Annotated in this window: 46 protein-coding genes; 22 read left to right on the top strand and 24 right to left on the bottom strand. The window is 68.2% G+C overall.

Features of this window, described 5'->3' with window-relative positions; genetic code table 11:
• The 6 genes from AX721_RS03845 to AX721_RS03820 all read left to right on the top strand — a co-directional run.
• On the top strand, window positions 1–280 hold a 280-nt coding region (locus AX721_RS03845; RefSeq protein ID WP_156466991.1), incomplete at its 5' end, for a cupin domain-containing protein.
• 37 nt (window positions 281–317) lie between these two features.
• Entirely contained in the window at window positions 318–1,214 is an 897-nt protein-coding gene (locus AX721_RS03840) for a fumarylacetoacetate hydrolase family protein (RefSeq protein WP_068874709.1), read from the top strand.
• Between the two features lie 50 nt (window positions 1,215–1,264).
• The gene (locus AX721_RS03835; protein WP_068874708.1) at window positions 1,265–2,032 is read left to right on the top strand and encodes an SDR family NAD(P)-dependent oxidoreductase; all 768 of its coding nucleotides are present in this window, start codon (window positions 1,265–1,267) and stop codon (window positions 2,030–2,032) included.
• A 105-nt stretch (window positions 2,033–2,137) separates the two neighbouring features.
• The gene (locus tag AX721_RS03830; RefSeq protein WP_082765761.1) at window positions 2,138–3,625 is read left to right on the top strand and encodes an aldehyde dehydrogenase family protein; all 1,488 of its coding nucleotides are present in this window, start codon (window positions 2,138–2,140) and stop codon (window positions 3,623–3,625) included.
• Window positions 3,615–4,766 (top strand): PrpF domain-containing protein, encoded by a 1,152-nt coding sequence (locus AX721_RS03825; RefSeq protein WP_068874707.1) that lies wholly within the window; start codon window positions 3,615–3,617, stop codon window positions 4,764–4,766. Before AX721_RS03830 ends, AX721_RS03825 begins: the two co-directional genes overlap by 11 nt.
• Window positions 4,767–4,915: 149 nt before the next feature.
• Window positions 4,916–5,437 carry a hypothetical protein gene (locus tag AX721_RS03820; RefSeq protein ID WP_068874706.1) on the top strand — a complete coding sequence of 174 codons (522 nt, stop codon included), beginning with the start codon at window positions 4,916–4,918 and terminating at the stop codon, window positions 5,435–5,437.
• 26 nt (window positions 5,438–5,463) lie between these two features.
• Here the strand turns inward: AX721_RS03820 and AX721_RS03815 are convergent, their stop codons facing one another.
• Complete coding sequence (locus tag AX721_RS03815) at window positions 5,464–6,882, bottom strand: acyl-CoA reductase (protein ID WP_068874705.1); 1,419 nt, start codon at window positions 6,880–6,882, stop codon at window positions 5,464–5,466.
• Window positions 6,882–8,255 (bottom strand): hypothetical protein, encoded by a 1,374-nt coding sequence (locus tag AX721_RS03810; RefSeq protein WP_156466990.1) that lies wholly within the window; start codon window positions 8,253–8,255, stop codon window positions 6,882–6,884. The genes AX721_RS03815 and AX721_RS03810 overlap by 1 nt, the downstream gene beginning before the upstream one ends.
• A gap of 373 nt (window positions 8,256–8,628) precedes the next feature.
• Here AX721_RS03810 and AX721_RS03805 point away from each other — a divergent pair, with 373 nt between their 5' ends.
• Window positions 8,629–9,480 carry a LuxR C-terminal-related transcriptional regulator gene (locus AX721_RS03805; protein WP_068874703.1) on the top strand — a complete coding sequence of 284 codons (852 nt, stop codon included), beginning with the start codon at window positions 8,629–8,631 and terminating at the stop codon, window positions 9,478–9,480.
• 47 nt (window positions 9,481–9,527) lie between these two features.
• Here the strand turns inward: AX721_RS03805 and AX721_RS03800 are convergent, their stop codons facing one another.
• The 6 genes from AX721_RS03800 to AX721_RS03775 all read right to left on the bottom strand — a co-directional run bounded on the left by AX721_RS03800 (window position 9,528) and on the right by AX721_RS03775 (window position 16,755).
• Window positions 9,528–10,793, bottom strand: a complete 1,266-nt coding sequence (locus AX721_RS03800; protein ID WP_068874702.1) for a serine hydrolase — start codon at window positions 10,791–10,793, stop codon at window positions 9,528–9,530.
• Window positions 10,794–10,802: 9 nt separating this feature from the next.
• Entirely contained in the window at window positions 10,803–12,023 is a 1,221-nt protein-coding gene (locus AX721_RS03795; protein ID WP_197422450.1) for a serine hydrolase, read from the bottom strand.
• A gap of 235 nt (window positions 12,024–12,258) precedes the next feature.
• Window positions 12,259–13,020 carry a glucose 1-dehydrogenase gene (locus tag AX721_RS03790; protein ID WP_068874700.1) on the bottom strand — a complete coding sequence of 254 codons (762 nt, stop codon included), beginning with the start codon at window positions 13,018–13,020 and terminating at the stop codon, window positions 12,259–12,261.
• Between the two features lie 66 nt (window positions 13,021–13,086).
• Window positions 13,087–14,424 carry an MFS transporter gene (locus AX721_RS03785; protein ID WP_068874699.1) on the bottom strand — a complete coding sequence of 446 codons (1,338 nt, stop codon included), beginning with the start codon at window positions 14,422–14,424 and terminating at the stop codon, window positions 13,087–13,089.
• A gap of 97 nt (window positions 14,425–14,521) precedes the next feature.
• Complete coding sequence (locus tag AX721_RS03780; RefSeq protein WP_068874698.1) at window positions 14,522–15,727, bottom strand: cytochrome P450; 1,206 nt, start codon at window positions 15,725–15,727, stop codon at window positions 14,522–14,524.
• Window positions 15,724–16,755 (bottom strand): SMP-30/gluconolactonase/LRE family protein, encoded by a 1,032-nt coding sequence (locus AX721_RS03775; RefSeq protein WP_068874697.1) that lies wholly within the window; start codon window positions 16,753–16,755, stop codon window positions 15,724–15,726. Before AX721_RS03775 ends, AX721_RS03780 begins: the two co-directional genes overlap by 4 nt.
• Before the next feature lie 185 nt (window positions 16,756–16,940).
• Here AX721_RS03775 and AX721_RS03770 point away from each other — a divergent pair, with 185 nt between their 5' ends.
• On the top strand, window positions 16,941–18,167 hold the full coding sequence (locus tag AX721_RS03770) for a cytochrome P450 (protein ID WP_068874696.1): 1,227 nt from the start codon (window positions 16,941–16,943) through the stop codon (window positions 18,165–18,167).
• 269 nt (window positions 18,168–18,436) lie between these two features.
• On the opposite strand, the gene AX721_RS03765 is transcribed toward AX721_RS03770, so the two are convergent.
• Window positions 18,437–19,480 carry an alpha/beta hydrolase gene (locus AX721_RS03765; protein ID WP_068874695.1) on the bottom strand — a complete coding sequence of 348 codons (1,044 nt, stop codon included), beginning with the start codon at window positions 19,478–19,480 and terminating at the stop codon, window positions 18,437–18,439.
• A 380-nt stretch (window positions 19,481–19,860) separates the two neighbouring features.
• Between AX721_RS03765 and AX721_RS03760 the strand changes: the two genes are divergently transcribed.
• Window positions 19,861–20,706 (top strand): LuxR C-terminal-related transcriptional regulator, encoded by an 846-nt coding sequence (locus tag AX721_RS03760; RefSeq protein ID WP_068874694.1) that lies wholly within the window; start codon window positions 19,861–19,863, stop codon window positions 20,704–20,706.
• A gap of 8 nt (window positions 20,707–20,714) precedes the next feature.
• Here the strand turns inward: AX721_RS03760 and AX721_RS03755 are convergent, their stop codons facing one another.
• Window positions 20,715–21,764 (bottom strand): alpha/beta hydrolase, encoded by a 1,050-nt coding sequence (locus AX721_RS03755; protein ID WP_068874693.1) that lies wholly within the window; start codon window positions 21,762–21,764, stop codon window positions 20,715–20,717.
• A gap of 238 nt (window positions 21,765–22,002) precedes the next feature.
• Here AX721_RS03755 and AX721_RS03750 point away from each other — a divergent pair, with 238 nt between their 5' ends.
• Window positions 22,003–22,410 (top strand): cytochrome c family protein, encoded by a 408-nt coding sequence (locus tag AX721_RS03750; protein ID WP_068874692.1) that lies wholly within the window; start codon window positions 22,003–22,005, stop codon window positions 22,408–22,410.
• A 52-nt stretch (window positions 22,411–22,462) separates the two neighbouring features.
• Here the strand turns inward: AX721_RS03750 and AX721_RS03745 are convergent, their stop codons facing one another.
• From AX721_RS03745 to AX721_RS03730, 4 genes are all read right to left on the bottom strand, one after another.
• A complete protein-coding gene (locus tag AX721_RS03745; RefSeq protein ID WP_068874691.1) occupies window positions 22,463–23,386 on the bottom strand; it encodes a cytochrome c in 924 nt (307 codons plus the stop codon).
• 8 nt (window positions 23,387–23,394) lie between these two features.
• Window positions 23,395–23,898 carry a cytochrome c gene (locus tag AX721_RS03740; protein WP_082765759.1) on the bottom strand — a complete coding sequence of 168 codons (504 nt, stop codon included), beginning with the start codon at window positions 23,896–23,898 and terminating at the stop codon, window positions 23,395–23,397.
• A gap of 121 nt (window positions 23,899–24,019) precedes the next feature.
• Complete coding sequence (locus AX721_RS03735; RefSeq protein WP_197422449.1) at window positions 24,020–25,102, bottom strand: phosphotransferase; 1,083 nt, start codon at window positions 25,100–25,102, stop codon at window positions 24,020–24,022.
• Window positions 25,103–25,148: 46 nt separating this feature from the next.
• Window positions 25,149–26,669, bottom strand: a complete 1,521-nt coding sequence (locus AX721_RS03730; RefSeq protein ID WP_068874688.1) for a tannase/feruloyl esterase family alpha/beta hydrolase — start codon at window positions 26,667–26,669, stop codon at window positions 25,149–25,151.
• A gap of 225 nt (window positions 26,670–26,894) precedes the next feature.
• Here AX721_RS03730 and AX721_RS03725 point away from each other — a divergent pair, with 225 nt between their 5' ends.
• Window positions 26,895–28,322, top strand: coding sequence for a carboxylesterase/lipase family protein (locus AX721_RS03725; protein WP_068874687.1), 1,428 nt, complete (start codon window positions 26,895–26,897; stop codon window positions 28,320–28,322).
• Between the two features lie 10 nt (window positions 28,323–28,332).
• On the opposite strand, the gene AX721_RS03720 is transcribed toward AX721_RS03725, so the two are convergent.
• Complete coding sequence (locus AX721_RS03720) at window positions 28,333–28,713, bottom strand: plastocyanin/azurin family copper-binding protein (RefSeq protein ID WP_082765756.1); 381 nt, start codon at window positions 28,711–28,713, stop codon at window positions 28,333–28,335.
• A gap of 200 nt (window positions 28,714–28,913) precedes the next feature.
• Here AX721_RS03720 and AX721_RS03715 point away from each other — a divergent pair, with 200 nt between their 5' ends.
• The 3 genes from AX721_RS03715 (at window position 28,914) to AX721_RS03705 (ending at window position 32,316) form a co-directional block, all read left to right on the top strand.
• Window positions 28,914–29,774 carry a TetR/AcrR family transcriptional regulator gene (locus AX721_RS03715; protein WP_156466988.1) on the top strand — a complete coding sequence of 287 codons (861 nt, stop codon included), beginning with the start codon at window positions 28,914–28,916 and terminating at the stop codon, window positions 29,772–29,774.
• A 182-nt stretch (window positions 29,775–29,956) separates the two neighbouring features.
• A complete protein-coding gene (locus AX721_RS03710; protein ID WP_068874684.1) occupies window positions 29,957–31,444 on the top strand; it encodes an amidase in 1,488 nt (495 codons plus the stop codon).
• A gap of 287 nt (window positions 31,445–31,731) precedes the next feature.
• Window positions 31,732–32,316 carry a TetR/AcrR family transcriptional regulator gene (locus AX721_RS03705; protein WP_068874683.1) on the top strand — a complete coding sequence of 195 codons (585 nt, stop codon included), beginning with the start codon at window positions 31,732–31,734 and terminating at the stop codon, window positions 32,314–32,316.
• A 19-nt stretch (window positions 32,317–32,335) separates the two neighbouring features.
• Here AX721_RS03705 and AX721_RS03700 read toward each other — a convergent pair whose 3' ends face one another.
• Complete coding sequence (locus tag AX721_RS03700) at window positions 32,336–33,685, bottom strand: MFS transporter (RefSeq protein WP_068874682.1); 1,350 nt, start codon at window positions 33,683–33,685, stop codon at window positions 32,336–32,338.
• Window positions 33,686–34,382: 697 nt separating this feature from the next.
• Between AX721_RS03700 and AX721_RS03695 the strand changes: the two genes are divergently transcribed.
• The 3 genes from AX721_RS03695 (at window position 34,383) to AX721_RS03685 (ending at window position 39,151) form a co-directional block, all read left to right on the top strand.
• On the top strand, window positions 34,383–36,989 hold the full coding sequence (locus AX721_RS03695) for a TonB-dependent receptor (RefSeq protein ID WP_082765754.1): 2,607 nt from the start codon (window positions 34,383–34,385) through the stop codon (window positions 36,987–36,989).
• Between the two features lie 52 nt (window positions 36,990–37,041).
• Entirely contained in the window at window positions 37,042–37,527 is a 486-nt protein-coding gene (locus AX721_RS03690) for a VOC family protein (RefSeq protein WP_068874680.1), read from the top strand.
• Between the two features lie 226 nt (window positions 37,528–37,753).
• Window positions 37,754–39,151: an FAD-dependent oxidoreductase gene (locus AX721_RS03685; RefSeq protein ID WP_068874679.1), complete on the top strand. Its 1,398-nt coding sequence runs from the start codon at window positions 37,754–37,756 to the stop codon at window positions 39,149–39,151.
• Between the two features lie 39 nt (window positions 39,152–39,190).
• On the opposite strand, the gene AX721_RS03680 is transcribed toward AX721_RS03685, so the two are convergent.
• From AX721_RS03680 to AX721_RS03655, 6 genes are all read right to left on the bottom strand, one after another.
• On the bottom strand, window positions 39,191–40,255 hold the full coding sequence (locus AX721_RS03680; RefSeq protein ID WP_156466987.1) for a hypothetical protein: 1,065 nt from the start codon (window positions 40,253–40,255) through the stop codon (window positions 39,191–39,193).
• 238 nt (window positions 40,256–40,493) lie between these two features.
• The gene (locus tag AX721_RS03675; RefSeq protein WP_068874677.1) at window positions 40,494–41,759 is read right to left on the bottom strand and encodes a hypothetical protein; all 1,266 of its coding nucleotides are present in this window, start codon (window positions 41,757–41,759) and stop codon (window positions 40,494–40,496) included.
• A 95-nt stretch (window positions 41,760–41,854) separates the two neighbouring features.
• Entirely contained in the window at window positions 41,855–43,168 is a 1,314-nt protein-coding gene (locus AX721_RS03670; RefSeq protein ID WP_068874676.1) for a hypothetical protein, read from the bottom strand.
• 42 nt (window positions 43,169–43,210) lie between these two features.
• Window positions 43,211–43,732: a VOC family protein gene (locus tag AX721_RS27780; protein WP_197422448.1), complete on the bottom strand. Its 522-nt coding sequence runs from the start codon at window positions 43,730–43,732 to the stop codon at window positions 43,211–43,213.
• An 11-nt stretch (window positions 43,733–43,743) separates the two neighbouring features.
• The gene (locus AX721_RS03660; RefSeq protein ID WP_068874674.1) at window positions 43,744–45,090 is read right to left on the bottom strand and encodes a DUF1552 domain-containing protein; all 1,347 of its coding nucleotides are present in this window, start codon (window positions 45,088–45,090) and stop codon (window positions 43,744–43,746) included.
• Window positions 45,087–46,706, bottom strand: coding sequence for a DUF1592 domain-containing protein (locus AX721_RS03655; RefSeq protein WP_068874673.1), 1,620 nt, complete (start codon window positions 46,704–46,706; stop codon window positions 45,087–45,089). Before AX721_RS03655 ends, AX721_RS03660 begins: the two co-directional genes overlap by 4 nt.
• 484 nt (window positions 46,707–47,190) lie before the next feature.
• On the opposite strand from AX721_RS03655, the gene AX721_RS03650 reads away from it, so the two are divergent.
• Together AX721_RS03650 and AX721_RS03645 are read left to right on the top strand one after the other, a co-directional pair.
• Complete coding sequence (locus AX721_RS03650; RefSeq protein ID WP_156466986.1) at window positions 47,191–48,741, top strand: tannase/feruloyl esterase family alpha/beta hydrolase; 1,551 nt, start codon at window positions 47,191–47,193, stop codon at window positions 48,739–48,741.
• 43 nt (window positions 48,742–48,784) lie between these two features.
• Window positions 48,785–49,255 carry a VOC family protein gene (locus AX721_RS03645; RefSeq protein ID WP_068874671.1) on the top strand — a complete coding sequence of 157 codons (471 nt, stop codon included), beginning with the start codon at window positions 48,785–48,787 and terminating at the stop codon, window positions 49,253–49,255.
• Window positions 49,256–49,273: 18 nt separating this feature from the next.
• Here AX721_RS03645 and AX721_RS03640 read toward each other — a convergent pair whose 3' ends face one another.
• Window positions 49,274–49,597, bottom strand: a complete 324-nt coding sequence (locus AX721_RS03640) for a hypothetical protein (protein ID WP_156696845.1) — start codon at window positions 49,595–49,597, stop codon at window positions 49,274–49,276.
• 410 nt (window positions 49,598–50,007) lie between these two features.
• Between AX721_RS03640 and AX721_RS03635 the strand changes: the two genes are divergently transcribed.
• Window positions 50,008–51,489, top strand: coding sequence for a tannase/feruloyl esterase family alpha/beta hydrolase (locus AX721_RS03635; RefSeq protein WP_068874669.1), 1,482 nt, complete (start codon window positions 50,008–50,010; stop codon window positions 51,487–51,489).
• A 246-nt stretch (window positions 51,490–51,735) separates the two neighbouring features.
• Complete coding sequence (locus tag AX721_RS03630) at window positions 51,736–52,422, top strand: TetR/AcrR family transcriptional regulator (RefSeq protein ID WP_068874668.1); 687 nt, start codon at window positions 51,736–51,738, stop codon at window positions 52,420–52,422.
• A gap of 100 nt (window positions 52,423–52,522) precedes the next feature.
• Here AX721_RS03630 and AX721_RS03625 read toward each other — a convergent pair whose 3' ends face one another.
• Window positions 52,523–55,363, bottom strand: a complete 2,841-nt coding sequence (locus AX721_RS03625; RefSeq protein ID WP_082765750.1) for a TonB-dependent receptor domain-containing protein — start codon at window positions 55,361–55,363, stop codon at window positions 52,523–52,525.
• An 881-nt stretch (window positions 55,364–56,244) separates the two neighbouring features.
• Here AX721_RS03625 and AX721_RS03620 point away from each other — a divergent pair.
• Window positions 56,245–56,837, top strand: a 593-nt coding sequence (locus tag AX721_RS03620; RefSeq protein WP_197422447.1) for a hypothetical protein, incomplete at its 3' end; no start/stop codon positions are given.

The following is a 56,837-nucleotide window of genomic DNA, read 5'->3' as shown; positions in this document are numbered from 1 at the left end:
GCCGACGATCGGCACGGCGCTCCAGATGCTCCGACCCGGCGTCGAGACGCAGGCGCACCGGCACACCGGCAGCGTCGTCTACTACGCTGTCGAGGGCCACGGGGCGATGACCATCGAGGATCAGACCTTCGCGTGGGGGCCAGGCGACTTCATCGCGCTGCCGCCCTGGGCGCGCCACGCGCACGCGAACCGCTCCAGCACCGAGCGGGCGATCCTCTTTCAGGTCAACGACCTCGTGGTTCTCAAATCGCTCGGCCTCTATCGCGAAATCCCGGCCTGAAGGCCTTCGCCCCCCAGACAGCCAAAACAGGCGCACGATGAAACTGGTTTCCTACAACGACGGCCACCTGGGCCTGCTGGTGGACGACGATCACCTCGTCGACCTGAGCGATCTTGCCGCCCAGCCCCCTGGCGCGTGGCCGCCGACCGGCATGGTCGATCTTATTGGCCGCTTCGACCACCTTCGGGGCCTTATCGGGGATCGGGCGAAGGCTGGATCCCGCATCCCGCTCAGCGGCGTCCGCCTGGAGTGTCCTATCGCTTGGCCGAACAAGGTGGTGGCGTTTCCGGCCAACTATGACGCCCACATCTCCGAGATGAAGGAGGGCGTGATCTCCAAGTTCAGGGCGAGCGGCCAGGGCTTCTTTCTCAAGGCCAACTCCAGCCTCAGCGGACCGCAGGACCCCATTGTCCTGCCGCCGATTGCGGGTCGGGAGATCCATCACGAGGCTGAGCTCGCCATCATTATCGGCCGGCGCGGCCGCAGCATCCCGCGCGACAAGGCCCTCGAACACATCTTCGGCTACGCCTGTCTGCTGGACATGGTGGTGCGCGGCCAGGAGGAGCGGGTCATGCGCAAGTCGTTCGACACGTTCTGCCCGCTGGGCCCGTGGTTGATCACGGCCGACGAGGTCGGCGCGACCGACGCCCTCGAGCTCGAATTGACCGTCAACGGCGAGCGTCGCCAGCATGCCAACACGCGCGATCTGATCGTCGACATCCCTGGGATGATCGAGATGGCCTCAGCGGTCATGACGCTCTACCCGGGGGACATCATCGCTTCGGGTACGCCCGCAGGCGTCGGACCGGTACAGCCGGGAGATCGTCTGCAAGTCTCGATCGAGCGGGTCGGCGTGATGTCGGTGAGCGTCGTGCAGGGCCTGGACGGCTGCCACGGCGTCTGGAGCAAGCCTGCGGCGCAGGCCAGCGCCTGAGGTGCTGGCGGCTCGTCCCTGAATTTGACCCTAAGGCCGGAGGATAGGCCATGAAGATCGAAGGCGTCGCGGCGATTGTGACCGGAGGGGCGTCCGGCCTTGGAGCCGCCACGGGCAGGATGCTGGCCTCGAGAGGCGCAAAGGTCACCCTCTTCGACCTGAACGAAGAGGCCGGAGAGAAGGAAGCGGCGGCCATCGGGGGGGTGTTCCGCAAGCTAGACGTCTCGGACGACAAGGCGGTGGCCGACGCGGTCGCCGCTGCCGAAGACGCTCATGGCGTCGCGCGCATCCTTGCGAACTGCGCGGGCGTCGCGCATGGCAAGCGCACCGTCAGCCGCGACTTCGAACCTCACCCGCTCGAACTCTTCCGACGCGCCATCGAGATCAACCTCATCGGCACCTTCAACGTCCTGTCCAAGGTGGCGGCCAGGCTCGCCCGCGCCGAGCCGTTGGGCGAGGAGCGTGGCGTGATCATCAACACCGCCAGCGTCGCTGCGTTCGAGGGCCAGGTGGGACAGCCGGCCTACGCCGCTTCCAAAGGGGGTGTCGTCGGCCTGACCCTTCCGATCGCCCGCGAACTGGCGCCCCTGGGCATCCGGGTCGTGACCATCGCGCCCGGGATCTTCTGGACGCCGATGCTGGGGGTGCTGCCCAAGGAGGAGCTCGCCTCGCTCGGCCAGCAGGTCCCCTTCCCCGCTCGGCCCGGACAGCCGGACGAATATGCGATGATGGTCGAGAGCATTGTCGCCAACCCCATGCTCAACGGCGAGACGATCCGTCTGGATGGCGCCATCCGCATGCCGCCGCGGTTCCGCTGAGACGTCTCGTCCCCGGGTCGTGGGACAGACAGGCCGCACGGCATCGGCAGTCTAGGGATCAAGCGCCAGAGCCCCTGTGGGCGGCCAATGTCAACTGAAGGCTCCATGTTGGATACCCCCACGCGGCTCCCGGCCGCCTACCCTCTCGGGTTCACGCCGCTGCAACTCATCGGCGGGACCCTGGTCGACAGCCCGACGAGCTTCCCGGTCATCGATCCCTCGACGGGCGAGGCCTTCGCCATCTGCCCCGAGGCCACGCCCGAACAGCTGGACGAAGCGGTCGCTGCGGCGCGGCGCGCCCAGCCGGCCTGGGCCGACACCGATGTCGCCGTGCGGCGCGAGCATGTGCACCGCTTTGCCGATCGTCTGATCGAGCATAAGGCCGAGATCGCGCGCCTCATCACCCTGGAGCAGGGCAAGCCCTACGCGGCCTCAGTCGGCGAAGTGCAGCGGGCGGCCGACTCGATGCGCGAGATCTGCACTATCTCCATCGAGAACGAACTCCTCCGCGAAGACGAACGCGGTCGCGTGGAGCTGCAACACCGTCCCCTTGGCGTGATCGCCGCCATCGCCCCATGGAACGTGCCCATCGCCCTGGCGGCGCCGAAGATCGCCTCTGCGCTCTACACCGGCAATGCGGTGATCCTGAAGCCCTCTTCGATGACCCCGCTGTCGTCGCTCCTGATGGCCTCGGTCACGGCCGACGTGCTGCCCCCCGGGCTCTATTCGGTCCTGGCCGGCGGCGGCCGACTGGGCGGCTGGATGACCGACCATCCCGGGATCGACAAGGTCAACTTCACGGGCTCGGTGGCGACCGGCAAGCGCGTGATGGTCGCCTGCGCTGCGTCCCTGAAGCGTGTGACCTTGGAGCTCGGCGGGAACGACGCCGCCATCGTCCTGGACGACGCCGACGTGGACGAGATCGCACCGAAGATCTTTCCGGCGGCCTTTGGCCTGGCCGGCCAGGTGTGCATGGCGATCAAGCGCCTCTATGTCCCGGAACCCCTTTACGAGCGCATGGTCACGGCCATGGCCAAGCTCGCGACGGAGGCCAAGCTGGGCGGCGGCTTTGAGGAGGGCGTGCAGATCGGCCCGGTCCAGAACAGCGGACAGTTCGCGGAGGTCATGGCGCTCATCGAGGAGACGAAGGCGCTCCCCGGCGTCCGCATCGCGGCCGGCGGCCATGCGCTGGACCGGCCCGGCTACTTCATCGCGCCCACGGTCGTCGCCGACATCCAGGAAGGCACCCGGCTCGTCGACGAGGAGCCCTTCGGGCCGATCCTGCCCATTCTGTCGTACAAGACGGTCGATGAGGCGATCGACCGGGCCAACAACTCGATCTTCGGACTCGGCGGGTCGGTGTGGACACGCGACCTTGACCGCGGCGCCGCCGTCGCAGCGCGCCTGGAAGCCGGCTTCACCTGGGTCAACCACCACGTGGGGACCACGCGCGACCTGCCGTTCGGCGGGGTGAAGCAGTCGGGAATGGGCCGAAACGGCGGTCGACCCGGCGTCCATAGCGACATGGAGGTCCAGGTCATCGTCGTCCCTCCGGCTCCCAAAGCGGCTGCGGAGGTCGTCAATGCGGCCTAGGGCGGTTCCAACCGTCTTCATGCGCGGCGGCACCAGTCGCGCCTTGTTCTTCCATCGACGGGACCTGCCCGCGGCTCCGCAGCCGCACGACAACGAAGCTTGGAACGACATCTTCCGCGCCGCCCTCGGCAGCCCCGATCCGTACGGTCGCCAGCTGAACGGCATGGGCGGGGGGCAATCGTCGCTTTCGAAGATCGCGATCGTCGCGCCGTCGGCGCGGGACGACGCCGATGTCGAGTTCACCTTCGCCCAGGTCGGCATCATCGACCCAAGCGTCAGCTATCGGGGCACATGCGGCAACATCTCCTCGGCCGTCGGTCCGTTCGCGGTGGACGAGGGCTTGGTTGTGGCCGCCGGCGAGACGGCGGACGTCCGCATCTTCAACACCAACACAAGCAAGCATGTGGTCGCGCGGTTCGCGGTCCGCGACGGCAGGTCTGTCGAGGCCGGGGACTACGACCTTCCGGGCGTTGCCGGCCAGGCTGCGCCCATCCGGCTGTCATTCGTCGAGCCAGGCGGCGCGGCGACCGGCAAGCTTCTGCCGACAGGTAACACGGTCGACGCGTTGCGCCTGACCGATCGCGCCGTGCGCGCCACACTGATCGATGCGGCCAACCCGGTCGTCGCCGTCATGGCCTCGGATCTGAACCTGCAGGGCCACGAGACTCCAGGGCAGCTGCGCGACAACGCCAAGGCCATGGCGCGCTTCGAGGAGATCCGCATCGCAGCGGCGCTCGCGATGGGGCTTGTCCAGGACGCGGAGGAGGCGGCGGTCCGGGTGACGAACCTGCCGCTGGTCGCCATCGTGGCCGATCGCCGGTCCGACGCGGATGCAGGTGAGCCGGAAGCAGATCTTCAGGTGCGCATGATCTCCGCCGGCCTTCCGCATGGGGCGATCCCCCTCACCGGCGCGCTGGCGCTCGCCGTCGCAGCACAGATTCCGGACACCCTCGTCTCCCAGGCTCTCAACGACCGCCTGACGCCGGATCGGCTTCGCATTGCCCATGCGAGCGGCGTCATCGATGTCGCCGCCAGCGTCGAGTCCGGTGCGACCGGATGGGTCGCGCACGAAGCGGTGGTGTTCCGCACGGCCCGACGGTTGATGGAAGGCCGGGTGCTGCTTCCGACGGCGCACCTTTAGGACGGCGCCGCGCGCTCCGAGCGCAACCGTCCGACGCCCACTTGGAGCGCCAGCCGCGCTGCATCCGGCGCCCTCAAGGCAAGCGATCTGCATCACGGCTGCACGCAGATTGGCCAAGCTCCCTGGATCAACGTTCGCCTGAGGAAGCGATGCGGGCCTGGGTCGCGCCGCGGCGCCGCTCGCGCTGGGCGCTGGAGGGTCTCATGCACCAGAGTTCGTCAACGTTCATCCGGCTGACCTTGGCGGGGGTCGCCGGCCTCTACTGCCTCCTGCAGTTGCCCGTTGCTCTCATGGTGTTCGGCCACCGGTCCGGACAACCCGGGTTGGCCGAACGGACGGACGGAGCAACCGCCGGCGACAGTGTTCACCGGTTCACGCCGCTCATCGAGCAGATGTCGACCGTTCAGGTTGGGGCTGGCTTCGTCCAGATCGCGCTCTACGCGGTCGCCGCAGTCGCGCTCGCCTGCCGCTGGCGCGGAACGCCGTGGGTCTTCGGCGTCGCCTTGGGGGTTCAGGCCGGCCAGCAAATGGCCATGCGCGCCCTGCCCGCCTACCCCCAAACCTGGACGGCGAACGAGCAGGTCCAGGATATCCTCGTCCTGGCGACGATGGCGCTCATCGCCGTCGCAAGCCACTGGCTGACGAGGGCTCGACAGCCACAGGCGTCCTGATGGCGCCGTTGCCGCCGGTCGGGCCTCTAGCCCTCGTCCGCCACCCAGTTCATGAACCGGTGGAGCGGCAGGAAGCCATCGTGCGGCAAGCCGGGCAGCATCATTTCGCCCATGCCCAGCGCGACGACACGCTGCACGCCGGCGGCGCACAGCAGATCGCGCACTTCCGCCTTCCGCTCCGGCGGCCAGACGCCGACGGTCTGGGTGGCCGGGTTGGCGAACGACACCGCGTCACGGATGTCGTTCACGGGGATCACGTTGACGACCTTCCCGGTCGGATGGAAGGTCACCGGCTCCGGCGAGCGGAGCACAAGGCCACCGCCGTTGGTGTCGCCCCAGGCCTTGTACATGGGCTCGAACATCCGAAGCGCGGCCACCTCCTCGACCACCTCGGGCGGCGGCGGCACGGAACAGGCCGAACCTGAAGCCCGATCCACATGCAGCGCGTCGGACAGGCGCGCACAGTAGCGATCGACTTCCTCGGGCGTGCCTTCCACGAACTGGAATCGGCTGGAGGCGCAGGCCTCCTGGTCAAGAAGCTGGACATCCTCGGCCGACAGTTCCACCGCCAGTCGCAGCGCGTCTTCGGACGCATGCGCTTCGCGCCCGATCATTGAGATCGAGACCTTCGGGTCGAAGGCCACCATGGAGATGCCCGGGCCGAGGTACTTGATGACGTTGCGGACCGCGGACTCGCCGCCCCAGACCACAATCTTGTCGAAGTACTGCGGCCGGTAGAGGATGTTCTCGACGCTCCCGTCGCCACCGCGCCAGTACACCGCCGAGAAGGAACGCAGCACCGGATGCTCGGGATCGATCTCCGCCATGGTGCGCAGGATCGCCGACGCGGTGACGAGGTCGTTTGAAGGCAACTTCAGGACGTTGACGCCCTTGGTCAGCGCGCCGCGGGCGATGCTGGCGCCAGCGACGCTTGGCGTATTGCCGGCCAGGATGTGAACCAGGCGTGGCGGGAAGGCGCGTACGCGGACCGTGCGGCCGCTGTAGTCGACGACCTCCTTCCAGCCGTCGGTGACGGCCGCGCCGCCCAGGGTCTGCTCGACTTCGAACTCCAGCGCCTTGCGATCGAAGTGCGCCGGCAGCGTGCGGTAGATGTTTTCGATCACGCGGCGGTCGAGCGGATTAAACTTCGAGGTGACCTCGATGGCCGCCTGCAACCACGGGTTCCGGTCAAGCGCCAGGCGCTCGCCGGTCTCCACGAGGAAGTCGATCACCTCGCTCATGCTCAGCCCGTAGGCCGGGGGCAATTGGCTGCGCGGATGCACGAGGCCGTCCAGGTCGAGCGCCGGCGTCGTGAAGGCGGGGCTGGAGGCCGAGGCCGGGAACTCCAGCGCATAGTCCTCGACGATCCGGCCGGCGACCACGTGCGGAACCCGCAGCCGCTCGGCGCCCGTTTCCAGGGCCTCGGGATTGACCACGACGTTCATCACGCGATCTCCCCACGAACGTAGCTGGCCATAGTCCCGGCGCAGCTCAGCTTGTCGTCTCCACCGGCGAGATCCGAGTATCGCGCGACGCTGGTCACGCCTGGACTGGGCCGCCCGCAGGCGCAGGGCCGGTAGTCGACCGTCACCTTGTCGCCCGTGATGATGCCGCCCCATCGGCCCTCGACGGCCAAGTCGAGGAAGGCGAAGCGGCCTTCCACCTGTCCGTCCACAGGCTCGAGCAGATGCTCGCCTTCCTTGTCCAGGATGAGCATCTTGACCCACGGCGGACAGTGATAGCGGCCCTCGTTGCAACCGAGGAAGCCGGTGAGCATCTCCACCATCCCGTAGGGGATGTAGTAGCGCGAACTGTCGACGCCGAAGAAGCGGCTGAGCTGCTCGCGATAGTCGTCGGGGAGCGTCACGCCCTTGCTTCCGCCGCCGGAGAAGATGGTCGACTGCGGGTGCAGCTCACCGTCCTTGAGCCCGCGACGGTGCGCCTCTTCCATGAGCAGGAACAGCGGGAACCAGAGCCCGACGATCAGCACCGGCTCGTCCTTGTGTCTGATCAGCGCGTCGGCCAGCTCGGCGATGGAGCGTTGCATCTCCTCCTGCCGAGCCCGCGCCGCCTGCTCGAGCTCCTTCAGCTCGCCGGGGGTCGCGCTGCCGTCCATCATCTTCCGCCGCAGTTCGCCCTGGCGCTGGGTGTCGGCCTCGCTGATCGCGCGGTCCGAGAGCCAATAGACGGCGCCTGGACGGCCGTAGGACTTCGCCACCGAGTGCATGAGGTCGACGAAGATGTACTGCCCGGTGCTCGGCCCGATCATGAACACCGGCATGTTCTGGGCGCCGGCGGTCAGGCCCTGGCTGATCGCGATGTTGTGGACCACGCTTTCGCAAGCGGTTTCCAGGTCCTTCCGCGTCCGATTGAGGAAGGAGGTCTTCCCGGAGGTGCCGCTCGAGGGCACGAGGATGTGGCCGTGGTCCGCCAGCGTCGCAAGCCAGCTCTCGGTGTCGGTCACGCCGGAGACATCGACATTGACCTTGTGGGTCGACAGCGTCTCCAGCCAGCGGTTCATCAGCGCCCACTGCTTGTTGCGGATGAACGTCTCGGGATAGCTCTTGTAGGTCTGGTGCGCGAACAGCAGCGGCACGAGATCGTCAGGCCGCTTGATTTCCTCGACGCCGACCTCCCGCGCCCGCTGGTCGAGGATGCCGATCTGCCCGCGGCGTAGGAGGAAGAGCTCCCGGATCGCCTGCATCTGCAGGGCGTCGATCTCCTCGCCGCCATAAGCGAAGGGGTCCTCCGTGTCGATATATTCGCGGATCCGATCCACCGCGGCCGTGGCGGCCCCTGCAGACGACACAACACTCATCAAAGTGGCTCCCGGATCATCAAGCTGGTCTGCGCTCTTGCCCGGCCCCGCCGAGCGCGACGTGCAGGGCGCGATCCGAGCAGAGGTCGAGCGACTGAAAACGGTCTAGGCCCGGGGCCCCTGGGGGTATGTCACCATCGGCCGGGACAGTGCCGCGAGTGGGCTTCACAACCGGGGGTCGTGGCAGGTGTTGCCGAGACGCCGCGCCTCTCCAGGATGTGATGCTTCGCCGCGGTCCTGGGCCCGCGTCGCGCTTGAGCGAAAGGGCCTAAGCCCCAATAATCTCACTGGAACCGGACGGCGGCGGCGTGCTTGGCGCCGATGTGTGCGGCATCTGCCAAGGGGCGAGGTACAGTCCCGGTTGGGAGGAAGGATGGAAGTCCCCGAGGGTGGACACACGTCGACCTCTGAAGCGCTGCAGATCCACCTGCCGGCGCTGATCGCTGCGGTTGGCGAGCCGCACTTCGGCCCCAGGCTCCTGGAGTTCCTCAACAGCATCTGCGGCGCGGAACATGCCGCCGTCTTCTACCTGACCGCCGACAACCTGGCCGAGGTGACGGCCGCAAGCCTAGACGGCACCAACCAGGCGCACGAGCAGACCTCGATCTATCTGAAGGACGGCCTCTGGCGACGGGATCCCACGCTCAAGGAAGCCCAGGCCAAGCTGACTGACGCTGACATCGCCACCGTCCGAACGGACATCCCGCACCTGCCGGACCAGACGCTCCGAGACGTGGTCTATGGCCAGACCGACATTCGCGACCGGGTCCTGATCTGTGCGCGCGGCGAAGGCGGGTTCGTGAGCCTGAGCGTCCTGCGCTCCGCCAAGACGGGTTCCTTCTCGCCCGAAGAACTGCAGCGGGTCGAAACCGTAGCCGGCGCGCTGTTCGCCCTGATCGCCAAACACATCAACATCGCATGGGAAGGTCCGAACGCGGCCATCGCCCTGACGTCACTGGCCGAAATTGAATCCTGCATCACCGAGCAAATGCCGCGCATGCCCCGCCGCGAGGCGGAGGTCTGCAGCAGAGCGATCTATGGGATGAGTTCGCTCGGCATCTCCCTCGACCTGAGCATCAGCCAGGAAACCGTGCTCACCTATCGCAAGCGGGCCTACGCGCGCCTCGGGATCGCGACGCAGCGAGAGCTATTCCTTTGGTACCTCAAGCTCTGGAGCGAGTGGCGGGGCCGCAACGGCGGCGGCTCCTTCCACGCCGCGGCCTGAGATCCCGCCCGAAGGCCGCGCGTGCTGCCTGGCGCGGGGCGGCCGCATCACGCGCGGGGGGTCTCGAGGGCGCCGTAGACGAGCCTCGGCAGGACATCGCGTAGCGGTGGTGCGCCCGCGTTCGGGATGCTCCCACGCAGACACTGGATGAGCGTGACCGCCACGACATCATGGGTCGGATCGATCCAGAACCAGGTGCCGTAGCCGCCGCCCCACCAATGGCTGCCCTTGCCCATCGGCGACCGCGAGGCGCCCGGATCGAACATCACGGCGAAGTCGATCCCAAAGCCGACCCCTTCCTGGCTCGGCCCATAGAGGTCGACCTTCACCTCCGGCGGCAGCAGGTTTTGGCGCATCAGCCGGGTGCTCGCCGGGGCAAGGAGCCTTACGCCGTCCAGTTCGCCGCCGTTGGCCAGCATCTGGGCGAACCGCCAGAAATCCTGCGCTGTCGACAACAGGCCACTCGAGCCGGAGTAGGCGGCGGGCACGCGGACCGGATCGTCCTTGAAGTCGGCCAGCCCCAGACGACCGTCCGGGCCGAACGCGTGCATCTTCACGACCCGCGCGGCCTTGGCGGCGGGAACATAGTAGCCGGTGTCCTCCATCTGCAGCGGCGCAAAGATCCGTGTGCGGAAGAACTGGTCGAGGGTCATCCCCGACCACTTCTCGATGAGGTAACCCTGGATGCTGGCTCCAGGACCGTATCGCCAATCAGTGCCCGGCTGGAAGGCGAGCGGCTGCTGGGCCAGCCGTTCGATCATTCGCTCCGCCCCCCGCGACGGTTGCGGCGTTTCGACAGCCGGGGCCTGCAGGGTGGAACCGCCGGCCCCATCAAAGCCCGCCGAGTGGCTGACCAGCTGGCGCATGGTCATGGGGCGGACCTGCGCGTCGATGAACCCATCGACGGCCCTGACCTTGAGACCTTTGAACTGTGGAATATGGGTCTCGACGGTGTCGTCGAGCCGCCATTTGCCCGCCTCGTAGAACATCATCATCGCCACGCCGACGACACACTTTGTCATCGAGGCGATCCGGAAGATTGCGTCCTCGGCAAGGGGCGTCTGCGCCACCACGTCCGCGTAACCCTGCGCCGCCCGGTGCACGACCTTGCCGTGGCGTGCGACCAGGGTCGTGACGCCGGCGAGCTGGCCGCGGTCGATGAAGGCCTGCATTCCGGCGTCGAGCGCCGCGAGCTTGCGGGCGCTGAAGCCTACCGCCTCGGGTTCCACACGCGGCTGGGCGTACGCGACCCGCGTCGAGGAAAGGGCGCCGACCGTAGCGGCGAGCAGAAGGTGGCGTCGGTCCAGGTTCATGGCGCCGTCTTATCGGCCGCCCGGCCAACGCCTCAGATCGGGCGCATAGTCCCCCCTGGCGTAGGCCTTGCAGAAGCCCGCTTCGTCGCCTGCATAGACCTTGTCGTGGGCCAGCACGGCGGGGCGGATCGCGGCCCAGACGAAGCCGTCCTTGGCCTTTTGCGGATCGCCCAGGTCCTTCACGACCAGAACCATGTCCAGGCCGCGGTGGACGCCGATGTACTGTCCTCGCGCGCCGGAGGCTGCGAAGACGCCGTCGTCGTGCGTCTGCGCGCAACCCGCCGGGTCGAGGCAATCTGGGGCGCCCGAGACGGGGCCGTGGGGATAGCGCCGGTGGACCGGCTTGGGCGCGCAATCATCGGGCCCATTCAGCCAGGCGAGATAGCCGTAGATGGGATTTCCGTCCTCGAAGGCCGGGTGAGACAGGTCGTAGAGGAACTGCTCGTCGATGATCCGCTCGCCGTTCCAGACACCGCCGTTGAGCATCAGCAGGCCTACCCGCGCCATGTCGCGGACCGTGGCGTTCCAGCTGTAGCCGAAGATCTTGGTGTCGTTGCTGTCGCCCCAGGTCGAGTTCTCCAGGCCAAGCGGCGCAGCGAAGTGGCGGGTCCAGAACTCGCCGATGTTGTTCCCGAGCCGCGGGCGGTCCTGCGCGACGACCAGGTTGATGACGTCGCTCATGCGGTTGAGCGCCTCGAGACCGCGGGTGTCGTAGCGCCACTCGCGGTTCGGATATGTGAGATCCGCCGACGCCGCCGCCACCGAGCCCAGAACGTGGGCCACGGTGGCGTCGCGGTGGAAGGCGAAGTCATCCAGCCAATGATCGATCCGCTGGAATTCCTGCAGCGGTCCCTGCTTGCGGACGCTCGTGACGGGTATCGGCTTGCTCTGCTGGATCGCCGCGCCGACCGCCAGCGCGCCAAGCGTCTTGCTCGCGGAGAAGACGTGGGTCGAGGCGTCGCGGCCGCTGGGATAGTACTCGTAACAGAGCTTGCCATAGCGCACGACCGCGAACGGCGCTCCGATCGTAGCCTCCGCGCGCTTCAGCGCCGCGAGGTCCAGCTTGCACTCAGCCGCGAGCTTCTCGGGCGCGACCAGCCTCCAGGCGCCGCGGCCCGGGTCTCTCCCGCGTGGCAGGGCTTCGGGCCGCGGCGCCGTGGCGCCTGCGGCCTGAGCCGGTCCACCCGCCGCAGAGGCAAGTGTTGACGCAGCAGCGACGAGCATCGCCAAGCCGCCACTTACCCATGTCGATCTCATGACCGCCCTCCCCCGCATTTCCGGCTCCCGCCGGGATCCATTTGGCGTTCGAATTAGACGCTCTCTGGCGCGTCCGTATTTCCCCGTCGATACAAACACGACTGTAGGGATGGTCAATTGGCTCGAAGGAGGTCGAGTGCAGGGCGTGGGCCGTCACGAGCAGTTATGAGTGGGTAATAGGTCAGTGCTGTCCGGAGCCGATGGCGCGTCAGCGCAACGCGGTGGCGCCCCCGTCTGAGACCAGCTGCGCGCCGGTGATGAATGAGGCCCGCTCGGAGGCGAGCCAGACCGCCGCCTCGGCCTGTTCCTCCGCGGCGCTATAGCGGCGAAGCGGGATCCGGGTCATGGACGACGAGGATTGCGGGACAGCATCCTGCATCGTCGCACGCAACATGGCCGTGTCGGTGGCGCCGGGAAGAAGCGCGTTCACGCGAATCCCCAAGGGTCCGAAATCCACCGCCGCGGCGCGCGTCAGACCGAGCACGCCAGCCTTCGAGGTTGCGTAGGATGCGAAGCTGGGTCCGGCGAAGTTGGCCATGCCGGAGGCGGTGTTGACGATCGCCCCGCCGCCCGCCTTCAGCATCTCCGGGATCTCGTACTTCATGCAGAGCCACACGGCCCGGAGGTTGAGACCCATGACGAGATCCCACTCCTCAAGGTCGCAGTCGACGACCGTCGTGGCGCCGCCGCGATGGCCGGCGTTGTTGAAGGCTACATCCAGGCGACCGAAGGCGGCCACGGTGGTCGCCACCATCTGCCGGATGTCCTCGGGGCGCAGCAAGTCGACCTCCACGAAGAGCGCATCACCGCCGGCCGCCTTGATCGCCTGCGCCGTCTCGAGACCAGCCTCGACGGCGACGTCGGCGATGACCACGCGAGCGCCCTCGCGGGCGAAGGCGACAGCCGCCGCGCGTCCAATGCCGCTCGCCCCACCCGTGACCAGCGCCACCTTGTCCTCGTGGAGCAGCATCTTCGTTCCCTCTTCTGTCCACCGTTTCGCCGCTGCCGCGTTGCCCGTCGGTCCGTTCCGTCGGTCTCAGATCGTCACAGGTTCCGGTTCACCGCTCTGCGCCAACGGGGGTTGGCGCGTCAGCGACCGTGAGAAGGCCAGGTTCGCGGCCAGCAACATCGCCGACATCAGCAGCGCGACGAGGCCTGCGATTCCCAGCGCCGTGCGCAACGCCTCACCCGCGCCCGTGGATTGTGCGAAGTGGTCGCTCAGCAGGCCCACGAGCAGCGGCGCGCCACCCAGGCCAATGAGGCTTCCGGAAAAGCCGGTCAGGCCGGCGGCCGTCGCCCGCATCGTCGCCGGCGCCACCGTTTGTATCGCCGCCAGGACGGGCCCCAGAGTGGCGGCGCCCACCGCGCTGGACAGGGCGATGAAGGTCAGCGCGACCTGCGGGTCCGGGGCGTAGATGGCCAGCTCGAAGGCGGGGAGGAACAGCAGTGACAGCAGCAGGGGCGTCCGCGTCAGCCATACCAGGGACCGTCTCGAGAGCCGGTTCGCCAGCACACCGCCGCCGATGGACCCGATGGCTGAGCCTATGCTGAGGGCCGCTCCGAACTGGAAGCCGACTGAGACCTGGTCGAGGTGGTGGACCCGGATCAGGAAGGCCGGCAGCCATCCGGTGACGCCATACGCGAGGAAGGTGATGAGACCGGCGCTGAGAATGAGCGTGAGGAAAGCCGTGTCGCCTCCGAGGGTCCGCAACGTCCGCGCCAGCGACGGGGGGGCGCCTTGGCCGGCCGGCGCGGCGCCGTCGGACCACCCGCGCGGTGGGTCCCGCAGAGTGGTCCAGGTCAGGAGCGCGACGGGCAGGCCAAGCAGCCCCGCCGCCACGAAGGCCCATCGCCACCCGAAATGAAAGCCGATGTAGCCGCCGATCGAAAAGCCGATGACCACGCCCAAAAATGACCCGATCGAGAATACGCCGAGGGCAAGGGCGCGTCGCGAAGGGGGAAAATAGTCGCCGATCATGGCGCTGCAGGTGGGAATGGCGCTGGATTCGCTGACGCCCACGCCCATGCGCGCCAGGAAGAACTGCAGGAAGCCGTGCGCCGCGCCGGTCAGGGCGGACATGCCGCTCCAGATCACGATCGCGGCCGTCATGACGACCGGGCGATTGTAGAGATCCGACAGGCGCGAGAGGAAGATCCCCGCGCCAGCGTAGAAGAGCGAGAAGGCGAACCCGGACAGGATGCCAACCTGGGTGTCGCTCAGCGACATCTCACGCCGGATCTGCTCGAGCAGAACGCTCAAGGCGGCCCGGTCCACCATGTTGACGAGGTTGACCAGGAACAGCAGCGCAAGCGCATAGCGCAGGTACGCCCGCGAGAACGTCGGCGCGGCCCGAGGCGAATTTCCAGCGGTCATCGAGGCCTTTTCCGGAGGGCGTCAAGCCAAGGTCCGATTGAGCCTAGCGCAGGGCGCAGCCGCGACCTGTCCTGCCCGGTGGGGACAGGGAGCCAGCTCACCGCGAACGGAAGGATACAGGCAGGTTTGCGGGGCCGTAGAAAGTGTCGGTCCAGGGGTGGAACGCCGGCGACGTGGTGAAGGCGACAGCGGTCAGACGCCTCGTAAGCGCGGCCAGGCCGCTCCTCAGTTCGGCTTGGGCGAGACTCCGACCGATGCAGCCATGGACGCCATTGCCGAAGATCACCGGGAACGCCGGCGGCTGACGGTCCACTCGGAAAGCGTGGGGGTCAGCGAACCTTGCAGGGTCACGGCCAAGGGCGGTCATGTTGATCTTGATCCCCTGCCCCGCCGGCGCCTCCACGCCGTCGATCTCCAGCGGCTCGTTCGCGACGCGATGGAGCAAGGTGGCGACGGGGGTCAGCCGCTTGGACTCCTCGATCACCGCATCGCGCAACGCCGGGTCCGCGGCCGCGGGGTCCCACGCGCCCGAGGTGATGAGATTGTGGAGGGTCGAGGCCAGCTGGAAGCTGGTGGTGTCGATGCCGGCAAGGAACAGGTTGACCGTCCCCCAGACCAACTCGTCGCCGCTGAGCCGGCCTTTGACCTGATGTTCGTCGATCAGGACGCCGAGGAAGTCGTCGCGGGGCTGCCGCCGGCGCGCCTCCAGCAGCGCCGCGCAGTAGTCATGAAGCGTTTGCAGGGCTCTCTCGATCGCATCGACATGCGGCTCGAGCGGGAGATGGACGATCTTCCTGAGTTCGAGGGCCGCAGCCACGAGCTCGTCCATGTCGTGGCGCGGAAAACCGACGAGTTCGCCCAGGGCGTACGACGCCAAGGGGACGGTGAAGTCATGCACCAGGTCGCCCTCGCCGCGGGCCGCCAAGCGATCGCTGAGCCCGTCGCAAATCCTGACGATCGCCTCGCCGGAGGTCTCCATCTGCCGGCGTCCGAAGGCGCGCATGAAGATCATGCGCATCTCCCGATGCCGCTCCGGCTCCATGTGCAGGAATACGCCCTTGTCGATGAACTCCGCGATGCCTGGGGTGGCGCCGTGCGACTGGTAGTCGTCCGGGCTGAAGGTGCGCAGCCGGTTGTCGGCGAGAAGCTCCTGCCCCAAGTCGTGGCCGATCACCTCGAGGCCGCGGACGCTTCGCACGACCCGGTGAGGTCGAAGGAGATCCAGGGCCAGCGCCGGATCTCGACGCAGGAGATCGAGGTCCAACTCCGGCAGGTCGGATATGAGACGGCCGCCACTGGTCATCTGGGCCCCTCCTGATTTAGCCGGACGTCGGACTCCGAAGGAAGGGGCAAGCCGGGCGCGAGCGCCCGGGCCCGGAAAATCGCTGCGCCGCCGCCGGCCGCCCCGTCGCTCGCCACGATGTAGATCTCGCGCGTCCCAGGCTTCAGGGCGAGGCTCGTGACGCCCAGGTTGCGGCCGCTGTCCCGTCCGGGCAGGAGGATCTGGCCGACCGGCAGGCCCAGCGGATTTAGCACCAGGATGCGGCCCTGTTCGTTGAGCGCCACATAGACGTTCCCCGCTGTGTCGACCCGTAGCGAGTCCGCCGAAGCGCCTGTGATCTGGTAGACGGCCATGGCCCCGAACGGGGCGAGCAGCCCCGGTCCGCCAAGGCGCACCCGCTGCACCCGCCCCGCGGCGTATTCCGTCACCCACAGTGTCTTCCCGTCGGGGCTCAGGCCCAATCCGTTGGCGGCCGCCAGTCCGGTGAGGACCGCCGATGGCGCCTGGCCCTCCGCGGGCACGTAATAGACGCCGCCATCCGGGCGGCCGGTCCCGCCCTTGAGGTCGGAGAAGTAGAAGCCGCCACGAGCGTCGAAAACGATCTCGTCGGGCAGAAAGCCAGCGGTGGCCGGGACGATGTCGGTCAGGCCCGATCCATCGGGCCTTATCGCGACGACGGCGCCGCTGCGGAAATCGCCCACCGTCGCCAGGAAGATGCGACCGTCGCGGTGAAGCGCGAGCCCCACGGGGTGAAGCTCACTCGGTCCGAAGACGCGGGTCAGGCGCCGGTCTGGCGACACCTTCAACACCTGGCCGCCGAACACGTCGACGAACAGCAGTTCACCCTGTCGATTGAAGATGGGGCCTTCGAGGGTCATGGCGGTCTTGGAGACCTCGAACCAGAGCTCCGCCGTCTGGGCCGGCAGCCCCCGCTCGGCCGGTGGAACCGGCGCGACCGACGCTTCGACAGCGTCCCCGCTCGCGACGCCGATTCCCAACGCCAGAAGCGCGGCGAAGACGCGCCCTGCCTGCCACCTGTTCCGCCGCATCGGTCCTCCTCGATGTGGCGGCAGAGTGGGCCCGACCGGCCCGACAGCCTGTCCCGTGCGTGGGTGACATACGGGCGGGTGCGGCTGTGTGAGCCTCACGGCATGCGTAATCGGCGCGCGCCCTGCGCGGGCATCGGAAGCGACGCTCCCGGCGCGGCGCGCCTGCAGTCACGGGAGAGGCCCTGATGGGCGAGGTTCTGGAAGCGTATCGTAAGCCAACCCATGTGCCGGACGACCTGTTCGTGCCGGGCAACATCTGGCCGGAATTGGGCGACGACCCACACTTTCGGCTCCGGCAGATCGCGAACGGCCGGGACATTGTTTTCCTGCAGTCGCATAACCACCCGGGTCACTCCCCGAACGGCACCTGGCTCGCGGCCTCGGCCGAAGCCAACCGGCGGATCCTGATGGACCCGGAGGCCTTCCCCAGTTCGGGGGCCACGGTCTTCGGCAAGATGCTGGGCGGCCTGAAGTTCTTCCCGGTCGAAGTCGATCCGCCGGAACACGCCAAGTATCGGGCGCTGTTTGCGCCCTACTTCAAGCCCGCCGTTATCAACGCCATGAAGGACTCGGTGACTGCCCGGGCCGACGAACTGCTCGACGGCTTCGTGGCTAAGGGCCACTGCGAGTTCATCTCCGAGTTCTCGCGGATTTTCCCGGCCTCGATCTTCATCGACATGACCGGTCTTCCGCAGTCCAAGGCCGGCGACTTCCTCACCTGGGCCCGGACGGCGCTCGACCAGAACCAGACGGGCGAGGAGAAGACCGCTGCTCTGCGCAGCATTCGCGACTATCTGGCCGACGAGATCCGGGCGCGCCGCGCGGAGCCGCTCGACGACATGCTGAGCACGATCGCCAACGCGCAGATCGACGGCGAAACCATCTCCGTTGACGACGCGACGGGCGGGGCCATCGTGCTCTTTGTCGCCGGCATGGACACCGTGGCCAACCTGTTGGCCTGGGTCTTCCTGCGGCTGGCCCAAGACCAGGAGATGCAGGCGCAACTGCGCAAGGCCGACGACGACCAACTGGGCCGCGCTCTGGAAGAGCTCATGCGGTACTATTCGCCCGTGACGGTGAGCCGGCGGGCGGCGCGCGACGCGGAGGTCTGCGGGGTGCAGATCAAGGCCGGAGACACTGTCTGCTGCTCGATGACCCTGGGCTCGCGCGACGATCGGGAATTCGAAGATCCCGATACCCTCGACCTTTCAAAGCCGCCGCGCCGGCACTTGGTGTTCGGCTTCGGCCCGCATCTCTGCCTGGGTATGCATCTCGCGAAACTGGAGCTGCGCATCGTGGTGAGACGCTGGTTTGAGCGGACCCAGGAGCTGCGCCTGGCGCCCGATGCGCAGGTTCCGCGCCGCGGCGCCGGTGTTCTGGGGATCGATCAGCTGCCGCTGGTTTGGCGCTAGACGTTCCGATCCGCCCGGCCGCGCCATGTCGGCCGGGCCCCAGCGTCCGAGGATCACCACACGGGTCAAGTCGTGACGCCGTCGCGCCAGGCGACCCGAGCGACAGGCTGTAGAGGTGGAAGACGGCGATCCCGCCGGGGGCGCATCGGGGTTCCGATCCTGCCAGTGGGAGGCGGGTCTACAGCGCGATCGCCAAGCTCGGATCGGTTAGCCTGGCGCCGCTGGCCGAGCTCGCAAGAGGCGTCGAAGCGACCCGGGCGCCGGGCTTCCTAGCGCCAGATCTTCCTCAACGCCTCGATCAGATCCCCGTGGAACTGCTGCGTCACCCGCGCCTTCGTCGCGTAGTCGAAGCCGTGGAATGCGCCGGGATAGACGTGCACCTCGGTGGGCGTGCCGGCCTGGATGAGACGCTGGGCATAGGCCAGGTCCTGGTCGGCCAGACCATCGACCGCCCCCACGGCGATGAAAGCCGGCGCTACGCCTGCCAACGACTTCGCGCGCGCGGCGAACGCATAGGCCGGCACGTCGTCCGCCCCGCCCGGTCGGCCGAGATACATCAGCGACAGGCGGCTCGTCGCCGCGCCCGTGCCGGGCTGACAGGTTGGGTCCAGGGCCGTAAAGGGACGATCGTCCACGTTCGGGTAGATGAGGATCTGGGCGCGCAGCGGGAGCTTGCCCTTGTCGCGCGCCATCAGGGCGAGCGACGCGGCAAGGCCGCCGCCGGCGCTGTCTCCCGAAACCGCGATCCGAGCGGGATCGACGCCGAGCGCGGTGGCGTTGGCGTGAAGCCACTCAAACGCGGCCCAACTGTCGTCGATGGCCGCGGGGAACGGGTTTTCCGGCGCAAGCCGGTAGTCGATCGAGACGATGACGGCGCCCAGCGCCTTTACAAGCATCCGGTTGCGGGCGTCGTTCATCTCCGGGAAGCCCAAGATGTAGCTTCCGCCGTGAATATCGAGGAGCGCCGGCCGCGTCGCCGGTGGGCCATCGGGCGAGTAGATCAGCACCCGGACGGGCGGAGCGCCGGCGGGCCCGGGGATGTGGCGCTCTTCCATCCGGACGCCCGCCGGGGCCGGTGGGGCCAGGGCCGCACGCCGCTTGAAACCCTCCAGGAAGTTGGCGCGCACTGCCGGCATGTTGGCGGCAGTCCGTTCACCGCCCCCTCCTCCGCCCATCGTCGCCAAGGTCGAAAGGAGCTCGGGATCGATGAGCGCGCGATTGGCTGGCATGAGCTGCAGGCCGGCGCGGCAATCGCGCAACGGCTGCGCGTGGGCCGCCACCGCCGGCGTCAGCGTCGCGGCCGCGACGCTCAAAGCGAGGATTCGGCCCGTTCGGCCTGACCGGTGCGACCTATGTCCAAGGGCGATACGATTCAGCAACGCAAAGGACATTATGCAGATACCCCTACCATGCGCGGATAAACGCCTCCGCGAGATGAGAATTCACCGATTCGATATTATATTGTGAGGCGCGACTGCATCAACGTCGGATGAGGATGCCTTGAGGAAGCGCCGAGCATTCGAGCCCATAGGCCATTAAGACTTAATATCGCGAAAGTTGTATTTGTATTTGCAGCGAAAATGACTTGATTTCATGTGCCGCCCATCATAAACTTGTAGCAGCAAAGGTTGCGGCCTGCTGTCCCCTTCGGGCGGGACCGGCTGCGACGAGAAGAACGTCAGGGGGAGGTCGTATGTCGCTCTTGGAGCTCGTGCCGCGCCGTGCGGCCGATGCCATCACCGCCGCTCTTCCAAGCCTCATCTCATCGGTGGGCGAGCGACAGTTCGGATCCCGGCTGCTTGAGTTCCTGCATCACCTCAGCGGGGCCGAGCATGCGGCGGTGTTCTACCTGACGGGAGACGACCTGGTGGAGGTGACGACGGCCAGTCTCGATGGCAGCGACGAGGCGCATCAGCAAACCACCATCTATCTGAAGGATGGTCTCTGGCGTCGCGATCCGACCCTCCAGGAGGCGCGCTCGCGGCTCCATGTCAGCGATCGGGCGACCGTGCGCACCGACATCCCGCGCCTGCCCGACGAGACCCTTCGCAACGTCGTCTACGGCCGCACTGACATCCGCGACCGGGTCCTGATCTGCACTCGCACCGAGGATGGGATTGTTGGACTGAGCATTCTGCGGTCCTCGCGGGCCGGCTCATTCTCCGCGGAGGATCTCGAGCAGATCCACATCGTTTCCGCGGCGCTGTTTGCGATGCTCGCCAAGCACATCAACATCACCTGGGAAGGTCCGAACGCGGCGATCGCTCTGACGTCGCTCGCCGAGATTGAGGCCTGCATCTCTCACCGGATGCCGAGCATGCCGCGGCGTGAAGCCGAGGTCTGCGGCCGCGCAATCTATGGAATCTCCACCCTGGGCATCTCACTTGACCTTGGAATCAGTTCCGAAACGGTAATGACCTACCGCAAGCGGGCCTATAGTCGCCTCGGGATCGCGACGCAGCGCGAGCTGTTCCTCTGGTATCTGGAGATCTGGAGCAGCTGGCCCGGGCGCGCCACGCGGTACGGACGCGTCCACTAGAGCGCCCGTCAGCGCAGGGCTCGACGCATCGCGGCCAGAAGATCCTGGTACGATCGCTTCGTCACGCCGGCGTTGGCCGCCATGTCGAAGCCGTGGAAAGCGCCCGGATAGACGTGCAGTTCGGTGGGTACGCCAGCGGCGATGAGACGCCGCGCATAAGCGATGTCCTGTCCGGCGAGGCCGTCCACAGAGCCCACCGCGATGAAGGCCGGCGGCAGGCCCGCAAGCGACGGCGCCCGGGCCGCAAACGCGTAAGGGGAAACATTGTCTGGTCCGGGCGGATGGCCGAGATACATGACATAGGCTCGCTCGACGGGCGCCGCCCCAGGCCGGCACGTCGGATCCAGCGCCGTGAACGGTCGGTCGTCGAGACTGGGATAGATCAGGAACTGGCCCTTGATCGCGATCTTGCCCTCGTCACGGGCGCGAAGGGCAAGCGAGGCGGCCAGCGCGCCCCCCGCGCTTCCCCCCGTCACAGCCAGTCGCGCCGGGTCGACGCCTAGCGCCGCCGCCTGATCGTGCAGCCAAGTAAGGGCTGCATAGACATCGTCGATCTGCGCGGGGAACGGGTTCTCAGGCGCCAGACGGTAGTCGACCGAGACGATCACGGCGCCGAGGTCCTTCGCCAGCTGGCGATTGCGCGCATCGCCCCCGTCCGCCGCGCCGAGCACAAAGGCCCCGCCGTGGATCTCAATGACGCCGGGCCGCGCGGCGCCCGCGTCCTCCGGCGTGTAGACGAGGACCCGGACCGGAGGAGCCCCGGCGAGGCCGGGAATGTGACGCTCCTCCATCCGGACGCCGGGCATCGGAGGCGGCGCCGGCCGGCCTTTGGTCAGTTCCTTCAAACGCTGCCGGGTCTCGACGATGCTGCTGGGCGTCGTCGCGCCGCCGCCGGGGCCGCGGTCCATCCCGGTCAGCACGGGCATGACCGACATCAGCTCCGGGTCGATCAGGGCCCGGTTGGCGGGATAGAGCCTTAGGCCCGCGCTGCAGTCCTGAAGCTCGTCGGGGCCAGGCGGCGGATCAGCCGACCTGGCCGCTGTGGCAGCGCTGGCCATGATGGCTGCGCTCAGGACGACAACAAACGTCGCCCGGGCGCTCCCAACAATCCGACTGCGCCGCTTCACCGTCATCGCACACCCACTGCCGGCGTCGACAGGTCGGCGACGCACTCTTGCCTCACATCGTCCGCGCGATTGACGCGCGAGGCAGTCCCCGAGCGAGGGGACAGGCGTCGGCGCCTGTTCTGGGGTCTCCTCCGGCCAGGGGGAGTTTGGACCATCCCTGGAGAACATCATGTCTAGGACCGCGCTCGCCGCTTGCTTCGGGGCCGGCGCGCTGCTGGCGGTGGCTGGCCTCGAATCCGCAGAGGCCGGCGGCCAAGCCTCCAGCACCGGCCCCCCCGCTCTTACCCAGGCCGAGACGACGGGTCGGCAGATTTTCCGGCAGCGCTGTAAGGAGTGCCACGACGACGAGTTTCGGGCGCCTCCGCTTCCGGGCGTCTACGGGCGGCAAATCGCCTCTGTCGAATACGACTACAGCGCCGCCTTGAAGGCCCGCCGCGGAGAGGTTTGGAATGACGCAAACCTCGACCCCTTTTTGCGGGACTCGCAGGCGGCCGTGCCCGGTACCGAGATGGAGCAAAAGGTGCCGGACGATGCCGAGCGCGCGGCTCTGATCAGCTATTTGAAGACCTTGAAGTAGCGATTGCATTGGCTGGAGCCGTCGGCCGGCGCGCGTCCCGCGCCGGCCTCCGCTAGCAGGCCTTCTTGTCTCGATTGCCCGCGCGCGACGGTAGAGCGTGGATGTACGTGCTGAGCGCCGCCAAGTCCTCGTCTGTGTACCGAGACGTACTCTCGAGCACCTCGCGCATCCCGACCGGTTCGTTGAAGCATTTGTCAGTCCCGGTTTTCAGGAAGTCGGCGATGTCGCCGACGGTCCAATCGCCGATGCCGTCCGGGTGAGGCGTGATGTTGGTCGCGAAACGCCCCCCCGCCTCGAGGCTGGGCGCGCCAGCGTAAAGGCGGTCATCGTCGGGACCGCCGAGCGCGTCGCGCGGCGTGTGGCACTCGGCGCAGTGGGCTGGGCCCTCCGCGAGGTACCGGCCGCGATTCCAGGCCGACGACCTCGTCGGATCGGACTCGATCGTGCGAGGTCGGAAATAGAGGAGCTTCCAGACGCCCACGGTCATGCGAACGTTGAAGGGGGCGTACAACGAGTGGTCCTGGTTTGCACGCGAGACGGGCGGCAAGGTCTTGAGGTAGGCGAACAGGTCGCGGACGTCCTTTGTCGTCATCCGGCTGTAGGCGGCATACGGAAAGGCGGGGTAGAGGTGTTCGCCCTTGCGACCCACGCCGCGCTTCATGGCGCTGACGAACGACAGCTCGCTCCAGTCACCGATGCCTGTCTTGCGATCCGGCGAGATATTCGGCGCCAGGAACGCCCCGAACGGCGACTCCAGTCGCCGCCCGCCGCCGAGCTGGAAGCGATCCTCCTGGTCGGGCGTCATGTGGCAAGCCGAGCAGTTGCCGGCGTTGAACAGAACCGCGCCGTTGACCAGGTCCGGCGTGTAACCAGGGGCCAATTCCCGGGCCGGTAACGGCCGAGGCGCGATCAGCAGATACGCCGTGAGGGCCGCCGCCAGGGCGACGCCGCCGATCGCCAGTCGCCGATGTTGCATGCGGCGGCTCAGCTCTTCTTCTTGCGATAGACGTCGTGGCACGACTTGCAGGTGGCGGAGAGGTCCTGGAACGACGCCCGAAAGGCCGCCTGGGTGTCAGCCTTGCCCATCGTGCGAGCCAGAGTGCTCATCTGGGCCAACCGTTTGTCGAAGTCGGAACGGTTCTGCCAAACGGCTCCGGCCGCATTCGTCTTCGGGTCGTTTGCGGAGGCCGGGGGGAACAGACCTCTCGCTGTCTGGCCGCTTTGGGCCACCGCGTCTGCGACAGCCTTCGCCTGGGCGGCGCCCCAAGGGGTTTGCCCATTCGCCAGGTTGCCGGCCGCCTTCATCTGCTGGCCCAGCTGCTTCATGAGCGCCTGGCGTTCGGGGACAGGATCTGTCGCCGGGCGAGCCGTGTCAGGAACGAGTAAGGCCGAGAGGCCGAGAACTGACCCGCAGACAGCGGCGTGCATCGCTATCCGTCTGGAGCTTCCGAACCGCCGCTTGTCGAGCCGTTGCGCGCGCTTACCCATTCCGCCTCCGTAATACGGACTCGTCCCGATGGGACACAATTGGAGAGTGGGTCAATATTCTCGGTCATCGCTCGGCTGTAAGTCCCGGCGCCCAGGGACCGCGAGCCCGCTGAGCGGCGACCTAGGCCGGTACCTCGCGCAGCGCCTGCGCGGTTTCCAGATCCTCATAGGCGGCGGTCGTTCGGTTGTTGGCAATGACGACGAGCTCCCAGCCATAGGCTTCCACGGGACAGGGCATCCAGCCGATCGCCACGCACCAGTGCATGGCGCGTCGGTACTCCAGCCAGATCTCGTCGGCGCTCGGGAGCGGCGTCACGCCGTGGGCGGCCAGGTGCTCGCGGTAGATGCGCAACAGGTCGCGTTCGCGCCGTCGCCGCTCATCGATGGAGTGCGCCGTCACGATGAGGTAGCTGACATCCTGCAGGGCGGAGCCCCGCGCCGCCAATTGCCAGTCGAAGAACCCGACCGAACCGTCGGCCATCCAGTAGGTGTTGCCGAAGTGGGCGTCGCCGTGGATCAGCGTTTGCACCCCGCGCTGCTGGTGGCGCTGCAGGCGGCCGAGGTCCGCGAACAGGGCCTCTGGCGTCAGCCCGATACGTCCCAGGAGTTCACGCTTGAACTTCAGCTTGTCGAGCTCATCGCGGACGCTGGTCTGGACAGGCCCATGCAGGCACGCCGCGACCGGCCCCTCGGCCGTACTTTGCAGCCATCCGAGATCGCTCGGGAAACGGGGACTGTTCCAGTAGGCGGCGTGGATGCGGGCCAATGCCGCGAGCAGCCCCTCCGAGTGATCCCATGTCGCGGTGTCGTACTGAGACGGGAAGGCCGCGCCGCCGTGCGCCAAGTCCTCCAACAAGAGGACGAACCGGCCACTCGGCGGATCGAAGATCGCCCCCAGCGTGGGCGCCGCCGCGACCTCCGGGTTCATCGCCTCGTGACGGTAGAAGTTCACTTCGTTCTCGAAGAGCGGTGTGCGCGGCGGGCGTTGGCGCGCGCCGTCGGGCAACGCCACCCCGCGAGACGGCCAATCGTTGGTCTTCGGCATCTTGACGAAGATGCGGTTCGGTAGTGATCGCGGGTTGGCGCCATACCGCACTTCGAGGCGGACCCTCGCAGCCGTGGAGACGTGGGTGTCTCCGAACCCCTCCGCGCCAAGGACCTGGACCGCGCCGACGACGGTTCCGGGGTGCTGCTCGGCAATCACCCTCGTCAGGAAGTCGGGCGACAGATGCTCCGGGTAGGTCGGGAAATCAGTCATTCGGGCGCACGCACCGAAAGCTCGCCGCGACCGCGGGGTCACCCTTGCCGAGGTACCGGGCATAGGTCGGATACGGGCAAAGGGGCCGCGAGAGTGCGGGCGCGCCGGTCACGAGATCCCTGCGGACGGCGGTCAGGCCAGCGGGCGGACGTCCTTTGGTCACCCAGGCGTCAAGGGCCGGCAGAAGAGCGTCCACGCGATCCGCACCACCGCCCCCGCCGCAGTGGGCGACGCCGCCCAGGACGTAGAACCGCATGAAACGCTCGGCCCTTGCCCTGCCGCCCGCTTTCGCGACCACGGCCTTGTAGTAGTTCACAGTGCGAGATGTCGGCACCATGGGATCCCCAGCGCCGGTCCAGAGGAGCAGCTTCCCGCGCCGCGCGAAGGCGGACAAGTCCGCGTCGACGGCGACGTCGCCCAGGTCGCGAACCGCCATGAACTCGGCGCCGTGGGTGTTGAGATCGTAGGCCAGGGCGTCGACCTGGGTGTCCTTGGCCAGGAAGTGCTTCACGAAGCCGTCCACGTAGCGTCTGAAGACCGAAGGGTCTCCGAATGCCACCCGGTCCCACTGACCCGGCGAGGTCGGCGGCCCGTTCAGGAGATAGCCGGGCTCGGTGAATCGGCCGCCCGCGACGGTCACCGGCGAGGTGAGCGAAAGGAGCACGGCCAGCTGAGGATCCGAGAGGCACTGCTCGCCCCCCTCCGCGCCGTCCGGACACCGGAGTCGCCGAGGATCGAAACGGCACGCGGCCCAGTTTGAGACGATCCCGTCCGCCAGGCCGTCGGCGGCGGTGGTGTCGCAGGCGCTCAGCACCGCCCGATGGACGAAAGCCATCTTCGAAGGCGTGATCAGGGCGCCCGGCGCGGCGGCAAAGCGGGCGGCCCGCTGCATTTGGGCGTAGCCGCCGGCGCTGCCCGGAGCGCCGGCGATCACCCCATCGAACAGGTCGGGCCGCCTAAGTGCGGTGAGCAGACCCTCCCGGCCTCCCGTCGAGCAGCCCTCGAAATAGGCCCGTTCAGGTGGCGCGCCGTATGCGGCCTCAACGATCGCCTTTGCGGCCGGCGTGACCGTGGGCACGGACTCCCAGGCCCAGAGCCGTAGGGCATCGCGATCCCGTGCGAAGGTTCCGTCGGCGGCCTTCTCCGCGTCCGTCTGGCCCTTCGCGTCATGGCCCCCGTTGCTCGCCACGTCGGCATAGCCTTGGGCCAGTACAGACGGGTTCACCGGTCGTATGACCCCGTTCCAGCCGCCGCCGCCGCTGTAGTGGAACTTGCCGTTCCACTCGACAGGCAGGCGCACTTCGAACCGCAGCTCCGGCGCGATCGTCGCCGCAACCCTGCAATACGCAGGCGCCGTGGCGCTTGCGGGCACGATGTGCGCCGCTGTGATCTGCGCGCCGGCTACCCATCGCTCCTGGAGCGCCTCGCAGACCAGGGGGGCGGCGACGGCGGGCGCGCTCCAGAGGCCGACGATCCAGGTCGCGCCCGCGAGTAGAAGACGTCGACTCCACATGTGCGAACCGCCCCTCCGCTCGGAAGTGGCCATCTCACCGGCGGGCGGACGAACCCGCAGCCCCTTTACGCGGGGACAACCCGGTGCGCCGCCTGGCCGCCGCCGGTGACGCGGTCCCCCTGGGCAGGGACTTGCAAGGCCGCGCAGGCGGCCGAAATCAGACCTCGACGCGCGATCGCTTGTGCGACGACGCGGTGCGGGCCCCAACGGCCGGAGGGAAATCCTATGAAGGCGCTCACGACGGGTCTCGTCGCCACTCTGGTCCTGGTCGGGGCCGCCAGGGCCGAACCTTCCAAGCTGCGCGTTGATGGCGGGGTCCTGGTGGGCAGCCTGGAGGATGGCGTACGCACGTTCAAAGGCGTGCCGTTCGCCAAGCCGCCCGTCGGAGACCTTCGCTGGCGGCCCCCGCAGCCGACCAGCTGGACCGGCGAGCGGGATGCGACGCACTACGCGCTCCCTTGCCTGCAGCCGACCCCTGCCGACGGACGGCCAAATGGCGGCGGCGTGGCGGGAGCCTCGAGCGAGGACTGCCTCTACCTGAACGTCTGGGCGCCCAAGGACGCCCGCAACGCGCCGGTCATGGTCTTCCTCTACGGGGGGGCCGGGTATCTGGGCGCCGCCAGCGTGCCCACCTATGACGGGACGTCCCTCGCGAAGCAGGGCGTCATCCTGGTCACGGTCAACTACCGGCTGGGCATGCTGGGGCAGTTCGCACACCCGGCGCTGACGAAGGCTGCCGCCGGCAACGAGGGGCTCGCGAACTACCAGTTGATGGACGCGATCGCGGGCCTGCAGTGGGTGCAACGGAACGGCAAGGCCCTGGGCGCCGACACCAAGAATGTCACCCTCTTCGGCCAATCGGCGGGCGCGGTGCTGGTCGCTGGCCTCCAGTCGACGCCGCCATCACGGGGGCTGTTCCAGAAGGCGATCATCCAGTCGGCAGTCCCCCAGGTTGGCGGCGGCAGGACCCTGGCGGAAGCCGAGGCGGACGGGGTCAAGTTCGCCAACGCCCTCGGCTTGCCGGGCGCGGGCGCCACGTCCGAGCAGTTGCGGGCGCTCCCGGCCGATCAGGTGATCAGCGAGAAGGCGCGTTTCGGCTTTCAGGGCGGCAACTACCTGGTCCTGGACGGCAAGGTCCGAACGACCAAGACCGGCCCGGGCTTCGCGAGCGGCGTGACGGTCGACGTGCCGCTGGTCGTCGGTAGCACCAACGCGGAGTTCTTCGCGCCCGAGGGCTACAAGACCGTCAAGCTCGCCTCGACCACGGGCAAGGCGGCGGCATGGGAGTACGTCTTCACCTTCGTCCCGCCCTGGCGCAAAGCCGAGCAGCCGCGCGGCGCGCCCCATGCCGCTGAGCTTCCGTATGTCTTCAACAGCGTCGACCGGTCACCGAAGATGAACGGCCAGGCCACCGACCTTGACCGCGCCGTGGCGCGGCGGATGAGCTCCTGCTGGACCGCCTTCGCAAAGGCGCCCGTCACGGCGACGTCCCTGACCTGCGCCGACGGCTTCGTGTGGAAGGCCTACACGCCGGAAAGCGACAGCCTCGCGGTGTTCGGAGAGACTCCCACGATGTCCAAGGCCGAACCGCTGGTCCGTGCGCTCGGGGAGGCGTTCCCTGTGCCTCCAGGGGTCGGCGACCCCGCCTCCTAGACCCGCTGTCTTAGGTGACGGTGATCTTGCCGAACATCTCCATCGCCTCGTGCTCTTGGCAGAAATAGAGGTAGACGCCGGGAACCGTGAAAGTGTGTTCGAATGTGGCGCCATCGGCCAGGGGCTCGGAGGCGAACGGCGTGGCCCCGGCCGGGTAGGCCGCATGCTTCGGGTTCTTCGCCTTGGTCGGGTCGCACACGACGGTGTGCTCGATGAGGCCCTGGTTGCGCCAGCGAACCGTGTCGCCCGCCCGGATCGCGAGCTCTGCGGGTTCGAAGGCGGTCTTGGTCTGGGAGATTTCGACGCGGCGTGTCTCAGCGGCGTTCGCCGCGCTTGCCAGGGCCGCCGTCGCGACCCCGAACAACAGAAGGCTACGACGCGTCGTGGTCATGCTGAGCTCCGAACGGGCAAGGGACGAGATCGCCAAGCCGATAGCGATCAGCCTTGAGACTAGTGGGATGCTCGGAGCAGCGGCTGTCCCCTGGCGGAGGGACGGTTCAGGGCCCAACAGTCCGCGGTCGTCCAGGGCCGGTGTTTCTCGGCGCTCGAGGGCTGTAGTAAGGAAGGCGCTGGACGGGGCGGGAGCGTGATTTGACACCGGTTGCCAGGACGCTGACGCGCGAGGAACTCTACGATCGGGTGTGGACCCGACCCATGAGTGCTTGCGCTGCTGATTTCGGGATCGGAGCCTATGCGCTGACCAAGTTCTGCGAGCGTGCCGCCATCCCCTATCCCGGGCGCGGCTACTGGTCGAAGGTCTACGCGGGCCGCGCCGACCCGCGCCCGCCCCTGCCCCCGCTTCCGCCGGGGGCGGAGGCCTCGGTGACGATCCCGAAGGCGAAACCGCGCCGGGCCCGAACCCGGCTGACACCCGCGGCGAGGGAGTCTCAGATCCTGCGCGTGGCGGCGGAAATCATCACCCGCGAGGGCGTGCGCGCGGCCTCCATGATCCGTATCGCCCGTGAGACCGGCATCAGCGAAGCCCAACTCTACAACTACTTCTCCAGCCAGGAGGCGCTCCTGATCGCCCTGGCGCGAGCCGAATACGCGGCGGCCAACGTCACCCCCGTTTCCGAGTCTCGAGGCGGTGACGATTACTTCTCGCGGATCACCCTTTCGACCTTGACCTACCTTCGGGTCGTCGAACAACGGGGCGCGCTTCTTCAGATGCTGCTGGCGCATCCGAAGGTGCGCGATGCGATCAGCTCAGAGGTGGAGCGCCGCCGGCCGCAGAGCACGCGGCAACTGACCGAAAACCTCTTCCAGGCGCAGCAACACCTGTCGCCGGACACGCTTCGCGCCGCGAACATGATCCTCCGGAGTGTTGTGCGGCGCGCCGCGCAACAGCTCGCAAGGGGTCGCGCGCCGCTCGCCACGATCGAGCAGCTGTCCCTGTGGATCCTGCTGGCCTGCAGCAAGGACCTCTTCCTCGACGCAAAGCGAACGCGCTGACTCTGAAGCACCTGTGGCGTCGGCCGGCCGATTGGCGTGCAGGGCAAGAGGCGCGAGGACTGCGCCTGAGCAGCTGCCCAGGCAGATGGCGCGTGCTCCCGCGCGCGAGAAATGACCTTGCCTCAAATAATGATTGATAGGAATGTTCCGCCCGCGATCTGAGCCGTCGGGGGACCTGGAGCATGACCACGCGTCGCGACGTGATGGTGGGGGCGAGCGCGGCGGCCGGACTGGCTTGCGCAGGTTCGTCGGAGGCAGCGGCTGCCGCGCCGCGGGATGACGATCTGACCTGGATGCCCGCATGGCGCATGCGCGACCTGATGGCGCGCGGCGAGGTCTCGGCCGTGGACGTGGTCACCCACTTCCTGGATCGCATCGAGCACCTCGACGGCCAGCTCCACGCCTTCAAGGTCGTCGACCGCGCCGGGGCGCTCGGTCAGGCGCAGGCGCTCGACCGCGCGCGGGCCGCCGGCGAGCCCGTCGGACCGCTGCACGGCGTTCCCATCTCGCTCAAGGAGCACATCCCTTGGGCCGGATTCCCGAATACCGGCATGGGGGTGATCGACGGCCCTGCGGCCAAGCAGGACTACGTCGCTGTCGCGCGCCTCAAGAGCGCCGGCGCGGTCGTCGTCGGCAAGAACAGCATGATGTTGACCGGTGACAGCCGTCGGCTCGGGGGGCCGGACTGGACGCGGGAGGCCCGCAACCCCTGGGACCTGGCGCGGGTGCCGGGGTGGTCGAGCTCCGGAAGCGCAGCGGCGGCCGCGGCGCGGCTCGTGCCCATCGCGATCGGCGGCGATGGCGGCGGCTCGATCCGCCTGCCGGCCGCCTATACCGGCCTGGTCGGACTTCATCCTACGCGTGGCCGCATTCCGCACGTCAGCTACACCCGGCCCTATCTGCAGTTCACGACCACGGTCGGCCCGATGGGGCGCGACGTTCGTGACGTCGCCACGGCATTGGGCGTCATGGCCGGGCCGGACGGCCGCGACTTCGTCTGCATGCAGGATACGCCGCCCGACTATGTGGCCGAGCTGGCGCGCGGGGCGCGGGGTCTGCGGGCGGTGTGGACCGAAGACTTCGGGATCGCGAGCCCCACCTACGACGTGAGCGCCGAGGTCGTGCGCGTCGCGCGTGGCGCCGCGGAGCGAATGCGCGAGATCGGCCTGCGGCTGCACCCCACGGAGGTCCGCTGGGAAAGCGCGGGGGCGAGCGTGGGGGTGACAGGAGCCGTCTATGACCAGGGCGCGCTCGGCACCGGCTATTCGGCCCGGGGCGGCGGCGAGGCCATCCCCTCGTCCGCCACCCTGCCCGTTGCCGAGGCCCCGACGGAGGCCCAGTACGCGGCGGCCATTGAGCTCCGTGCGCGCAACATCGAGCGCTTTCGCCAGGTGTTCCGCGAGGCGGACCTGATCCTTTCGCCGACGGTGCGTCAGGTGTCGCCGACGGTGGCGCAGTGGGGTGATCGCCGCTGGCTCGCCGGCTATACGGCTAACACTTCGATGTTCAACTGGGTGGGGTTCCCGGCCATGAGCGTGCCGGCCGGCTTGGTTGAAGGCCTGCCTGTCGGTCTCCAGATCGCCGGCCCGCCTGGATCGGAGGGGGTCATGCTGCGCCTAGCTGCAGCCTACATGGCTCGCGGGCCAGATCTTCGACCGGGCTTGGGCTGAACCTGCGGCGGCCGCGCCATGGAAGTGGACTGCAGCAAGCAGCGGCCTTCCGAAGCTATGTCGCCGACATTGACGTGTACGACGCCTGGGACTCCGCCCAGGCGATCGTGCAAATCGGGCTTTGCGGCAGAGGCGCGGACAGGGCGCCTCATGAGGCCGCGCACGACAGGGAACCGGCGCGAACGGCGCTATCGCCCCAGGCGTCCGCCCGCGCTATGCAAGGAGGGATGGTGCGACTCTCTCCGTCATCGCCCGAAGAGGCTGCGCCGCGGCGCCGGCGTGAACGCTTGGCTCCCGATGTCCGCCGCGCGGCGATCCTCGAGGCCGCCGCCGCCCAGTCCCTGGAGGGGGGCGTGCTGCCGCTTTCGCCCGAAGCGCTCGCCCGTCAGCTCGGCGTTTCCAAGGCGCTGATCTATTCGTACTTCCCTACCCAGTACGACCTCCTCAACGCCCTGCTCCTCGTTTGCCTGGACGAGCTCGAGACGGCAGGGCTCGATCAGGCCCTCGCCGGCAGCTCCGCCGACAAGGTCGCCCATGCGGCCGGCCTCCTCTACTTCGACCATGTCCTGCAACGCGGGCCGCTGCTGCACCTGGTGATGGATGACCTCTACATGGCCGGCCATCTCAGCCGTGAGGTGCAGGCGCGCCGGGACCGCGTCTATAGGCGGCTCGCTCGCCTTGTCCGCCGCGACCTGCGCCTCGACGCCGAAGCGGGCCTGGTGGCGATCAATCTGGTCATGACCATTCCCGAGGAAGCGGGCCGCCGAGTCCGCCTGGGACAGCTGGAGGCTGACGTGGGTCGAGCGGTCTGCGCCGAACTCCTCGCGAGCGCGATACGTGGCCTGACGCCTGACCGAGCGAAGGGCGCGTAGCGCTCAGCGCTCCGCCCGCTCAGCTTTCGAGGTCGCGGCCGATCGATCGCCGGGCGGCGAAGAACAAGGCCGAGGACAGCAGACCGACCAGGGACGCTGCAATGAGCGCCCAGCGAATACCTTCGCCGCTGCCTAGCCCCCCACGCACCGCCAACGTGTCGCTCAGAAGCCCCACGAGCAGCGGGCCAAGCCCAAGGCCAATGAGATTGATGATGAAGAGCAGGACGGCGGCGGCCGTGGCGCGCATGTTCGCCGGCACGAGGCCCTGCGTCGTCGCGTAGACCGGGCCGTACCAGAAGTTGTTGAGGAGATAGGGCACGACCAGGATCGCCAGCGCCATCCGGGGGTCTGCGACCAGGAACACCGCGATCACCGCCGGCACCGACACCAACATCGCGAGCGCCGGGGCCAGTACGGTGTTGCGAACATCGTGCGCGGCCGTGCGGTCGGCGATCCAGCCGCCCAGCATTGAAGAGGCCGCGCCGCAGACTCCGAAGATCAGGCCGATCACCAGCCCGAGGAACCCGACGGGCTTCAGGCCGACCGCCGCCGCCATCTGGGCGACCTCGCCCGCGTGATTGCGCAGGAAGAACGAGGCGATGAAGGGCGCTTGGCCGTAGTTGATGAAGGCCTTCAGCGACGCGGCGAACGCGAGCAGCCAGAAGGTGGGCTTGCCGGCGAGACGGGTCAGCACCTGGGTGAAGGGCGGCTGGGCGGCGAGCGCTGCGGCCACATCCGCCCGCAACCGCGAGCGGGTCTCCTTCAGGGTCCAGGCGGCGAGCGCGGCCAAGGCGATCCCAGGCATGCCGACGATGAAGAAGGCCGCGCGCCACCCGTAGGCGTCGGCGATGACGCCGCCCAGGGTCATGCCCAGCAGGGATCCCAGCGGCACGCCCATGGAATAGAAGGCGAGCGCCGTGGCGCGGCGCGACCGCGGGACATAGTCCGAGATCAGCGAGTGCGCCGGCGGCGTGCAGCCGGCCTCCCCGACCCCCACGCCGATGCGATAGAGGCAGAGCTGGGCAAATGACTGGGCCGTGCCACAGAGGGCGGTGAACGCGCTCCATGTCGCGAGGGATGCGGAGATCACCAAAGGTCGGCTGCGCGCTTCGGCCAGGCGCGCGATGGGGACTCCCAGGACTGAATAGAAGAGCGCGAACGCCAGCCCGCTCATCAGGCCGATCTGCCAATCGGCAAGCCCAAGCTCACGCTTGATCGGCTCGGCCAGGATGTTCACCACCTGCCGGTCGAGGAAGTTGAAGATGTAGATCACCAGCAGCAAGCTGAGCGCATAGCGGCTGTAGCGCCGCGAGATCTGCGGCGGGGCCGCTCCGCTCGAGGGCTGCTGGTCTCGGGCTTGCGCGGTCACGGGAACACCCTATGCCGCCTCTCGCAGGTCCTCGTGGACCCCGTCGAGACTCTCACCCTTCCCTGCCCACACGCATGACGCTCGGCGCTCGGCTCCTGTTGACGGCCCACGCGCCTAGTACCGGAACCGCAGCCCGGCCGTGAACGTGCGGCCGATGACGATCCGGGGCTGGGGGCTCCGGCCGTGTAGAGCGGAGCCTCCATGTCGAAGAGGTTCCTCACATTGAAGAAGATCTCCGACTCCGCGCCGCGGATATCGAGGCGCCGGGATACGTTGAGGTGGGCAAGCATTGCCTTCTGTCCCATCCCCGTCTCCTGCCCCATCGTCTGTTTTCGTCCGGCCGTTGGTCGGCCGGCGGCACCGTGCAGCTGAAAGGGATGTACCCAGGGCTCGCGCTCGGCGGCCCCATACCGCGTCCCCCTCGCGACGGTCGACTGTATCGATAGGCCATGCTGCGAAGCGGGGCTGTCCCTCTGGTGGGGGACGAGATTGAAGTGTCTATTGTAGCATCGGTTTCGGCGCAGGCGCTGGGGTGCTCGGGAGCGTTGTCAGCAAATCGCCCGGCTCGCAGCGTTCACGCTCAAAACACAATTATAGCCTAGGTCAATGTCCCCCCGGCACGGGACAGACCCTGAGTTCGCCGCAAGGCCAAGGTGCGGGCAAGCGTCAAGAGGCGCAAACCGAGGGGACGACCAATATGGGACGCAGGTTGCGCCGCGACGCCGCGCGGACGGTGAGCTTTGCTGCTTTGACGCTGTGGCTGCCGGCGACCGCGCTCGCCGCCCAGCCAGACTCCCCGCCGGCGGAGACCGTGGGACTTGACGAGGTGGTGGTGACGGCCCGCCGCATCGAAGAGAACCTGCAGGAGGTGCCGGTGACCGTCACCGCGCTCTCCGGTGAGCAGCTGAAGGCGCAGAATGTCCTGCAGGCGACCGACCTGCAGTTCGTCGCGCCCTCGGTCACGGTCGGGGCGCGCCTCGGCCGCCTGGGCGGATCCTTCACAGTGCGCGGGCTGAACTCGGGGGTGGTGAGCTACTTCTCCGAGGTCCCCGGGGGGCCGGTGCAGACCGGCATGCCCTTCTTCGACCTGGCCTCGGTCCAGGTGCTGAACGGCCCCCAGGGCACGCTCTTCGGCCGGACCGCTGCAGCGGGCGCCGTGCTCGTCACGCCGCAGCATCCGCAGTTGGACGGCTACAGCGGCTACGCAGACGTCAGCGTCGGCGACTACGGCCGTCTGCAGGCCACGGGGGCGGTGAATGTCCCGTTGATCGCGGACGAGCTCGCGCTCCGGGCGGTCTATCACCACGAGCACGTGGGCGGCTTCACCAAGCAACTTGCGCCGACCCAGATCATCCCCGGTCTGCCGAACCTGACGGACCTCGGCGAGAAGCTGGATGAGATCAACAGCGAGTCCTTCCGCCTCGGACTGGAGTGGAAGCGCGGCGATTTCCGGTCCTATACGGTCTACAGCCACCTGCGTGTCAAACAGGCGCCGGCGGGTCATGTGCTGACCTATGCCAACCCGAACCTTCCCATTCTCAACCTAACCCCGGCTCAAGCCGCCACCACGTTCGGGCCGGTCTGCAACCAAGCCTTCGCCAACCGCCTGGTGACCTCCGTCGCGGGTTGCGTCAGCGACCGCCTTGCGATCACCCAGCAGCTCAAGTCCGCTCTGGTCGCAGAGGCCGCGCGGATTCAGAACGGCGGCGACAAGGCTGTGCGCTATACGCCGGCTTTCCAGGGGCTGACGCCGGCGGACGATCTGCGCCACGACAGCATCATCAACATCTCAGAGTACGACTTCGGCGACCTGGGCTTCACAACGCTGCGGGCGAAGAACGTCATCTCCCACCTGGAGGACAGTCACGTCACCTCCTATGAGGTGGACGGGGTCGGCGGCATCCTGATCGGCGTGGCCGCGACCACAATCCAACCCAGTCCGCCGGCGGAATCGATCCAGGTCGCCAACACGGTGATCCCGCGCCGCGGCACCCCTGTTCGCACGATCACCGAGGAATTCCAGCTGCAGGGCCGCGCCGTCGACATGATCGACTGGACGGCGGGCTTCTACTACCAGAAGGCCAACTTCCCGGTCAGCGTCGAGGGCATCTCGGCGCTCAGCCGCACCTTCAGCGGCGTATCGACCCAGAACCAGGGCTGGACCGCGGCCAGCAACTTCCCGGCCGGCTCCGACGGCACCGAACGCGCGGCCTACGGTCAGGCGACCGTCGACTTCGACAAGATCGGGGTGCACGGGCTGAGCCTCACCGGCGGCTTCCGGAGAACCCAGAGCAAGGCCACGGCGCGATTGATCCAGGCGGTTGCGAATCCCTCGGGCACTGGCCCCTTTGTGCCCGGCGCCCGGCTGCCCGACACGGTCACCAAGAGCACCGGCGACAACTATACGATCGCGCTCAACGAACAGCTCACCGACAACGTTCTTCTCTACGCCTCCACCAGCAAGTCGTTCACGCCGGGCGGCACCAACCTCTTCAACGGCTGCAACATCGCGCCCAACTGCAAGCCGGTCTTCGACCCCCAGACGGTCAAGAACTATGAGATCGGGGTGAAGACCGAGTTCCCCCTCGGTGAGGCGCGCGTGCGACTGAACGCGGACGCCTACCGGATGGACTTCGAAAACATCCAGCAGCAGCTGCGGTTCACGTCGGGGGCCACCGCCATCTCCTACATCGCCAATGTGGCGTCCGCACGTATGCAGGGCCTCGAGCTCCACATGGATGCGGCGCTCGCCAACTGGGACCTCACCGCGAACTACTCCTACCTGGACGCCGATTACCGCGAGTGGATCGCCGCCGACCTCAACGGCCAATCTCTGCCGACCGATGTCTGCCAGCCTGGGTCGGCGGGAAGCCTCTGCCTCCTCGACCTACACAAGAGCCCCTTCGTCAACGCGCCGGCCCATCAGCTGAGCGGCAACGTTCGTTATCATCTGCCGATCGACGAGGCGCACGGCGACGCCTGGGTGCTGCTGAGCGCCTATCATCAATCCAAGCAGTATCTGACCCCCGCCGCGTTCCGCGAGATCGACGTGGCGCGGGGCAAGGGCCTGGGCGACATCACCAACGCGATCACCCAAGACGCCTACACCACCTTGAACCTCCGCGTGGGCTGGGACCGGATCCTGGGTTCGACGTTCAGCGCCGCGGTGTTCGTCAACAACCTGACGGACACCACCTTTGCGCAGTCCGGCAGCACGCGCGCCTACAGCACCGGATCGGCGGTCAAGCTCTACTCCGCCCCGCGGATGTGGGGGATCAACCTCGTCTACCGCTTTGGAAGCTAGGCCGGTTCGTGCCCCCTCCAGATCCCTGCACATCGACCTTCAGGAGGACCCCATGCGTCCAATTCTGATCGCCGCCGTCGCCACCGGCTGCCTTGGCTTCGCCAACGCAACCTATGCGCAGGCCGCACACCCGCCGGCCGACCGGTCGGCGATGTTGGCCTCCCGGGTGGACGCGACCGACGTGCCGAAGACTGCGGAGTTCTACAAGGCGGCGTTCGGCATGCAGGAGACCCAGCGCATCTCGCGGCCGGACCTCATGGAGATCGTCTTGAACTTCGGCGCCACGGTCGAGGAAGCCAAGGCCGCGACCACCCCGAAACTCGTGCTGATCACGCGACCGGCGGGCGCATCGCCGCCGCGGATCACGAACCTCATCTTTACGGTCAGCGACGTGGACGCGGTGACCAAGCGCGTCCTTGAGGCCGGCGGGCGGATCGACCGCCCACCCGTGCGATCCGCGGCCGGTGTCTTCGTGTTTGTCCGCGATCCCGCCGGCAACGGCATCGAACTCATCGCCCGAAAGCCCGCGACCCCGTGACCCGATCCTCGGGGCGCGTCATCTGACGAGGGCGCTCGGGTGAGGTCGATGGCGCGCGAGCCCCGGGACGGCTCCTCCAGCGGCTCCTTGTCCCGACCACAAGTGACAGACTGCGCCGCACCGCCGTGGAAGCTGTCCGGGGCGGACGAGGCCGTGGGCGCCCTCGACGCTACGGGTCCATCCGACCTTCCTCAGCGTGCGATCACCAGGCGGGGAGCGCCAACGAATGAACCCGGATCCTGCGCCGATCGTGGACGTCGACCTCCTGGTGATCGGGGCGGGTATGGCCGGGCTGACGGCGGCCGCTTTCGCCGCGCGCCACGGCCTCAGCGTCGGCGTCGTGGAGAAGGCGCCGCGGCCAGGCGGCTCGGCTCGGCTGGCCGCCGGCGGGATGCTCAAGCCGGAGGATCCCGGGGCGCTGAAGCGGGTCAACCCCAGCGCAGACCCCGCCTTCGCTGATCTGCTGCATGCCCGCTACGACCAGGCGATCCGGTGGATCGACTCATTGGGCGTGAGCGCGACCCCGACTGCGAGTGCGGAGGAGATGTTCGGGATACCGTGCACGATCCGCGGCATCGACATCGTCAGATACCTCGCCCTTTGCGCCCTCGAAGTCCGTAGCGCCGGCGGCTGGCTGGTCGTCGACAGCGTGGTGGACCGCCTCGAGATCGAAGCCGGCGCGGTCACCGGCGCGCACATCCGCGATCGCGACGGCGACACCCATGTGCGGGCGCGCGCCACGCTGCTGGCGACCGGCGGGTTTCAGGCCTCGCCCGACCTCCGCGTCCGGCATCTGGGCGATCAGGCCCGGGACATGGTCCTGCGCTCCAATCCCTACAGCGCAGGTGACGGCCTCGTGCTTGGTCAAGCGGTCGGGGCGGCCACCAGCGACGCGATGGATTACTTCTACGGCCACGTGATCCCCTATCCCCTGGAGGCCTTTGAGCCGCAGGACTACATGCGGCTGGCCATGCCCTTTTTGGCCGGCCATGGGCTGCTCCTGGATCCCGAGGGCCGTCGCTTCGTCGATGAGTCCTCGGTCTACTGCTACGACGCGCGGGCCATTCTGAAGCAGCCGACGGGGCGGGCGCTCTTGGTCGGCGACGCCGCTATGCGCAGGGCGGAGGCCGAAGGCTATGTGGCCAACCGCACGCTTGGGGTCGAGGTCGTGGACCGGCCCAGCGAAGCGGCCAAAGCCGGCGCCCGCGTCAGCGAAGCGGCAAACCTCAAGGCGCTTGAGGCGACGGTCCGCGGTTGGGGTTATCGAGGCGTGGCGCGGGCCGTGAGCCGATTCAATGCGGGTCTCGCGCGGGAGGACCGCCTGACGCCGCCGCGTGCGAGAAATCGCGAGCCCCTACGGGCGCCTTATTTCGCCATCGAGGTCCAAGCCGCGATCACCTTCACCTTCGGCGGGCTGCGTGTGGACGACAAGGCGCAGGTTCTCCAGGCCGGGGGTCAGCCGATCCCCGGTCTGTTCGCCGCCGGCGCCGATGTCGGCGGCGTCTTCGCCGAGCACTATTGCAGCGGTCTGACGATGGCGGCGGTCCTGGCCCTCCGGGCCGTGGAGACGGTGTTGGCGCAAGCCCGCAGCGAGAAGGCGGAACTGGCCGGTTCGAGCACCTGAAGGCGCGGGCGCCGCGCGGACACGCTGACCGGGGCGCGCCTATGGCCGCTTCGCTGTGGCCGCGACCTGCCGGGGGTGTGTGGCCAGTCGCGTCAGTTCCTCGGCGGTGAGAGGCGCCGCTGGCGCGCCGCTCGCTGGCGTCACCAGGCCATCGACGACCCGATAGCCGGGCGGACGAGGTGGATAGCGCATGAGCCCCTCGCCCGCCGGCGCGGCCGCCCGGTACGACTTCACGCCAGAGACGAGGCCCTGGCCCTCGGGGTCCGTCACGTAGGCCGGCGCCGCCTGCACCCGCAGGGCGAAGGAAATGTGTGTCTTGGGTCCGAGCGGCCCCGTCGGGCTGTAGTCGGCGTTGCGCCGCAGGGCGTACCAGAGCGCAGGAAGCTCGACGCCGGTGTTGCTTTCGATGGTCCAGCCATGGTGATCGAGGAAGCCCTCGAAGATCGCTTGGAACGGGCGATAGCCGCCGATATAGCCCTTCAGCGTTCCGTCGGCCTGCAGCTGCAAGTCCGCCCGAGCCTGCAATAGTTCGAGGCCCCGTCCAAATCCCGCATCGCGCAAGAAGGCGCGCGGCGTCGCCGCGGTGGTGAGGCGCCCGTTCGCGATCTTGCCTTCGAAGAGCGCCTCGTAGTCCGCGTGGGGACGGATACGGAAGGTGTAATCCTTCGCGACGTTGCCGGTCCCGTCCTTCACCAGGGTGTCGGCGCTCATGAACACGCCCATCCTCACCTGGTCGTCGTTCATCGGGTCGTCGCCGGCGCCGGAAACCACCACCACCATCGTCCAGCCGCCGTCGCGCATGCGGTTGTTGGCCGTCACGAACGAGGGGGATTCACCGGCCGCGCCGCGATAGAACTTCCAGCAGCCCAGCGCCTTGTAGAAGCGGTTGTCGACACCCTTCTCGCCGGCCGGGCTGGCGAAGCCGGTGCGCGGGTCGCCATCCAGGTTGATCCCTTCGCCGACCTTGCCCGCCACCTCCACGAACCCGGAGTCGGGGCTCGCGGTGGGATCGGCATAGACGTTGGCCCAGTCCTTGCCGCGCGGAAGGCCATCCGGTGGAAGCGCTGGGCGCTGTACTGGCGGTTCTCCCGGTCGAACAGCCACTTGATCTGCTCAGCGGTGTAGCCGCCCCGCAGCATGATCTTGCGCCAGTCCGGGTCGGGGTTTGCGCCCTTCGGGCAATCGGGCCCCGGCTCGACGGGATTGCCCGGGCCGGCGAAGTACATGGCCGGCTCGTTCCAGTCGATCGCGTAGGTCCGCGTCCAGGCCGCTTGCGCCTGGCCCGGCAGGAGGGCGGTGACGGCGAGCGCCGCCAGGGCCGTCGTGTGCAGGCAGCTCGGGATCATGGCGTTCCTCCGGCGCCCGCCTGGGCGCGCGCGTTCGACTGAACAGCCTGGCGCAGCATGTCGGCGGTGAGCGGCGGGGCGGGCGGTTCGCCCGGCCGGGCCGACAGACCATCGACCACGCGGTAGGCCGTCGGGCGGGTCGGGTAGGTGAGCGGCGGTTCGTCAGGCGGCGCGACGTCTCGGTAAGAGCGGGCCCCCGTCACCAACGCGCCGCCATCCGGCTCGGTGACATAGGCCGGCAGCGCGTCGATGCGGAGCGCATAGGAAATATGCGTCTTCGGACCGCCGGGCCCGGTCGGGCTGAAGTCCGCGTTACGCCGGAAGGCGTACCAGAGCTGCGGCATCTGGATCCCGGCGAAGTACTCGAACACCGCGCCGCGATGCTTCATGAACTCGTCGTAGAGCGTCGCCCAGGGCCGGTAGCCGCCCAGGTAGCCGCTCAGCCGCCCATCCGGCAGCATGCGAAGCTGCGCGCGGGCGTTCAGCAGTTCCAGCCCCTGGCCGAAGGCGGCGTCCCGTACGACGACCCGGTCGGTCGCGTCCGTGGTGATCCGTCCGCCGGAGGTGCGGCCCGTGAAGAGCGCCTCATAGGCCCGGTGCGGCCGGATCCGAAACGTGTAGTCCCGCTGCGCCTCGCCGCCGGAGTTCTTCGCGAGCCGGTCGGCGCTCAGGTAGACGCCCAGGCGCACCTGATCGTCGTTCAGCGGATCCGGACCGGAACCGGAAACCACAATGACCACCGTCCAGGCGCCGTTGCGGGCGTTGTCGTTGGCTGCGACCAGGGTGGCGGAGGTCCGCGGCGGGCCTCGATAGTACTTCCAGCAGCCCATCGCCCTGTAGAACGCGTTGTCGACGCCGCGCTCGCCGCTTGGACTCGTGAACCCGGTGCGGCGGTCGCCATCCAGGTCGATCCCCTCGCCGACCTGGCCGGTGACCTCCACGAAGCCCGGATCGGGCGTCGAGGCCGGGTCTGCGAAGACATTGGCGCGGTTGCGGCCGCGGAACGCCATCTGATTGAATTGCTGGTCACGGGTCAGGGTGCGGCTTTCCAGGTCGAGCAGTGCACGGGCCTCCGCCGGCGCATAGCCCGCCTTAACGAGGACCGCAGTCCAGTCCGGATCCGGGTTGGCGCCCTTTGGGCAGTCGCTGCCCGGCTCCACCGCGCCGCCGTCCTTACCGCCGTAGTAGAGGGCAGGCTCGTTCCACTCGACGACGTAGGTTCTGGTCCAGGCGGCTTCGGCGACGCCCGGCGCCGCACTCATGACGGCGGCTGCCAGGACAAGCCGGCCGAGGCGCCAGGGCCACGCGTGCACGAGACAAGCGCGCTTGGGCCGTTCGCGACCGGGCGCGCCCCCGCTCATCGCGGGGCGTCGGCGGTGGCGACCTTGGCGGGTTTGGCCGTCAGGAAGGCCTGCATCTGTTCGGAGGTCATCGGCTGCACGCGTTGGCCGGGTTGCAGGGTGTAGAGCCCGTCAATGATCGCGCGCCCACCGCGGGGATAGGTGATCAGCGGTTCATCCTTTGGGGCCAGGTCCTTGTAGGACGCCACGCCCGCGACCAGGCTCTTGCCGCCGGGATCGGTGACGTAGGCCGGCACCGCATCGAGGCGGAGCGCAAACGAGATGTGGGTCTTCGGGCCGCCTGGCCCGGTCGGGCTGTAGTCGGCGTTGCGCCGCAGCACGTACCACAGCGCCGGCAGCTGGATGCCGTCGTAGTTCTCCACCGTCGTGCCGCTGGTGATCATGAAATTGTCGTGCATCGCCCGCCATGGCCGATAGCCGCCGAGGTAGCCCTTGAGCCCGCCATTCGGCTGGACCTGGAGGTCCAGGCGCGCCTGCAACAGCTCCACGCCCCAGCCGTAGAAGGCGTCGCGGAACACCACCTTCGGATGGGCCTCGGTGGTGATCCGCCCCCCGGCGACCTTGCCCTCGAAGATCGCCTCGTAGGCGGCGTGCGGGCGGATCCGGAAGGTGTAGTCCCGCGCGACCCCGCCGCCGCCGCTCTTCACCAGCTTGTCCGAGCTCATGTAGACGCCGACCCGGACATGGGCGTCGTTCAACGGATCATCGCCCTGGCCGGACACCACCAGCACCAGGGTCCAGGCGCCGTCCTGAACGAAGACGTTGGGGCCTTCCGTCCCCTGCTGACGTCGCGAGACGCCTCGCAGATACTTCCAGCACCCGAGCGCCTTGTAGAAGCTGTTGTCGACACCCTTCTCGCCGGTCGGGCTCACGAACCCGGTCCGCGCGTCGCCGTCCAGGTTGATCCCCTCGGCCACCTTCCCCTGGACCTCCACGAACCCGGGATCGGGGGTCGAGGTAGGGTCGGCGTAGACGTTCGCGCGGTCCTTGCCGCGGAACGCCATCTGGTTGACCCGTTGGCGGCTGGGGATGTCCTTGTTGCCGGGATCCAGCAGCCACTTGGCCTCTTCGGGCGTGTAGCCCGCCTTCACCAGGATTGCGTGCCAGTCGGGATCCGGATTGGCGCCCTTCGGGCAGTCCGTGCCCGGATCAACCGGTCCGCCCTTGCCGCCGTACAGCATGGCCGGCTCGTTCCATTCGATCGCATAGGCCCGGGTCCAGGCGGCCAGGGCCGGGGCGGGCGCAGCGAGGATGATCGCGCCGAGGAGCGCCGCCAGGCCGACCCGCGGCGGTCTTCGTTCTGCAGTCATCGCCCTCTCCTCATTGGGGCCCGGCGCCGGACCCCCGCTGGCTTACCTGTGCGCCGCTCCCGGATCGGGTTGCGGGATCAGCTCCACGACATAGCCGTCCGGGTCGTGCACGATGTTGATGCGGTCGGTCAGCCGGGGGTTGTCCAGCCCGGCGGCCGCCACGCGTTCCGCCAGGGCGCGGGCGTTCGGCACAAAAAGGATCACCCGTCCGAAGCCGGTGGCCGGGCCCCCTGCGCCCTTACTGAGGACCAGAAGCGTGTCCGTGGCCCGGTCCCCGCTCATGCCCAGCGTGTAGTAGCGGGGCGGCCCACCCGGGGGCCCGCTGCCCACGACCTTCAGGCCAAGGATCTCGGTGTAGAACGCCTTGGAACGCTCCAAGTCGGAGACGTTGAGGGCCAGGCCCCCGGCTCGGTGGGGCCGCAACGCTTCCGGCAACGGGGGCGCCGGGGCGCTCGCGCATGGCGCGCCGGACACCAGGACGGCGGCGGCGGCCAGGATCGCGAGCGGGCGCTGGGCGCGGCGGAGCGCGGCCGCCGGCCCGTGCAAGGTTGCGCGAGTCTGCACGTGCGCGCCCCCTACGCCAGGATCTCGGAGATCGGGTTGGAGGTCCGCATGGCGCCCGTCCCGAATTCGCCGACCGGCGCGCCCGCCAGCTGCTGCGCGGTGAGGGCGACGCGGGTGACCGAGTCGCCTTTCGACGCCACATGTTGACCGGCCTTGTGCCGTCCGCCGGCGCCGCCGGCGATGATCATCGGGATGTTCTCGATCGAGTGGATCTTCGCGTAGCCGGTGTCGCTGAACGCCAGAACGAGCGAGTGGTCCAGCAAGGTTCCGTCGCCTTCCTTGATCGCGTTGAGCTCCGTCAGGAAGTCGCCAAACCCCTGCATGACCTCGCCCGCCAGCTTGCTGGTGAGGGGCTGGTAGCCGAGCTTGCTGTCGGTGGGCTCGTCGTGCGTGTGCTGATGGTAGATCTTGGAGTCGCCGGGCAGATAGGTGTCCGACGTGGCGGAGGTATGAATCCAGTTGAAGACCTTGGTCTGGTTGCAGGCCAGGCCCATGGCGAGCAGCTTGGCCATCTGCTTGTTGTTGGCGTTGACGACGTCGATCGCGACGCCGCGTTGGCCTTCCTCGGGGCGCTGCGGGATGACGCAGGCCTCGCATTTCTCGGGTCGCTGCAATTGCACCGAGAGGCTGTTCTCCATCTCCCGCAGAGACGTGAAATACTGGTCCAGCTTCATCTGGTCGGCGCGGCCCACATCGAGGGCCAGGGCCTTGCGTTGCTCGCTGATGGCCGACAGCACGCTCTTGCGGAGCATGACACTGGGATCGGGCTTCCAGTCGGGGCTGTTGGGGTCCTGGAAGCCTTCGCCGAACAGCCGTGCGTAGAGCGCGAGGGGCGTCGTCTCCGGGGTCGCAAACCCCTTCCCCGTACGCGTCGAATAGCTGACGGTCCGTCCCGAGGCCGAGATGTCCAGCGCCTTGAAGCGCGTGCCGGTCCCGATGGCGTCCGCCACCTGGGTGTCCAGGGATGGGCCTTCAAAACTGCCGCTCACGGCCGGTGCGGCGCCCGACAGGATCGCCGCGTGGCCGCTCCAGTGCACCAGGTTGGGCTTGCCGTCGCCGATCACCCGATAGCCGGAGAAGACGCTGATCTTCTCTCTCACCCCTTCCAGCGACTTGAGTTCCGGCGTCATCTCCCAGCCGGCCCCGGTCTTGGTGGGCACCCAGCGCGTTCCGGCCGGAGTGTGGGTCAGGCCAAGGCCCCAGAAGTAGGTGCCGAAGCGCGTCGGCAAGGGCGCGCCGTTGGCATAGGCCCGGCCATTGCCGTCCAGGAACATGTCGAGGGCGGGAAGGCCCACGCATACCGTGGCGCCGCCGAGCACCCCGCGCATCAGAGAACGGCGGCTGAACCGCGAGATCATCGAGGGCCTCCTGCGGTCCGGGCTGGGATGATGGCGGCGACTTTCTGCGCCGGCGGCGGCGCGACCGCCCGTTCCGGCGGGGCCACCTTGAAGAACTCCGGACTTGAACCGATCCGTCGCAGCAGCGCCTTCAACCGATAGCCGTCGGCGGCGAACGTCTTGGCCTGAGCGGCCAGGAACGTCTCGTCGTCGTCCCCCGGCGTTCGTCCGACACCGTAGGCGTAGACCTGCTTGACGAGGCAGGCCGGAACCTTGGGGTCGTCCCGAAGCAGCTGGCCCACACCCGGCGCGCCGGAGATGAGCTTGCCGCGGAGCTCGGCGCTGACATCGATCAGGGCGCCGTTCTCCAGCGTGCGCCGCTGGCCGATGCCGTCAAAATGCTCGAGCGCAAGACCCAGGGGGTCGCTGGCCTTGTGGCAGGCGGAACATCCGGGATTGGTCATGTGTGCGATCAGGCGCGTCCGCACCGTTCCGCGGTCCACCGCCTGGACCTTGGAGAAGTCCACGTCCGCCGGAGGCTCGGGCGTGGGGCTGCAGCGGAAGATCTCATTGACCTTCACCCCGCGCTTGGTCGGCGAAGACGCCGCAGGGTGCGAGAACATCGACAGGAATGTCACCCCGGTGAGCACTCCTGCCCGCTCAGCTTCCTTAGGGAAGGAATAGCGGGTCCATTCCTGGCCGCCCGCGACGAACGGCACATTGTAGACTGCCGCCAGGTGCCGGTTCATCAGGGTGTCGCGGGTCAGGAAGATGTCCCGATAGTCCCCGTCCTGAGACAGCAGGTGATCCACCAGGACCCTAAGCGTCTCCTCGCGGGCGGAATCAACGAGCGACTGACTGAACTTTGGATAGGCCGCGACGTCCTTCGTCAGGCCGTCCAACTGGTCCATCTGCAGCATGTCGGTGAAGAACGCCCGTACCCCCTTCTCCACCCGAGGCGATGCGAGCATCCGCGTCAGCTGCCGGTCCAGACCTTCAGGGGTGTGGAGCTCGCCCCGTCCGGCCGCCTCCAGCAGTATCGGGTCGGGCTCGGCGTCCCAGAGCAGGTACGAGAGCCGCGCCGCCTTGCTGTAGGCGTCGAGGCGCAGCTGCCCCTTATGGGCGGGATCCGGTTCGGCCGCCTCCACCCGGAACAGGAATTCCGGCGCCATCAGCAGGCTGACCAAGGCGGGCTTCAGTCCGGCGTAGAAGTCGCGGGCCGCGGAAGCGCCCTGGTCCGCCAGCGCCACGCGGGCGGCCACCTCGCGCTTGGCGAGCGGCCGGCGGAAGAGCAGGTCGCCATAGGCCTGAACGAACTTGCTGGCGCAGGCGGAATCCGCCGCCTTGGCGTCCGCCGGCTGGCAAGGAACCGACGTCTCGCGGCGCTTCTCGGCCAAGACCTGGTCGGCCACGCTGCGCGCCATGGCCTCATACTGAACGAAGCCCCCGGCCGTGACCGAGAGTTCCTGATTTCCCACTTCCAGAAGGCCGCCCTCGCGCCTGCCCGCTTCAAAGCGGCCATTCACCTGGACGTCGGCCCCGAAGATGTCGGCGATTGCGTTCCGATACTGACTTTCCGTCAGCCGCCGCGCCGCGACGAGCGTCTTCGCGGCCTCCCCGGGCTTGCTCGCCGCCAAGGTTTGGGAAGCTGCCGGAAGTAGCGCCGCCGAAAGGCACGTCGTCGCCGCCAAGCACGTCAACCAGCGTCGCAACAGCTTTCCTCCCTGGACCCATCGGCTTCTTTCGAGCCGCGCCGTGAACCTACGAAACCGTCATAGCAGCGTCAATGACCAACACTTCAATTAGATTTGCGGGCACTCCTCGATAGATCATCGGGCAACGGGTTAACCCACGGAGATTTCTGTCTGATCGTCGCGCATCGTCGCGACGGCAGACAGCTGAATGTGGATGCTGACTCCACACCCAATTTGATCCGGCCGCTGTCCCTCCGTCGTGGGACAGACGCCTTGACTGGCCCGTGATGACCATGCGCTCGGCGGTGACTTCAGGCGTCGCCGAGGCGTCGGGCGCGGAGTGGGCTCAGCGTGGCGGAGGGCCTGGGCCTGGGTCGCCCTCAAACTGCGCGCAGACGCATCGAACCGGGGAAGGGAGCTTGTCATCGTGGTGAGGTCGATATCGCTGCGCACCGTCGCGGGCGCCTGCGCCGGATTGGCGCTTTGCCTGCCCGCACAGCCCCAACCCGCTCAGGCCCAAACGGTCGCCATGGCGCCGCCGGGCCGTCCCACCGTGGAAGGCCTGCAGCCCCTACTGCCTGCCAACGCCAAGCTCCTATCAGCCACCCTTGCCCAGACCGTGAGCGGCCTGCCCTACCTGCGCTTGGATGGGGTTGTGACTGTCGACAATCCAGGCCCCTGGCCCGTCCGCTTCAGCCTCGCCTTGCCGGAACGCTTCAACGGCCGGTACTTCATGACCTCGCAGGGCGGCACCGGCGGACGCGTGCCGGATCCTGACCCCGAACTGTTGGCGCAGGGCTTCGCCGTCGCGGCCATGGACCGGGGCACGGCACCCGCCTTCAGCATCGACAGTTCTGTCTGGGGCGATCCGGTCCAGGGGCTCAACCTCGCCCACCGCGGGATGCACGCGGCCGCCGTCGCGACACAGCAGTTCACGCGCGGCTATTATCGGACGCCGTCCATCCGCCGCTATACCGCCGGCTGCTCGGGCGGCGGGGTGGCCGGCTGGAACAGCATGCGCGCACACGGCGCCGCCGACTTCGATGGCGTCGTGATCGGCGACGCCTCCGCAATCGGCCCCTCCAACACGGTCCAGTGGGCGCGCGTCGAACAGTATCTTCTACGGCATCCGGATGGCTGGATTCCCCCGAAGCTGATGGCGGCCGCGGAAGCGGCGATCATCCAGAAGTACGACGCGGTGGACGGCGCCCAGGACGGCATCATCCAGGACGAGCGGTTGATCACCTTCGATCCCGCCATCCTGCGAACGGTCGGCTTTTCCGACGCCCAGATGAAGGCCTTCGAGTTCGCGCGGTCGAGCTGGACCTACAAGCTGACCACCCCCGCGCTGCAGGTGCGGGGGCTGCCGGTGACGCGGGTCACCGACTGGACCACGTGGTATTTCGGCGCCCAGCCGCCGCCGTGGGCCGACACCACGGCGGCGGGTGTGCCGCGCGCCTATCTGAGCACCAAGGCGGTGTTTGAGGCCGCGCCGGGCAAGCCTAACCTGCTCACGGTCAATCTGGACGATCCGAAGGTGCAGGCGATCTATGCCCGCCCGGACGGGTCGGACCGCGCGCCGTTCGAGTTCCACCGTTTCCGCGACCAGGGCGGCAAGATAATCGCCTACTACGGCGCTGACGACCCGATCGGCTCATTCTTGACCTACGGCCTGCCGAACCTCGAGGGGGCGCGGAAACTCGAGCCCTCGCCAGAGCGGGTCGACGACTGGATGCGCATGTTCAACGTCCCCGGCATGCTCCATTGCGCCGGCGGCGTCGGACCCGACGACGTCATGCGCCAGGCGCTCAAGGCGCTGATCGACTGGGTTGAGAAGGGCGAGCCGCCTCGGTCGATCGTCGCCCGCCGCCGCGACGGACGGACGTTCCGCCTTTGCCCCGAGCCGATGCGCGCGGTCTTCAAGGGCGGCGGCGCCGACGTCAACGACGCCGCCAACTGGACCTGCGCCGCCAGCTGAGGCGGCGCCGCTGGCGGATCATCACTGCAACGAGGAGCGGCGTATGCGAGCAATCCTGATCGCACTCAGCCTGGCGGCGGCGGCCCAAGCCGCGATCGCCCAGCCGACGGCGGCCGAGCCGGACATATCGATCCGCAACGTGCGCGTCAGCGCGCCCGATGTGCCAAGGACCGCGGCCTTCTACCAAAAGGCCTTCGGCATGCATGAGGTCTTTCGCCTCGAGCGGCCGAACCTGCTCGAAGTGATCCTCAACTTCGGTCCGACCGTCGAGGCGGCGAAGGCGGCCAAGACCACGCGGCTCATCGTGGTCAACCGCGCCCCCGACGCGAAGCTGGAGGGCGTCTCCAACATGGTCTTCAACGTCCGCGACATGGACGCCGCGGTGCGTCGTGTCATCGCGGCCGGCGGCTCCGTGGAACTGGCGCCGACGCGGCCCCCCGGGCTTGGCGACGTCACGGTCGCGATGATCCGTGATCCGGCGGGCAACCGCATCGAGCTTGTGATGCGGCCATAGTCCATTCGATCTGACGCCTCACGCCGAGGGCGCGCCGACGACGAGCGGATCTGCGGCGCGGCTATCGTCGTCGGGATCGAGGATCCCGGCCAGGTCTGCCGCGATGCCGCTGGCGTTGAAGCGGGTGTGGGCCGTCTCCGCTTCGGCCGAGCTTTGCCAGACGAAGAGCTCCATCCAGCCATCCTCGGTCTCGAACAGCGAGTAGCGGAGGAAGCCGCGCTGGCGGCTCATCCATCGCTCCGTCTTCAGGCTGAGCAGCCGAAAGCGGTTACGAACGCTCGGAGATCTCAGCCGTCGCGGAACAACGATCAGGGTCGAACCGGTCGGCGCGCGGCGCTGCAAGGTCATCCTCCTCGAGGCTTCGCGCAGGGTTCAAGCACTTGCCGCATGACGCGGCGCTTGACCCTTGCCCCGAAGGCAAATTCATCCTTGCTGAGATAACCAGCCTTCCAGTCACTTCAAGTGACTATCACTAAAGTGACAATAGATGACTTGAGCGCCGGTAGCGTTGTTCAGGGGCGGGCGCACTGACCAGGACGCTGCAAATCAAGTGAGCATCGCGTCCTCTGAAAGTGACTCATGGACCAATTGTGTTCGTGAATGTCCCCCCACCCTGGGACAGACGGGGCGGCATGCGGTGAACACCATCCCGTCGTGCGGCCTCCGGCCGCCCAGGACGACAACGTCCAAGGGGAGCCTCGATGGGTTGTTTTCAAACCGCTGCGTCCACTGCGCCCGGCCGTGTGACCCCTTTGCGAGCGTCCCTGCTCGCGGCCGCCAGTCTGGTTCTCGGGGTCGCGTCCGAAGCGGCGGCCGCGCCAAGCCCGGCCGAGTGCGTTGGACTCAACGGCCAGCAGATCGCCGGCGCCGCCATCACCGACGCGGTAGTCGTCGGGGCCACCCCTCTGGCTCCGGAGTACTGCAAGGTTAGCGGCCTCATCGCGCCCGAGCTCAAGTTCGAATTGCGGCTGCCCAACAGCTGGAATGGCAAGCTCCACTACAGTGGCGGCGGTGGGTTCGACGGCGTCATCCGCCCGCTCAACCCGGGCGTGCTTGCGCAGGGGTATGGCGACGTGGCGAGCAACGGTGGCCACGACGGCAACAACAGCACCTTTGCCCGCGATCCGCAGAAGCTCACGCTCTTCGTCCGGGAATCGGTCCCGACCGTCACGCCGGTGGCCCGGGAGGTGATGCGCCGCTACTACGGGTCTGCGCCGGTCCGGGCCTATTTCGAAGGCTGCTCGGCCGGCGGTCGCGAAGCGCTGACGGCGGCAATTCACAACCCCGACCTGTTCGACGGCGTCATCGCCGGTGCGCCGGCGCGGACGAGCCCCATCGCGCTCATGCAAAGGGCGGCGCGCCTGGCGGCCCTGCCCGGCGCGACCATCAGCCCGACCAAGATGGCCATGGTGCACAAGGCGGTCATGGCGCGCTGCGATGCGAAGGACGGTCTCGCGGACGGGATCGTCTCCGACTGGTCCTGTCGCTTCGACCCGAAGACCCTCCGCTGCCCCGGCGGCGTCGATGCGGGCGACACCTGCCTCTCCGACGCGCAGGTCGCCGTGCTCACCGCCCTGACGTCGCCGATCACCCTGGCCGGCGGCCGCAAGACCGAACTCGGCTACTACATGAACGGGGCCGAGACCCTGCCCGGCGGTTGGGATCGGATGGCGTTCGGACCGACGTCCGCCTTCGTCTCGACCGTGAACAGCTATGTGAAGGACTTCATCGCCAAGGACGTCACCGTCGACGCGATGGGCTATGACTTCAACGCCCACGCGCGTGAGGTCATGGCGCTCTACGACCTCTGGGAAGTGACGGCGAACATCTCGCCCTTCGCCCGGCGCGGCAAGCTGATCGTCTGGACGGGGGCCGGCGATCCGGGCGTGCCGCCGGCCGGCACGCTCGGCTACTACAAGGACTTCGTGTCCAACGTCGGCGGCAAGGCCAAGGCCGACGCCTCCATGCGGTTCTACTTCTTCGGCGGCGTGGGGCATTGCCGCGGCGGCACCGGCGCGGATCGCACCGACGCCCTGCTCCCCGCCCTCGACGCCTGGGTCACCCAAGGGCGCGCGCCCCAATCCCTCACCGCCACGCGGATCGACGCCGAGACGGGCAAGACCCTGTTCTCGCGGCCGTTGTGCCCCTACCCGACCTACGCCCACTATAAGGGGACCGGCGACGTCACGGCGGCCAGCAGCTTCCGCTGCGTCGCCGCCCGGTCCGCAAAGTGAGCCGCGGGGGCGCTCCGAGGCCGCAACCGGCGCCGCCGCAGTTTCCCGTCGCGTCGGGAGAAGGCGGGATCGACGCGAGGCGCGCACGCCACGTCGCGCCCTCCCCCCACCGCGGCTACGGCAGGCAAGACTCCCGGGGCCGGCTTGATCCGTGTCAGCCGCCTGCTATCTGAGACCTGCATGCCCGCGGGATCCTCTGGCAGAGGTCGTACCAAGCTCTCCCCGGCCGAGCGCAAGCATCGGGCGATGAAGGGAGCCGCCGCGCGCTGGGGACATCCCGCGCCAGCTGCCGCGCCCAACGGTCCGCTGGCCGACGTGGAGCCGCGCGAAGCGATCCTGCGGGCCGCGATCGAGGCCTTCACCCACCAGGACATGGCGCTCGTGACGGTGCAGGGCGTGGCGGACCTGGCGGGGGTTGGGCTTCCCACGCTCTACAGGCATTTCCCCAACAAGGAGGCGCTGGTCAACGCCTGTCGGCTGCTCCTCGTGGAACGCGGCCTTCGTCGACTCGACCGGCTGCTCGCGGCGAACGCCTCGCCCGCCGCAAAGATCTGCGCGCTGGCGCTGGGCCTTTGCTATGGGGGGGTCAACCCGACCGAAAGCCGCCAGACGTTCAAGGGCCTAGTCGACCCTCGCTCCGGAACCATCGACGCCACGTTGGGGCCGGTCCTGAATACCTACTGGCAGGCCTACTTCGAGGCCGGGAGAGCGCTGGGCTTTGACCAGGCCGAGGCCCGGATCCTCAACCTTCAGGCCTCGATCATCGGCCTGAGCCGGTTCCGTCCGGTGCGCGAGTCGGTGCCCGAGCTTGAGACCATCAGTCGATCCTACGAAGAGCTCGCCCTCTTCGTCCTGAGTGTGAACTTTCCCGGCGTGGATTGGCGCGGCGTTCGATCAGAGACGGTCTTCCCGGCTCCACCCCGGAGCCCATGACGACGGTGAAGCTCGCCACCTCGAGACGGACCCGGGGCGTCGGGCTGCACGCGCCCCGCTCCGCGTGTGGGGCGCGAAGCGGGACGCGGCAGTCGCCACCTCAGAACCGGGTGCGGACGCCGGCGGTGAAGGTCCGGCCGATGAAGTCGTATCGGCCTTCGAAGGCGCGATTGCCGATGCCCCCGCCCGCGCCCTGGATCACCGAGGTGAAGGGTTTCGGGTCGAAGAGGTTGTTCACCGTCAGGAAGAATTCGCCGTTGTAGTCCGCGGCGAAAGCGGGTCGGGCGGTCACCGTGACATCGGTGTACCAAAGCTCGGGCGGGTCGCGTTCGTCGAAGACCTGGGTGGGCCCCCCGAGCTTCACCTTCCCGTACAGGCGCTCCTGGATGAAGAACGACCAGATGCCCTTGTCGTAGCGCGCGCTCAGATTGGCGACGACGCGGGGCGTCCCGAGGTAGCCGGCGTTCTCGAGCACCGGGGAAGCCGGGGTGGCCTGGGTCTCGATGCTGTCGATGTAGGTGCCGAGCAAGCGCAGCGTGAGGTCGCCGCCGCCGAGCGGTCGGCGATAGGTCGCTTCCGCATCAACGCCCGAATAGATGCGTTTGGCGATGTTGATGCTGCTTGTGTAGATCAGGGTCGGCGCATTGGCAGGCGTCCGATCGCTGAACGGCAAGGGCCGCACGATCTGCTCGCAGGCGGGACCGGTTCCGTTCGCCGCCTCGCACAGCGTCAGCGTCTCGGCGAGGGAGACCGAGCCAACCAGGTCACGGATCTTGATCTTGTAGTAGTCGAGCGAGAACATCAGGCCCGGCGCGAACCGCGGCTGAAAGACCGCGCCAATCGTCAGGGTGTCCGCCTTCTCGGGGTCCAGGTTTGGGTTGCCACCCGCCTGGGTGGCCACGTTCACGGCGGTGTTGGTGTGCGGGTCGATGATCGGGAAGCGGGACTGCGAGGTCCCCGCGAACAGTTCGTTGATATTGGGCGCGCGAATATCCCGCGACCGGGTCGCGCGGAACCGCACGTCCTGGACCGGCTCCCAGGTGGCGCCGACCTTCCAGGTCGTGACCCCGCCGCTGGTGCTGTAGTCGGTGTATCGAACGGCGCCGTTCAGATCGAGCGACTTGGCCAGAGGCGCATCCTTGAGGACCGGGACGGCCGCTTCCCCGAACACCTCCTTGACCTTGACCCGACCCTCCGCGAGGCCCGCGTTCACCAGATAGAAGCGGGTGCTGGTGGCGGCGATGCCGCGCAGACCGGTGATGGGCAACGGGCTTGCGGGATCGGCATTGGAGTCCTGATCCAGCCGCTCGTCGCGGTACTCCGCGCCGATCGCTAGTGTGACGGCGCCGGCGGGCAGATTGAACACGTCGCCCTGGACGCCGGCGCTGGCGAAGTGCGTTTCGTTCAGCGTACTCCACTCCGAGCGAGGCTCGCTGATGTAGGCCACCGCCTCGGGCGACGGCGCGCCCGCGCCCAGCAGGTTGATGGGCACGCAGCCCGGATAGAGCCCGGGGTTTGTGAGATTGACCCGGCAGACGGCGGCGCCGGACGGGTCGCGGACGGCGTCGGCCGCCGCCGCCAGACGCCGCAGATCGATGGTGCGCGCGGATTGCCGGTGCCGAGCGTGGCCGTACGCATAGTCGAGGTTCCAGCTGAACCGGTCGAGCAGCCGCCCCTTCAGGCCGGCGCCGCCCAGGAAGGTGCGGTTCTTGGCCCAGACGCCCAGGGGCTGGGCCTCGTGCAGTTGCCGGTTGATGGTGATGCTGGCGACGTTCTGGGCCGTCATCTGTTGCTGGAAGGCGGCGGGGATGAACGGGTTGCCGCTGAAGATTGTGACGCCCCGCAGCGGGATCGTCAGGCCCAGCGAGCGATCCTCCGGCGTGCTGTAGATCCCCTGGACGTAGCCCGTGATGTTGTCGGTCAGCTCGTAGGTCGCGCGGGCGAAGGCGGACTGCTCGAGGATCGGCGCCGCCATCGTGCCGTTGGTGTCCTGGATATCCCAATCGCCGCCGACGAAGATCCCGGGGGTGTTGGTCGCCGTCCCCTGCACCGGGCGGAATGTCCCCGCCGTGGGGAAATAGGTGTTGGCAAACGGGCCGCCCGCGACGAGGGCGCTGGTCGTCACGGTGTAGCGGCCGTCATAGACATAGATGAAGGGGTTCAAGGCGGTGCCCTGATTGCCGCCCGGGAACTTCGCGGCGACGCCGATCGGCGGCTGCTGCGCGGAGACCTCGCGGTCCTTGCGCTTGACCTCGGTCGCCTCGAACCGCTCGTAGCTGAGGGTCAAGTGGCCGCGTTCGCCCAGGGCGAAGCCGCCGGCGATCCCGACCCGGTAGTTGTAGCGGTCGCCCCGCGAACTCACGCCGCCCTGGACGTTCGCCTTCATCCCCGCGAAGTCCTCGTCCAGGATGAAGTTCACCACGCCGGCCACCGCATCAGACCCGTACGCGGCGGACGCGCCGCCGGTCACCACGTCGACACGCTCCAGCAGAAGTTGCGGAACGACGCTCGCATCCACCTGGCCCAGGAAATTGGTGGGCGGGAGGCGAACGCCGTTCAGGAGCGTCAGCGTACGGACTGAGCCGATGCCGCGCAGGTTCAGGAAATTGCCGTTGGGCGTGAACGGGCTCGAAAACCGGCGGCTGTCGGTCAGCAGCGACGATCCCTGGAACTGCGGCAACTGCCCTAGGCCCGCGATCGCGCTGATCGGCGCCGTCTGCTGCAGGTCTTCGTTGGTCCGCACCGTGACCGGGTTCGGCGTCTCATAGCCGTCGCGCACGATGCGCGAGCCGGTCACCTGTACCTCTTCGAGCTCGGCGACCTTTGGCGCGGCGGCGCCCGAAGGCGTCGGTGACGAAGGCTGGGCGCAGGCGGCGTCGGCCGCGAGCAGTGCGCCAGCTCCTGCGCCGCACAGCCAGAGTGTCTTGATCGCAAATCTCATGGTTCCCCCTCTGCAGCTCCGGCCTCAGCCGCTTGCCTGTGATCGTCGTTCGCGCCCCGGTCCGCGGCCGCGGCACGCGTCCGGCCCATTGGCTCTCGTTGGCTTGATGTGGCCGCCGTGACGTCTTGAGCGCTGAGATGCTGACCTGGCGTCCGGGCCGCCGAGTGGGTTAGCCGTCCTGACGGGGGCTGCGCTCGCGGCCATCAGGGGCCGGCGCCGGCCGGGGGGGCGCCCCGTCGGCGGGTCACCCCGCCATCCGACCGCGCGGTTGGTGCTGTCCATGAGCCGGCCGATCGCGAAACCGCCGTCCTCCGTGGCCTTGCGGCGCAGTGTCATCGCCGGCTCCTCCCCCGCGCGTCATCGTTGGAGTCCCGTGGGGGTGCGACGCGATTAGCATCATCTTCCTATGCTAAATGCGGATCGAGGGTCCCTTTCGGCAGGGACAAGAGGGCCTCCGCGCCTGCGTGCCGCCGCGCGAGATGGGACCGCGCCCGCTTTCGCCGCGCGACGGCGAGTCTTCGGGACAGAGAGCGCCGCTCGGAGACAAGGCTCCGAGCGGCGAGGTGGGGGAGGATGTCCTCCCCATTTGGGAGGAAACGCGCCGCGGAGGCGGGGCGTGTGAGCTCCAGGAACTGGGTGGAGCGGCCGACGCCAGCGTGACGCAATTGACATTATCGTCCGCGTCAGGTGCAGCAGGTGTCCCTGCCCACGGTGACACGTTTGGGTTTACTGGTGGCAGGTCCAATCCGTGGCCTCGGTGTCCCGGGCGATGGTGACTGACGGCCGACCCCCCGCAGAGCCTTCTGTCGGTGGTCGCCTGGCGTCGCCGGCAGACTGCGTGGCGCCGCTCGCGGGGCCGTCCCTGCTCATGAGCCGCCCCTGTGAAGACCTACGACATCCCGCTGCTGATCCGGGGCGAATTGATCACCGATCACATGACGGACCACGAGGCGCGGCGCGGCGAGCTCAGGTTCCGGACGCCCGATGTCGCAAAGTACCTCGACCGCCTGCCACTGACCGATCCGACGCGGATGTCGGACATGTACGAGCAGCTCAGCTTCGCCGACGTGGTGGCGTACCTGGACGCGCTCAGCGAACGGCTCGATCCGGCGTCCAACCCCTACCTTCAGGAGGCCTATGAGCTCTCCTGCCTGACCTCCGGCCTGACGCCCGGCATCCTCCATGACGCCTATGCGCGCCAGATCCCCGGACTGTTGAAGGCCGACTACGTGCGCGAAGTCGCCGAGCTGCGGATCGGCGTTCAAGCCCTCGACGGCTGGACCCGGCACGAGCTGCTGGACGGCCGCGTCGCCCACACGCGCCCGCTCGGCGCGCGATGCGTCCACATCACCGCCGGGAACTCCCCAGGCGTCGCCGGGATCACTGCCCTCTGGAACGCGATCACGCGCGGCGACGCGGTGATCAAGAGCCCGTCCAACGATCCGCTGACCTCGCTGGCCATCGGCCGCACGAT

The sequence above is a fragment of the Phenylobacterium sp. CCH9-H3 genome (genome assembly GCF_001557235.1).
Classification (GTDB): Bacteria; Pseudomonadota; Alphaproteobacteria; order Caulobacterales; family Caulobacteraceae; genus Phenylobacterium.
This window is presented reverse-complemented; position numbering and strand designations above follow the sequence as displayed.

What these genes read in the sequence shown, in the direction of transcription:
- AX721_RS03840 (WP_068874709.1), top strand. Translation starts at nt 318, where the DNA reads ATGAAACTGGTTTCCTACAACGACGGCCACCTGGGCCTGCTGGTGGAC.
- AX721_RS03835 (WP_068874708.1), top strand. Translation starts at nt 1,265, where the DNA reads ATGAAGATCGAAGGCGTCGCGGCGATTGTGACCGGAGGGGCGTCCGGC.
- AX721_RS03830 (WP_082765761.1), top strand. Translation starts at nt 2,138, where the DNA reads ATGTTGGATACCCCCACGCGGCTCCCGGCCGCCTACCCTCTCGGGTTC.
- AX721_RS03825 (WP_068874707.1), top strand. Translation starts at nt 3,615, where the DNA reads ATGCGGCCTAGGGCGGTTCCAACCGTCTTCATGCGCGGCGGCACCAGT.
- AX721_RS03820 (WP_068874706.1), top strand. Translation starts at nt 4,916, where the DNA reads ATGCGGGCCTGGGTCGCGCCGCGGCGCCGCTCGCGCTGGGCGCTGGAG.
- AX721_RS03815 (WP_068874705.1), bottom strand. Translation starts at nt 6,882, where the DNA reads ATGAACGTCGTGGTCAATCCCGAGGCCCTGGAAACGGGCGCCGAGCGG.
- AX721_RS03810 (WP_156466990.1), bottom strand. Translation starts at nt 8,255, where the DNA reads ATGAGTGTTGTGTCGTCTGCAGGGGCCGCCACGGCCGCGGTGGATCGG.
- AX721_RS03805 (WP_068874703.1), top strand. Translation starts at nt 8,629, where the DNA reads ATGGAAGTCCCCGAGGGTGGACACACGTCGACCTCTGAAGCGCTGCAG.
- AX721_RS03800 (WP_068874702.1), bottom strand. Translation starts at nt 10,793, where the DNA reads ATGAACCTGGACCGACGCCACCTTCTGCTCGCCGCTACGGTCGGCGCC.
- AX721_RS03790 (WP_068874700.1), bottom strand. Translation starts at nt 13,020, where the DNA reads ATGCTGCTCCACGAGGACAAGGTGGCGCTGGTCACGGGTGGGGCGAGC.
- AX721_RS03785 (WP_068874699.1), bottom strand. Translation starts at nt 14,424, where the DNA reads ATGACCGCTGGAAATTCGCCTCGGGCCGCGCCGACGTTCTCGCGGGCG.
- AX721_RS03780 (WP_068874698.1), bottom strand. Translation starts at nt 15,727, where the DNA reads ATGACCAGTGGCGGCCGTCTCATATCCGACCTGCCGGAGTTGGACCTC.
- AX721_RS03775 (WP_068874697.1), bottom strand. Translation starts at nt 16,755, where the DNA reads ATGCGGCGGAACAGGTGGCAGGCAGGGCGCGTCTTCGCCGCGCTTCTG.
- AX721_RS03770 (WP_068874696.1), top strand. Translation starts at nt 16,941, where the DNA reads ATGGGCGAGGTTCTGGAAGCGTATCGTAAGCCAACCCATGTGCCGGAC.
- AX721_RS03760 (WP_068874694.1), top strand. Translation starts at nt 19,861, where the DNA reads ATGTCGCTCTTGGAGCTCGTGCCGCGCCGTGCGGCCGATGCCATCACC.
- AX721_RS03755 (WP_068874693.1), bottom strand. Translation starts at nt 21,764, where the DNA reads ATGGCCAGCGCTGCCACAGCGGCCAGGTCGGCTGATCCGCCGCCTGGC.
- AX721_RS03750 (WP_068874692.1), top strand. Translation starts at nt 22,003, where the DNA reads ATGTCTAGGACCGCGCTCGCCGCTTGCTTCGGGGCCGGCGCGCTGCTG.
- AX721_RS03745 (WP_068874691.1), bottom strand. Translation starts at nt 23,386, where the DNA reads ATGCAACATCGGCGACTGGCGATCGGCGGCGTCGCCCTGGCGGCGGCC.
- AX721_RS03740 (WP_082765759.1), bottom strand. Translation starts at nt 23,898, where the DNA reads ATGGGTAAGCGCGCGCAACGGCTCGACAAGCGGCGGTTCGGAAGCTCC.
- AX721_RS03730 (WP_068874688.1), bottom strand. Translation starts at nt 26,669, where the DNA reads ATGTGGAGTCGACGTCTTCTACTCGCGGGCGCGACCTGGATCGTCGGC.
- AX721_RS03725 (WP_068874687.1), top strand. Translation starts at nt 26,895, where the DNA reads ATGAAGGCGCTCACGACGGGTCTCGTCGCCACTCTGGTCCTGGTCGGG.
- AX721_RS03720 (WP_082765756.1), bottom strand. Translation starts at nt 28,713, where the DNA reads ATGACCACGACGCGTCGTAGCCTTCTGTTGTTCGGGGTCGCGACGGCG.
- AX721_RS03710 (WP_068874684.1), top strand. Translation starts at nt 29,957, where the DNA reads ATGACCACGCGTCGCGACGTGATGGTGGGGGCGAGCGCGGCGGCCGGA.
- AX721_RS03695 (WP_082765754.1), top strand. Translation starts at nt 34,383, where the DNA reads ATGGGACGCAGGTTGCGCCGCGACGCCGCGCGGACGGTGAGCTTTGCT.
- AX721_RS03690 (WP_068874680.1), top strand. Translation starts at nt 37,042, where the DNA reads ATGCGTCCAATTCTGATCGCCGCCGTCGCCACCGGCTGCCTTGGCTTC.
- AX721_RS03685 (WP_068874679.1), top strand. Translation starts at nt 37,754, where the DNA reads ATGAACCCGGATCCTGCGCCGATCGTGGACGTCGACCTCCTGGTGATC.
- AX721_RS03675 (WP_068874677.1), bottom strand. Translation starts at nt 41,759, where the DNA reads ATGAGTGCGGCGCCGGGCGTCGCCGAAGCCGCCTGGACCAGAACCTAC.
- AX721_RS03670 (WP_068874676.1), bottom strand. Translation starts at nt 43,168, where the DNA reads ATGACTGCAGAACGAAGACCGCCGCGGGTCGGCCTGGCGGCGCTCCTC.
- AX721_RS03660 (WP_068874674.1), bottom strand. Translation starts at nt 45,090, where the DNA reads ATGATCTCGCGGTTCAGCCGCCGTTCTCTGATGCGCGGGGTGCTCGGC.
- AX721_RS03645 (WP_068874671.1), top strand. Translation starts at nt 48,785, where the DNA reads ATGCGAGCAATCCTGATCGCACTCAGCCTGGCGGCGGCGGCCCAAGCC.
- AX721_RS03630 (WP_068874668.1), top strand. Translation starts at nt 51,736, where the DNA reads ATGAAGGGAGCCGCCGCGCGCTGGGGACATCCCGCGCCAGCTGCCGCG.
- AX721_RS03625 (WP_082765750.1), bottom strand. Translation starts at nt 55,363, where the DNA reads ATGAGATTTGCGATCAAGACACTCTGGCTGTGCGGCGCAGGAGCTGGC.